Source organism: Halorubrum distributum JCM 10118 (assembly GCF_000337335.1).
In the GTDB taxonomy this organism is placed as follows: Archaea; Halobacteriota; Halobacteria; order Halobacteriales; family Haloferacaceae; genus Halorubrum; species Halorubrum distributum.
In genome coordinates, this window is sequence record NZ_AOJN01000051.1 from 1 (window position 1) to 55,468 (window position 55,468).

General features: G+C 70.1%; 55 protein-coding genes and 1 pseudogene (1 of these 56 cut by a window edge). 27 read left to right on the forward strand and 29 right to left on the reverse strand.

Annotated elements, in window-relative coordinates:
- The 4 genes from C466_RS11230 to C466_RS11245 form a co-directional block, all read right to left on the reverse strand.
- Positions 1-374: S1 RNA-binding domain-containing protein (locus tag C466_RS11230; protein WP_004595869.1), on the reverse strand; the 374-nt coding region annotated here is incomplete at its 3' end.
- Between the two features lie 18 nt (positions 375-392).
- Positions 393-566, reverse strand: a complete 174-nt coding sequence (locus tag C466_RS11235) for a 30S ribosomal protein S27e (RefSeq protein ID WP_004595868.1) — start codon at positions 564-566, stop codon at positions 393-395.
- A gap of 2 nt (positions 567-568) precedes the next feature.
- A complete protein-coding gene (locus C466_RS11240) occupies positions 569-850 on the reverse strand; it encodes a 50S ribosomal protein L44e (protein WP_004595867.1) in 282 nt (93 codons plus the stop codon).
- 116 nt (positions 851-966) lie between these two features.
- Positions 967-1,647 (reverse strand): cyclase family protein, encoded by a 681-nt coding sequence (locus C466_RS11245; RefSeq protein ID WP_193365889.1) that lies wholly within the window; start codon positions 1,645-1,647, stop codon positions 967-969.
- Between the two features lie 134 nt (positions 1,648-1,781).
- Between C466_RS11245 and C466_RS11250 the strand changes: the two genes are divergently transcribed.
- Positions 1,782-3,914 carry a S9 family peptidase gene (locus C466_RS11250; RefSeq protein WP_004595865.1) on the forward strand — a complete coding sequence of 711 codons (2,133 nt, stop codon included), beginning with the start codon at positions 1,782-1,784 and terminating at the stop codon, positions 3,912-3,914.
- Between the two features lie 3 nt (positions 3,915-3,917).
- On the opposite strand, the gene C466_RS11255 is transcribed toward C466_RS11250, so the two are convergent.
- Both C466_RS11255 and C466_RS11260 read right to left on the reverse strand, forming a co-directional pair.
- Positions 3,918-4,475, reverse strand: coding sequence for a type IV pilin (locus C466_RS11255; RefSeq protein ID WP_239641221.1), 558 nt, complete (start codon positions 4,473-4,475; stop codon positions 3,918-3,920).
- Positions 4,476-4,517: 42 nt separating this feature from the next.
- Positions 4,518-4,916 carry a VOC family protein gene (locus C466_RS11260; protein WP_004595863.1) on the reverse strand — a complete coding sequence of 133 codons (399 nt, stop codon included), beginning with the start codon at positions 4,914-4,916 and terminating at the stop codon, positions 4,518-4,520.
- A gap of 129 nt (positions 4,917-5,045) precedes the next feature.
- Between C466_RS11260 and C466_RS11265 the strand changes: the two genes are divergently transcribed.
- Entirely contained in the window at positions 5,046-5,846 is an 801-nt protein-coding gene (locus tag C466_RS11265; RefSeq protein WP_004595862.1) for a formate/nitrite transporter family protein, read from the forward strand.
- A gap of 34 nt (positions 5,847-5,880) precedes the next feature.
- On the opposite strand, the gene C466_RS11270 is transcribed toward C466_RS11265, so the two are convergent.
- Positions 5,881-7,554, reverse strand: a complete 1,674-nt coding sequence (locus C466_RS11270; RefSeq protein WP_004595861.1) for an acyl-CoA mutase large subunit family protein — start codon at positions 7,552-7,554, stop codon at positions 5,881-5,883.
- A 136-nt stretch (positions 7,555-7,690) separates the two neighbouring features.
- Between C466_RS11270 and C466_RS11275 the strand changes: the two genes are divergently transcribed.
- Complete coding sequence (locus tag C466_RS11275; RefSeq protein ID WP_004595860.1) at positions 7,691-8,356, forward strand: O-methyltransferase; 666 nt, start codon at positions 7,691-7,693, stop codon at positions 8,354-8,356.
- A 46-nt stretch (positions 8,357-8,402) separates the two neighbouring features.
- Positions 8,403-11,033 (forward strand): hybrid sensor histidine kinase/response regulator, encoded by a 2,631-nt coding sequence (locus tag C466_RS11280; protein ID WP_004595859.1) that lies wholly within the window; start codon positions 8,403-8,405, stop codon positions 11,031-11,033.
- Positions 11,034-11,094: 61 nt separating this feature from the next.
- Here C466_RS11280 and C466_RS11285 read toward each other — a convergent pair whose 3' ends face one another.
- From C466_RS11285 to C466_RS11295, 3 genes are all read right to left on the reverse strand, one after another.
- Positions 11,095-11,493 (reverse strand): OsmC family protein, encoded by a 399-nt coding sequence (locus C466_RS11285; protein WP_004595858.1) that lies wholly within the window; start codon positions 11,491-11,493, stop codon positions 11,095-11,097.
- Between the two features lie 136 nt (positions 11,494-11,629).
- Positions 11,630-13,027: a sugar porter family MFS transporter gene (locus tag C466_RS11290; RefSeq protein WP_049908343.1), complete on the reverse strand. Its 1,398-nt coding sequence runs from the start codon at positions 13,025-13,027 to the stop codon at positions 11,630-11,632.
- 291 nt (positions 13,028-13,318) lie between these two features.
- A complete protein-coding gene (locus tag C466_RS11295; RefSeq protein WP_004595856.1) occupies positions 13,319-14,041 on the reverse strand; it encodes a metal-dependent hydrolase in 723 nt (240 codons plus the stop codon).
- A 105-nt stretch (positions 14,042-14,146) separates the two neighbouring features.
- Between C466_RS11295 and C466_RS11300 the strand changes: the two genes are divergently transcribed.
- From C466_RS11300 to C466_RS11325, 6 genes are all read left to right on the forward strand, one after another.
- Complete coding sequence (locus C466_RS11300) at positions 14,147-15,247, forward strand: double zinc ribbon domain-containing protein (RefSeq protein ID WP_004595855.1); 1,101 nt, start codon at positions 14,147-14,149, stop codon at positions 15,245-15,247.
- 76 nt (positions 15,248-15,323) lie between these two features.
- Positions 15,324-16,067: a fumarylacetoacetate hydrolase family protein gene (locus C466_RS11305; protein WP_004595854.1), complete on the forward strand. Its 744-nt coding sequence runs from the start codon at positions 15,324-15,326 to the stop codon at positions 16,065-16,067.
- A gap of 252 nt (positions 16,068-16,319) precedes the next feature.
- Positions 16,320-17,852, forward strand: a complete 1,533-nt coding sequence (locus tag C466_RS11310) for an HflX-like GTP-binding protein (RefSeq protein ID WP_004595853.1) — start codon at positions 16,320-16,322, stop codon at positions 17,850-17,852.
- Between the two features lie 75 nt (positions 17,853-17,927).
- Positions 17,928-19,022 carry a histidinol-phosphate transaminase gene (gene hisC / locus C466_RS11315; RefSeq protein WP_004595852.1) on the forward strand — a complete coding sequence of 365 codons (1,095 nt, stop codon included), beginning with the start codon at positions 17,928-17,930 and terminating at the stop codon, positions 19,020-19,022.
- Positions 19,019-19,594, forward strand: a complete 576-nt coding sequence (locus C466_RS11320; protein WP_004595851.1) for an adenylate kinase family protein — start codon at positions 19,019-19,021, stop codon at positions 19,592-19,594. The genes hisC and C466_RS11320 overlap by 4 nt, the downstream gene beginning before the upstream one ends.
- A gap of 26 nt (positions 19,595-19,620) precedes the next feature.
- Complete coding sequence (locus C466_RS11325) at positions 19,621-20,223, forward strand: CDP-alcohol phosphatidyltransferase family protein (RefSeq protein WP_004595850.1); 603 nt, start codon at positions 19,621-19,623, stop codon at positions 20,221-20,223.
- A 16-nt stretch (positions 20,224-20,239) separates the two neighbouring features.
- On the opposite strand, the gene C466_RS11330 is transcribed toward C466_RS11325, so the two are convergent.
- Together C466_RS11330 and C466_RS11335 are read right to left on the reverse strand one after the other, a co-directional pair.
- The gene (locus tag C466_RS11330; RefSeq protein ID WP_004595849.1) at positions 20,240-20,902 is read right to left on the reverse strand and encodes a hypothetical protein; all 663 of its coding nucleotides are present in this window, start codon (positions 20,900-20,902) and stop codon (positions 20,240-20,242) included.
- Between the two features lie 75 nt (positions 20,903-20,977).
- Positions 20,978-21,364, reverse strand: a complete 387-nt coding sequence (locus tag C466_RS11335; protein WP_004595848.1) for a hypothetical protein — start codon at positions 21,362-21,364, stop codon at positions 20,978-20,980.
- A 69-nt stretch (positions 21,365-21,433) separates the two neighbouring features.
- Here C466_RS11335 and C466_RS11340 point away from each other — a divergent pair, with 69 nt between their 5' ends.
- On the forward strand, positions 21,434-21,670 hold the full coding sequence (locus tag C466_RS11340) for a hypothetical protein (RefSeq protein WP_004595847.1): 237 nt from the start codon (positions 21,434-21,436) through the stop codon (positions 21,668-21,670).
- Positions 21,671-21,711: 41 nt separating this feature from the next.
- Here the strand turns inward: C466_RS11340 and C466_RS11345 are convergent, their stop codons facing one another.
- Both C466_RS11345 and C466_RS11350 read right to left on the reverse strand, forming a co-directional pair.
- The gene (locus tag C466_RS11345) at positions 21,712-22,905 is read right to left on the reverse strand and encodes an MFS transporter (RefSeq protein WP_004595846.1); all 1,194 of its coding nucleotides are present in this window, start codon (positions 22,903-22,905) and stop codon (positions 21,712-21,714) included.
- Positions 22,906-23,007: 102 nt separating this feature from the next.
- Positions 23,008-24,195: a M24 family metallopeptidase gene (locus C466_RS11350; protein ID WP_004595845.1), complete on the reverse strand. Its 1,188-nt coding sequence runs from the start codon at positions 24,193-24,195 to the stop codon at positions 23,008-23,010.
- Between the two features lie 124 nt (positions 24,196-24,319).
- On the opposite strand from C466_RS11350, the gene C466_RS11355 reads away from it, so the two are divergent.
- Together C466_RS11355 and C466_RS11360 are read left to right on the forward strand one after the other, a co-directional pair.
- On the forward strand, positions 24,320-24,976 hold the full coding sequence (locus C466_RS11355) for a hypothetical protein (protein WP_004595844.1): 657 nt from the start codon (positions 24,320-24,322) through the stop codon (positions 24,974-24,976).
- 270 nt (positions 24,977-25,246) lie between these two features.
- Positions 25,247-26,393, forward strand: a pseudogene (locus C466_RS11360) (transcription initiation factor IIB).
- Positions 26,394-26,443: 50 nt separating this feature from the next.
- Here the strand turns inward: C466_RS11360 and C466_RS11365 are convergent.
- Positions 26,444-26,932 carry a cupin domain-containing protein gene (locus tag C466_RS11365; protein ID WP_004595841.1) on the reverse strand — a complete coding sequence of 163 codons (489 nt, stop codon included), beginning with the start codon at positions 26,930-26,932 and terminating at the stop codon, positions 26,444-26,446.
- Positions 26,933-27,057: 125 nt separating this feature from the next.
- Between C466_RS11365 and C466_RS11370 the strand changes: the two genes are divergently transcribed.
- On the forward strand, positions 27,058-27,531 hold the full coding sequence (locus C466_RS11370) for an NUDIX hydrolase (RefSeq protein WP_004595840.1): 474 nt from the start codon (positions 27,058-27,060) through the stop codon (positions 27,529-27,531).
- Between the two features lie 157 nt (positions 27,532-27,688).
- On the forward strand, positions 27,689-29,956 hold the full coding sequence (locus tag C466_RS11375; RefSeq protein WP_004595839.1) for a DUF7527 domain-containing protein: 2,268 nt from the start codon (positions 27,689-27,691) through the stop codon (positions 29,954-29,956).
- Between the two features lie 81 nt (positions 29,957-30,037).
- Here C466_RS11375 and C466_RS11380 read toward each other — a convergent pair whose 3' ends face one another.
- On the reverse strand, positions 30,038-30,343 hold the full coding sequence (locus C466_RS11380; RefSeq protein ID WP_004595838.1) for a hypothetical protein: 306 nt from the start codon (positions 30,341-30,343) through the stop codon (positions 30,038-30,040).
- Between the two features lie 293 nt (positions 30,344-30,636).
- Here C466_RS11380 and C466_RS11385 point away from each other — a divergent pair, with 293 nt between their 5' ends.
- Together C466_RS11385 and C466_RS11390 are read left to right on the forward strand one after the other, a co-directional pair.
- Positions 30,637-31,986, forward strand: a complete 1,350-nt coding sequence (locus tag C466_RS11385; RefSeq protein WP_004595837.1) for an adenylosuccinate synthase — start codon at positions 30,637-30,639, stop codon at positions 31,984-31,986.
- Positions 31,987-32,078: 92 nt separating this feature from the next.
- Positions 32,079-32,894 (forward strand): hypothetical protein, encoded by an 816-nt coding sequence (locus tag C466_RS11390; RefSeq protein ID WP_004595836.1) that lies wholly within the window; start codon positions 32,079-32,081, stop codon positions 32,892-32,894.
- 28 nt (positions 32,895-32,922) lie between these two features.
- Here the strand turns inward: C466_RS11390 and C466_RS11395 are convergent, their stop codons facing one another.
- The gene (locus C466_RS11395) at positions 32,923-33,786 is read right to left on the reverse strand and encodes an aldo/keto reductase (RefSeq protein ID WP_004595835.1); all 864 of its coding nucleotides are present in this window, start codon (positions 33,784-33,786) and stop codon (positions 32,923-32,925) included.
- 142 nt (positions 33,787-33,928) lie between these two features.
- Between C466_RS11395 and C466_RS11400 the strand changes: the two genes are divergently transcribed.
- The 5 genes from C466_RS11400 to C466_RS11420 all read left to right on the forward strand — a co-directional run bounded on the left by C466_RS11400 (position 33,929) and on the right by C466_RS11420 (position 38,009).
- Positions 33,929-34,417, forward strand: a complete 489-nt coding sequence (locus C466_RS11400) for an Lrp/AsnC family transcriptional regulator (protein ID WP_004595834.1) — start codon at positions 33,929-33,931, stop codon at positions 34,415-34,417.
- Positions 34,414-35,553, forward strand: a complete 1,140-nt coding sequence (locus tag C466_RS11405; RefSeq protein WP_004599802.1) for a pyridoxal phosphate-dependent aminotransferase — start codon at positions 34,414-34,416, stop codon at positions 35,551-35,553. Before C466_RS11400 ends, C466_RS11405 begins: the two co-directional genes overlap by 4 nt.
- A 19-nt stretch (positions 35,554-35,572) precedes the next feature.
- The gene (locus tag C466_RS11410) at positions 35,573-35,914 is read left to right on the forward strand and encodes a hypothetical protein (RefSeq protein ID WP_004595832.1); all 342 of its coding nucleotides are present in this window, start codon (positions 35,573-35,575) and stop codon (positions 35,912-35,914) included.
- A gap of 69 nt (positions 35,915-35,983) precedes the next feature.
- Entirely contained in the window at positions 35,984-37,138 is a 1,155-nt protein-coding gene (locus C466_RS11415) for an acyl-CoA dehydrogenase family protein (RefSeq protein WP_004595831.1), read from the forward strand.
- 70 nt (positions 37,139-37,208) lie between these two features.
- A complete protein-coding gene (locus C466_RS11420) occupies positions 37,209-38,009 on the forward strand; it encodes a sensor histidine kinase (RefSeq protein ID WP_004595830.1) in 801 nt (266 codons plus the stop codon).
- Between the two features lie 557 nt (positions 38,010-38,566).
- On the opposite strand, the gene msrB is transcribed toward C466_RS11420, so the two are convergent.
- On the reverse strand, positions 38,567-38,974 hold the full coding sequence (gene msrB, locus C466_RS11425) for a peptide-methionine (R)-S-oxide reductase MsrB (protein WP_004595829.1): 408 nt from the start codon (positions 38,972-38,974) through the stop codon (positions 38,567-38,569).
- Positions 38,975-39,051: 77 nt separating this feature from the next.
- Here msrB and C466_RS11430 point away from each other — a divergent pair, with 77 nt between their 5' ends.
- Positions 39,052-39,288, forward strand: coding sequence for a CDGSH iron-sulfur domain-containing protein (locus tag C466_RS11430; protein ID WP_004595828.1), 237 nt, complete (start codon positions 39,052-39,054; stop codon positions 39,286-39,288).
- A gap of 18 nt (positions 39,289-39,306) precedes the next feature.
- On the opposite strand, the gene C466_RS17170 is transcribed toward C466_RS11430, so the two are convergent.
- Positions 39,307-40,392 carry a DNA topoisomerase IV subunit A gene (locus tag C466_RS17170; protein WP_004595827.1) on the reverse strand — a complete coding sequence of 362 codons (1,086 nt, stop codon included), beginning with the start codon at positions 40,390-40,392 and terminating at the stop codon, positions 39,307-39,309.
- Complete coding sequence (locus C466_RS11440) at positions 40,393-42,855, reverse strand: DNA topoisomerase VI subunit B (RefSeq protein ID WP_004595826.1); 2,463 nt, start codon at positions 42,853-42,855, stop codon at positions 40,393-40,395.
- Positions 42,856-43,109: 254 nt separating this feature from the next.
- Between C466_RS11440 and C466_RS11445 the strand changes: the two genes are divergently transcribed.
- Both C466_RS11445 and C466_RS11450 read left to right on the forward strand, forming a co-directional pair.
- On the forward strand, positions 43,110-44,183 hold the full coding sequence (locus C466_RS11445) for a hypothetical protein (RefSeq protein WP_004599803.1): 1,074 nt from the start codon (positions 43,110-43,112) through the stop codon (positions 44,181-44,183).
- A 92-nt stretch (positions 44,184-44,275) separates the two neighbouring features.
- Positions 44,276-45,244 (forward strand): oxidoreductase, encoded by a 969-nt coding sequence (locus C466_RS11450; protein WP_080505960.1) that lies wholly within the window; start codon positions 44,276-44,278, stop codon positions 45,242-45,244.
- Between the two features lie 43 nt (positions 45,245-45,287).
- Here the strand turns inward: C466_RS11450 and C466_RS11455 are convergent, their stop codons facing one another.
- The 4 genes from C466_RS11455 to C466_RS11470 all read right to left on the reverse strand — a co-directional run bounded on the left by C466_RS11455 (position 45,288) and on the right by C466_RS11470 (position 47,685).
- Positions 45,288-45,623 (reverse strand): hypothetical protein, encoded by a 336-nt coding sequence (locus C466_RS11455; RefSeq protein ID WP_004599804.1) that lies wholly within the window; start codon positions 45,621-45,623, stop codon positions 45,288-45,290.
- A gap of 231 nt (positions 45,624-45,854) precedes the next feature.
- On the reverse strand, positions 45,855-46,457 hold the full coding sequence (locus tag C466_RS11460) for a hypothetical protein (protein ID WP_004595822.1): 603 nt from the start codon (positions 46,455-46,457) through the stop codon (positions 45,855-45,857).
- 117 nt (positions 46,458-46,574) lie between these two features.
- Positions 46,575-46,769 carry a cold-shock protein gene (locus tag C466_RS11465; RefSeq protein WP_004045866.1) on the reverse strand — a complete coding sequence of 65 codons (195 nt, stop codon included), beginning with the start codon at positions 46,767-46,769 and terminating at the stop codon, positions 46,575-46,577.
- A 145-nt stretch (positions 46,770-46,914) separates the two neighbouring features.
- On the reverse strand, positions 46,915-47,685 hold the full coding sequence (locus C466_RS11470; protein WP_049897452.1) for an MOSC domain-containing protein: 771 nt from the start codon (positions 47,683-47,685) through the stop codon (positions 46,915-46,917).
- Between the two features lie 234 nt (positions 47,686-47,919).
- Between C466_RS11470 and C466_RS11475 the strand changes: the two genes are divergently transcribed.
- Together C466_RS11475 and C466_RS11480 are read left to right on the forward strand one after the other, a co-directional pair.
- Positions 47,920-50,607: a heavy metal translocating P-type ATPase gene (locus tag C466_RS11475; protein ID WP_004595820.1), complete on the forward strand. Its 2,688-nt coding sequence runs from the start codon at positions 47,920-47,922 to the stop codon at positions 50,605-50,607.
- A 68-nt stretch (positions 50,608-50,675) separates the two neighbouring features.
- Positions 50,676-51,332 carry an NAD-dependent epimerase/dehydratase family protein gene (locus C466_RS11480; RefSeq protein ID WP_004595819.1) on the forward strand — a complete coding sequence of 219 codons (657 nt, stop codon included), beginning with the start codon at positions 50,676-50,678 and terminating at the stop codon, positions 51,330-51,332.
- A gap of 33 nt (positions 51,333-51,365) precedes the next feature.
- On the opposite strand, the gene C466_RS11485 is transcribed toward C466_RS11480, so the two are convergent.
- From C466_RS11485 to acs, 5 genes are all read right to left on the reverse strand, one after another.
- Positions 51,366-51,641 carry a hypothetical protein gene (locus C466_RS11485; protein ID WP_004595818.1) on the reverse strand — a complete coding sequence of 92 codons (276 nt, stop codon included), beginning with the start codon at positions 51,639-51,641 and terminating at the stop codon, positions 51,366-51,368.
- 132 nt (positions 51,642-51,773) lie between these two features.
- On the reverse strand, positions 51,774-52,235 hold the full coding sequence (locus tag C466_RS11490) for a universal stress protein (RefSeq protein WP_004595817.1): 462 nt from the start codon (positions 52,233-52,235) through the stop codon (positions 51,774-51,776).
- A 3-nt stretch (positions 52,236-52,238) separates the two neighbouring features.
- On the reverse strand, positions 52,239-53,969 hold the full coding sequence (locus C466_RS11495) for a VC_2705 family sodium/solute symporter (RefSeq protein ID WP_004595816.1): 1,731 nt from the start codon (positions 53,967-53,969) through the stop codon (positions 52,239-52,241).
- Positions 53,966-54,481, reverse strand: a complete 516-nt coding sequence (locus C466_RS11500; protein ID WP_004595815.1) for a DUF4212 domain-containing protein — start codon at positions 54,479-54,481, stop codon at positions 53,966-53,968. The genes C466_RS11495 and C466_RS11500 overlap by 4 nt, the downstream gene beginning before the upstream one ends.
- Positions 54,482-54,587: 106 nt before the next feature.
- Positions 54,588-55,468: the final stretch of an acetate--CoA ligase gene (gene acs / locus C466_RS11505; protein ID WP_004595814.1), read on the reverse strand. It continues 1,114 nt past the right edge of the window; the window shows 881 of its 1,995 coding nt (coding positions 1,115-1,995); the start codon falls outside the window, past its right edge — the gene reads right to left on this strand; the stop codon is at positions 54,588-54,590.

A 55,468-nucleotide genomic window follows, 5' to 3' on the forward strand; every position in this document is an offset into this window, starting at 1 on the left:
GATGTGTATAAGAGACAGGTGTAGCGGTCGTCGTCGACGTCCTCGCCGAGCGCGATGAGCATCCAGTTGTCGGCCTTCTGGGCGTTCTTCCAGTCCTGGATCGTCTCCTTGCGCTGGTGTTCGTTGACGTCTTTGATCGAGAGGTCGATCTGGTTCGACGACTCGTCGACCTCCAGCACCTTCGCGACGACCGTCTGTCCCTCGCGGACGTGGTCGCGGACGTTCTTGATCCAGCCGGACGCGACCTCGCTGATGTGGCAGAGACCGCGCTTGTCCTCGTACTCGTCGAGGTCGACGAACACGCCGAAGTCGGCGATCTCGTCGACGTCGCCGACAACCAACTCGCCGGGTTCGGGCCAGCCGCTGTACTTCATACGGGGTGGGTGAGGCGGTTACCGCGCCTCAACGGTTTCGACGATTTCGCCGTGAAGCTCCGCCTCCCCGCCGGTCGGGGTCGCGAGGGTCGTGCCGCAGACCGCACACGACACCGTGGAGGAGGCCTTGCCGAAGACGACCTGTTCGTTCTCGCAGTCGCCGCAGGCGACGCGGTGGAAGTCTCCCGCCATGCTTACTCCTGGAACGTGAGACGGCCGGCGCGCCATCCCTCGCGCATGTGGGCCTTCCCGCAGTCGCCGCAGCGGTACTTCAGGTGGGTCTTCTTGGTCGGCTTGTCGCCACCGGGCACCTTCGAGTACCCGCCGGCGTTGCCGATGGTCGCGAGCGCGCGGCGTCGCTGCCGCGCGTCGCGCTTCATTCCGGTCGCGCGACCCGATCGGACCTTCTCCACCTCGTGCTCGTGGTGGGAGTCACAGTGTGGGCAGTACGTGTTGAAGCGGCGTGGCATTTCCATGGATATCGACCTTATGGCGCGGTTCGTCGCCGACGCTTAAAACGGGTTTGGTCTGGGGCGCCCGCGAGCCGACGCACGCGGCGGTCCGTGTCCGGTCATCTTACTCCGCGTCCGTCCTACTTCACCCACTCCGCGACCGCGCGCACCGGCGACCCGTCGGCACCGCGAAGCCGGAGCGGGAAGGCGTAGATCCGGAACCGGTGCGGGAGGCCGTCGAGGCCGCGGAGGTTCTCGACGATCGGGAGCGAATCACCCAAGAGGACGTCGTGGGCGGGGGTGCCGTCGGGTTCGTCGTCGCTCGCGGCGGCGAGAGATCCGTCTTCGCCTCCCGCGGTCGGGGTCGGATCGGGCCCGAACGTATCGAGGCCGACGCCGACGCCCGCCGCACGACAGCGCTCGGCGGCCGCCGCGGTCAGGTACGGATGGTCGCGGTACCGCTCGGTCCCCCAGTGCGATTCCCACCCGGTCCGGAGGACGAGGAGGTCAACGTCGCGGTCGAGGGCGTCAGGATCCGGCAGCGCGTCGGGCGCGATCGGCTCTCGCGGTATGAGCGGTCGGCAGTCGACGAGGCGGGCCTCGAACGCGAACCGTCCCACGTCCCGCTCGTCTATCGCCTCGCCCTCGGGCAGCGTGTGCTTGGGCGCGTCGACGTGCGTTCCCGCGTGCGTCCCGGTCCGGAGTTCGCTCGTCGCGTAGCCGTCGGCCTCGTGGGTCGCGTCGGGCGCCAGCGTCACCTCGGGATCGCCGGGGTAGGTCGGCATCCCCCTCTCGATCGGCTGCGAGAGATCGCGGAACACGGGCTGCGGTGCGGGCGCGGCGCGGTTAAGTCGGTCGCCGTCCACCGCTCCGCGTCGCGGGCGACCGCGTCGCTCCCGCCCGGCGAGGTTCCGCGGCCCGAACGTATTTCCTGTGCCCGACGCTGGATGGGTTCATGTCGGAACTGCCGCTCGACGCCTACTACGACCTGACCCAGATCGGCGAGGTGGCCGTCTCCCCGACCGGCGACCGCGTCGCCTTCACCGCTACCGAGTACGACCAGGCCGCCGACGAGGCGGTCTCCTCGCTGTTCGTCGCCCCGACCGACGGCTCTCGCGAGCCGCACCGCCTGACGAGCGCCTCCGGCGCCTCCGCGCCGACGTGGGGCCCGGACGGCGACAGACTCGCGTTCGTGGCCGCCCGCGACCGCGACGCGGAGAGACGGGTCGGCTGGCGCGACCGAGACGAGGAGGACGACGGCGAGGGAGCGGAGACCGAAGACGACGAGGAAGGAGACGAAGCCGAGGAAGACGAGGACGAACCCCTCGGAAACGGCGACGAGGAGCCCAAGCCGCAGGTGTGGATCTTCGACCTCGCGCTGGGCGGCGACGCGCGCCAGGTCACCGAACGCGACGAGGGCGTCGCCGGCTTCGACTGGTCGCCCGAGGGCGACCGCCTCGTGATCGAGTCGCGCGACCCGACCGACGAGGAGTCGGAGTACCTCGACCAGGTCCGCGAGGAGGGCGGCCCCATCGAGACGACCCGGCTCCAGCACAAGGTGAACGGCGCGGGGTGGACCGACGAGGTGACGCGGTACCTCTTCGTCGTCGACCTCGACGACCCCGAGAGCGACCCCCGACGCCTCGACGACGCGTACGGCGGCGGCGCCTTCGAGGACATCGCGGGCATGGACCCGACGTGGGGCGACGGCGGCCGAATCGCGTTCACGTCCTGTCGGCTCGACAGGCCCGACGACACCACCGTCCGCGACCTCTACGCCGTTTCGCCCGACGGCGGCGACGCGGAGCGGCTCACGGGCGGCGACCTCTCCCACGGCGCGCCGGCGTGGCGCCCCGGCGGCGACGGGATCGCGACGGTCGCCAGCGACCCGGACGACCCGCCAGCGCCGGCGGAGGTGTACCTGATCGGAGCAGATCCCGACGACCCCGTCTCGCTCACCGCCGACCTCGACCGAACGGTCGCCCGCGGCGGCGGGATCGAGTGGGTCGACGGCGCGATCTACACCCGGATCGCCGACGAGAGCCGGACGCGGCTGGTCCGCGTCGAGACGGACGGAACCGTCGAGCGCGTCTTCGAGGCGCAGGGCCGCGACCGCGCGATGGCCGGCTTCGACGTCGCCGACGACGGCTCGACGGCGGTGACGGTTCTCTCGGAGCCGGAGTCCGGGACCGACCTGTACGCGGTCGACGTCGACGACCTCGATGAGGAGTCCGAACCCGACTCCTTCCGGCGCCTCACGCGGGTCAACGAGTCGCTCGTCGACGAGTTCTCGATGCCGGAGGCCCGGCGCGTCGAGTGGGAGTCGGACGGTTGGACGCTCGACGGGGTGCTGTACCACGACCCCGAAATGGACCCCGAGGCCGGCGACCACCCGCTGGTGGTCGCGATCCACGGCGGCCCGATGTCGTACGACGAGCCGGTGTTCAGCTTCGGACACGCCGCCCTGACGAGCCGCGGGTACCTCGTCTTCCGCCCGAACTACCGGGGCGGCACCTCCCGCGGCCGCGAGTTCACCGCGGAGCTGACCGGGGAGTGGGGGACCGCCGAGGTCGACGACATCGCGGCCGGCGTCGAGTCGCTCGCGGACCGCGGCTGGGTCGACCCGGACCGCGTGTTCGGCCACGGCTTCTCCTACGGCGGCATCGCGCAGGGATTCCTCGTCACGCAGGAGCCGGAACTGTTCACCGCCGCGGCGCCGGAACACGGCATCTACGACATCCGGTCGGCGTTCGGCACGGACGACACGCACATCTGGATGGAGGCGGAGTTCGGCCTCCCGTGGGAGAACCCGGAGGCGTTCGACGCGTCGTCGGCGATCCTCGACGCCGGGAACATCGAGACGCCGCTGCTGGTGATGGCCGGCGGCGAGGACTGGCGGTGTCCGCCCTCGCAGTCGGAGCAGCTGTACGTCGCCGCCCGCAAGCAGGGCGTCGACGCCGAACTGGTCGTCTATCCGGACGAGCACCACAACATCGGCGACCCCGACCGCGCGATCCACCGGTTAGAGAAGATCCTCGGCTGGTACGAGACGCACGACCCGGCGGTCGAGGACGCCGACGGCGAGTAGGGGTCAGACCGTCAGTTCCTGTCGGATCGTGACCGAGCCCGACGGGACGTGGACGACCCTGACAACGAGTCGATCGCCCTCGCTCAGCGAACAGCTCTCGTTAGTGAGACGGAACTGAAGGAACGAGCCGGCGGCGAGGCGGTTCGTCGTCCGCGAGTCCAAGACGCCGAGGTCGACCCGGTTACCGCCGGAGACGATGCTCTCGTCGATCGAGCCGGACGCGACGTTCGAGTCGGCGAAACTCCCCGAACTGCTCCCTCCCTCGGGGAGGTCGATCAGTCGCTCTCGCCCGCCGCAGGCGTCCGTCGCGTCGATGGCGATCTCCATCTCCTCGACCGGGACGGGGTCGCCGGCGACGTGGGTGATACGGACTATCCCGCCGTCGTAGCCGTCCTGGACCGCGAACTCCCCGCTGGACTGCGAGACGTACGGGCCGGGGTTCCGGAGGTCGTCCGCGACGCCGAGCGCGAAGACCGAGAGTGTCGCGGAGAGGATCACGACGATCGCGACGAGGAGAATCGTCGAGACCACCGACGAGACGCCCCGGGAGTGTGTAGTCACTGTTCCGCCGTTAGCGACGCACTCACGAAAGTCCGGCGTTTATCAGTGCTCGACGAACTCGACGAGCACGCCGCCGGTGGACCGCGGGTGACAGAACGCGACCTCGTGACCCCACGCGCCGGGGCGCGACTCCTCGTCGACGAGGTCGATGCCGAGATCGCGGGCGTGGTCGAGGGCGTGGTCGAGGGCGCCCGGGAGGTCGTCGACCGCGAGCGCGACGTGGTGGATCCCGGGGCCCTCGCGGTCGAGGTAGTCGGCGATCGTCCCGCCGGTGTCCGGTTCGAGCAGTTCGAAGTACCCGCCGCCGTCGAGTTCGAGGAAGACGATCCGCATGTCGTCGAACGTCTCCTCGTGGGCGACCGGGGCGTCGAGCAGGCCGCCGAACAGGTCGGCAAGGGCGGTGGCGTCGCGTGTCGCGACGCCGACGTGGTCGAATCGCATACGCGTCGGATCGTGCGCCCCCGACTTATAACGACCGAGCGGGCCGGCGTCCGGGTGACCCTCCCCGCACGCCCCGCCGGGATCCAAAGGTTTGCGTGCGGTCCGGTCGAAGCGGGGACGATCCACCCCGTGAGCGACTCAGAGACCGACTCGACGGAGCAGATGACGTCGCGGAACATCCTCGGCTCGCTGCTGGAGAGCGGGCTCCACGAGATGAACCGGGAGCGCTCCGGACTGCTCCTCTCCGGGCTGTCTGCGGGGCTCGACATCGGATTCGGCCCGCTGATGATGGCCGTCGTGTTGACGCTCTCGCCGGGGACGTTCGGCGACCTGTCGACCGAGCTACTGCTGGCGAGCGTCTACTCCATCGGCTTCATGTTCGTCATCCTCGGCCGCTCCGAGCTGTTCACCGAGCACACGACGTTGGCCGTCATCCCGGTCCTCGACCATCAGGCGTCGGTCCGCCAGCTCGGCCGGCTCTGGGGGCTGGTGTACGTCGGGAACATCGTCGGCGGGCTGCTGTTCACGTTGCTCGTGACGCTGCTGATGCCGGAGCTCGGCGTCGTCGACCCGGCGGCGTTCGAGACCATCGCCCTGAAGCTCGTCGACCACGACCTCACGTGGCTGTTCGTCGGCGGCGTCTTCGCCGGCTGGCTGATGGGGCTGCTGGCGTGGCTCATCACGGCGGCGCAGGACACGACCGCGCGGATCCTCCTCGTGTTGATCGTCACCGGCACCATCGGCCTGCTCCACCTCCCGCACTCGATCGCGGGCAACGTCGAGGTGCTGTTCGGGCTGATCGTGTCCTCCGCGATCACCCCGGCGGACTACGTCGGGTTCCTCGTGCTGGCGACGCTCGGCAACGCCTTCGGCGGCGCGGTGTTCGTCGCGCTCCTGAAGTACGGGCACGTGGTCCGGGGGGCGAACTGAGCCGTCCGCGAACGGGAGCGCGTCGCGACCCGACTTACCTCCCCGGCTTGTACTCGCCGAACTCGTCGCGGAGCACGTCCGATATCTCCTGGACCGTCGCGTACGCCTTCACCGCGTCGACGATGTGCGGCATCACGTTGTCGGACCCCTGCGCGGCCTCGCGGAGCCCCGCGAGCGCGTCGTCGACCGCGTCGTCGTCGCGCTCGTCTTTCACCCCGTTCAGGCGCTCGCGCTGGTTCTGCTCCTGGTCGGGGTCGACCTCTTCGAGGTCCATCTCCGGCTCCTCGTCGACCTCGAATTCGTTGACGCCAACGATGATCCGCTCGCCCTCCTCGATCTCCTGCTGGCGCTCGAAGGCGACGTCCTGGATCTGCCGCTGGACCCACCCGCTCTCGACGGCCTCCAGCATGCCGCCGCGGCGGTCCACCTCCTCTAGGATCTCGAACGCCTCCTCCTCGATCCCGTCGGTGAGGTCCTCGACGTAGTACGAGCCCGCGAGCGGGTCGATCGTGTCGGCCGCGCCCGACTCGTGGGCGAGGATCTGCTGGGTGCGGAGCGCGGTTCGGACGGACTTCTCGGTCGGCAGCGCGAGCGCCTCGTCTTTCCCGTTCGTGTGGAGGCTCTGGGTGCCGCCGAGGACCGCGGCGAGCGCCTGGTAGGAGACGCGGACGACGTTGTTCTCGATCTGCTGGGCGGTGAGCGTCGAGCCGCCGGTCTGGGTGTGGAACTTCAGCTGCTTCGACTTTGGGTTCTCGGCGTCGAACCGCTCGTCCATGATCTGCGCCCACATCCGGCGGGCCGCGCGGAACTTCGCGGCCTCCTCGAAGATGTTGTTGTGGGCGTTGAAGAAGAAGGAGAGCTGCGGGGCGAACTCGTCGACGTCGAGCCCGGCGTCGAGCGCGGCCTCGACGTACTCGATGCCGTCGCCGAGGGTGAAGGCGATCTCCTGGGCCGCGGTCGAGCCCGCCTCCCGGATGTGGTACCCCGAAATGGAGATGGTGTTGAACGACGGGGTCTCGGTCGCGCAAAACTCGAAGATGTCCGTGATCAGCCGCATCGACTCCTTCGGCGGGTAGATGTAGAGGTTCCGCGCGATGTACTCCTTCATGATGTCGTTCTGGATCGTCCCGCGGAGCTGGTCGCGCGGGACGCCCTGCTTGTCGCCCATCGCGACGTACATCGCGAGCAGCACCGCCGCGGGCGCGTTGATCGTCATCGACGTGGACACCTCGTCGAGCGGGATGCCGTCGAAGACGGTCTCGAAGTCGTCGAGGGTATCGATGGCGACGCCGGAGCGCCCGACCTCGCCCTCGGCCATCGCGGCGTCGGAGTCGTACCCCATCTGCGTCGGGAGGTCGAACGCCATCGAGAGGCCCGACGAGCCCTCGTCGATGAGGTACTGGAACCGATCGTTCGTCTCCGCGGCGGTGCCCATCCCGGCGTACTGGCGCATCGTCCACAGTCGCCCCCGGTGCATCGTCGAGTAGACGCCGCGGGTGTACGGCTCCTCGCCGGGGTAGCCGAGGTCCTCCCGGTAGTCCGTCTCGACGTCGGCGGGCGTGTACAGGGGGTCGACCTCCTGGCCGCCGGTGTCGGTGGTGAACGTCTCCTCGCGCTCGCCGAACCGGTCGACCGTCTCGCCGTAGGTGCCGTCCTCCCACGACTGCTTGGCCTCCCGTATCTCGGCGAGTTCCTCAGGGTCGTACATTATTGAATCGGTCGACCGAGCGGGACTTAACAGTTTTCAGGACTGCGGCGGCGGTCGCCGGACGGGCCCCGCCGACCCCGCACGTCGAGTCCGGCCCGCCGTCCCGATTTAAGTGTCACGCGTTCGAGTCGCGGGTATGGACGTGCTCACGGACCCTGCCCGTCGGTTCCTGACGGCGACGGCCCCGGAACACACGCCGGTCCAGGCGGAGATGGCCGACCTCGCCGACGAGTGGGGCTTCCCGATCATCGGCCCCGAGGCGGGGGCAGTCCTTCGCCTGCTCGCGCGGCTGACGGACGCGGACCGCGTCTTCGAGTTCGGCTCCGGGTTCGGCTACTCCGCCACGTGGTTCCTCCGCGGCGGCGCCGGGAGCGTGGTCTGCACCGAGTTCGACGCCGACGAGGCCGAGCGCGGCGTCGCGTTCGCCGCCGAGGGCGGCTACGCCGACAGCGTCACCTTCGAGGTCGGCGACGCGATGGAGACGGTAGACCGCTACGAGGGCCCCTTCGACGTGGTCCTGATCGACCACCAGAAGGGGCGGTACGCCGACGCCTACCGGACGGTCCTCCCGAAGGTCAGGACCGGCGGCGTGATCGTCGCCGACAACGTCACCCGCGGCCCCATCGACTTCAAGGCCCTCGTCGCGCACTTCGAGGCGGGCGAACCGCTCCCGGACGACGCGGTCGACGGGGAGACGCGCGGCATCGGGGAGTACGTGGGGACCGTCCGCTCGGACGACGCCGTGGAGACCGCGGTCCTCCCAGTCGGTTCCGGGGTCGCCGTTTCAACGGTCGTCCGGTGAAACCGAACGAAACGGTTATCATGTCGAATTGAAAACATCAAGCAAGATGGAGGAACCCGTCGGAGCCGACGAGGGCGATGGGCCGCGAGCGGCGTCGCTCGTGCGCGTCCTCGCGGTCGACGACGAGTCGGGGTTCGCCGAAACGGCGGCCCGCCGCCTTGAGACGCGCGACGACCGGACCGAAGTGGTGCCGGTCGAGGGTGCCGAGGCGGCGCTGGAAGCGCTCTCGTCGGCCCCGTTCGACTGCGTGGTGTCCGGTTACGAACTGCCCGAGGCCGACGGCGTCGAGCTTCTGGAGGCCGTTCGCGATCGACACGGCGACGTGCCGTTCGTGCTGTTCACCGGGTCCGGATCGGAGGGAGTCGCCAGCGACGCTATCTCGGCCGGCGTCGACGAGTACGTCAGGCGAGACGAGCCCGACGACCAGTACGCGCGGCTCGCGGCCGCTGTCGAGGGCGTGGTCTCGCAGGCGCGCGGCGACCGTCGCCTGGCCGCGCACCTGGAGCGCACAAGCGACGCGTTCTGTCAGGTCGACTCGGAGTGGCGGCTGACGTACCTCAACGACCGCGCGGTCCGGATGATCGACCTCGACGCCGACGAACTGCTCGGGGAACGGATCTGGGACCTGTTCCCGGAGACCACGGACACCGACGGCGAGGCGGCCCTCCGTGAGGCCGCCGAGACGGGGGAGCCGGTGCGGTTCGAGGAGCACGTCGACCGGCTCGGCGCCGACCTCGTCGTGAACGCCCACCCCACACCCGACGGCCTCGCACTGTACTCCCGGGACGTGACGGAGAAGCGGGAACGGGAGCGGGAGCTCCGCGAGCTCTCCGAGCGGCTCCAGCTGGCCGTCGAGGGCGCCGACGTCGGCGTCTGGGACTGGAACGTCCGGACGGGCGAGGTGCGGTTCGACGACCGGTGGGCCGCGATGCTCGGCCACGACACCGACGAGATCGACTTCGACCTGTCGACGTGGGAGGAGCGCGTTCACCCCGACGACATCGGCGATGCCTGGGACGCCATCGAGGCGCACTTTGCCGGCGAGACCGACCTCTACCAGTGCGACTTTCGGATGCGGACGAAGGCGGGCGATTGGAAGTGGATCCGCGACCGCGGCCGGGTCGTCGAACGGACGGACGACGGCGAGCCGCTCCGGGCCGTCGGCATCCACATCGACGTCACCGAGGAAAAGGAACGAGAGCGAGAGCTCGAGCGGTACCGCCGCATCGTCGACGAGCTGCCGGAGTCGGTGTGTATCTACGACGCCGACGGCCGCATCGCGCTCGCGAACGACCACACCGCCGACGTGCTGGCGGCCGACCCGGAGGCGCTCGTCGGCCGGGAGAGCCGCCTCGTCGACCGCATCCGCGCGGCCGGCGACGGCGACGAGTACGAGGCGCTCGTCGACGGCGAGCGCGACTCGCTGACCGGGACCGTCGAGGTCGAGCTGCCGAGGGAGCCCGAGGCGATCGTCGACTACGGGCTGACCCGGCTCGTCATCGACGGGGAGTTCGACGGCGTGCTCGGCATCTCTCGGGACGTGACCGACGATCGGCGGCGGCAGCGGCGGCTCGAACGCACCACTGCGCGGCTGGAGGCGCTGTTCGAGCGCTCGCCGGACATGATCGACATCCATGACGAGGCGGGCGAGATCGTCGACGCGAACCGGGCGATGACGCGGGAGATCGGCTACGACCGCGAGGAGCTCGTCGGTATGGACGTCTGGGAAGTGGACGCCGAACTCGATCCCGACGAGGGCGTTCGGCTCTGGAACGGGCTGGAGATGGACGAGACGGTCCGGTTGGAGACGACGTTCGCCCGCGCGGACGGCTCGACGTTCCCGGCCGAGGTCCACGTGCGGCGCATCGACGTCCAGGGCGAGGACCGCTTCCTGGCGAGCAGCCGCGACATCTCCGAGCGCAAGGCGTACGAGCGCCGCATCGAGCGGGAGAACGAGCGGCTCGACGAGTTCGCGAGCATCGTCTCCCACGACCTCCGGAACCCGCTCAACGTCCTCTCGGGGTACCTCCGGCTCGCCCGCGAGACGGGGACCGACTCCTACTTCGACCGCTGCGAGCGCGCGCTCGACGAGATGGAACGGCTCATCGAGGACGTGCTCGCGCTCGCGAAGCAGGGCGAGGCGGTCGGGTCGTTCGAGCGCGTCAACCTCGGCGAGCTGGCCGCCGGGTACAGCGACGACGCGTTCGGATCGGCGAACGGGGAGGACCCGTTCGGCGGCGATGCCGGCGAAACCGCCGACGGCGAGGCGGAGGCCGATTCGAGCGAGGTCGAAGTCGACGCCGACGGGGAGATCCTCGCCGACCCCGGACGGGTCCGGCAGCTCCTTGGGAACCTGTTTCGAAACGCCGTCGAACACGGCGGCGACCGCGTCTTCGTCGGCGACCTCCCGGACGGCTTCTACGTCGAGGACGACGGCCCCGGGGTCGACCCCGACGAGCGGGAGAAGGTGTTCGAGAGCGGCTACACGACCTCCGAGACGGGGACGGGCTTCGGGCTCTCAATCGTCCAGCGCATCGCCGAGGCGCACGGCTGGGACGTCGCGGTCACGGAGGGAGAGCGCGGCGGCGCTCGGTTCGAGTTCACCGGCGTCGACCGCCCGGACCCGTCGCCGCAGGAGTCAGCGGCGCCCGGCGAGGCGGTCGAGCCGCAGGACTGAGCGAGCGGGTCGCGCGTCCGAACCGGCTGCGAGAAGGGACGGTCGACGCGGCGGTTGCCCCCTAGAACGCGCCGGGGTAGACGCTGACGTCGGCGTGGAGCTCCTCGCGGAGCGCGCTGTGGACGTGACAGATGCCCTCGGCGCGCTCGGCGATGTCGGCGGCGGTCTCGTCGTCGAGGTCGGCCTCGACGTGGACGTCGAAGGCGATCGATTCGAGGTCGTCGTCGTCGTCGAGCTCGGCGCTCGCGTCGATCTGGATCGTGCCGAGGTCCTCCTCGCCGCGCTGGCTCCCGCCGACGCGGAGCGCCGGGAGGTAACAGGAGGCGTACGTCGCGACGAGCGCCGCGTTCGGGTTCGGGCCCGTCTCGTCGGTGGCGTCGATCTGGAGGTCGAACTCGCCGACCTGGCTGGTGCTGGCGTACCCTTCCTCGGAAACCGTGGATGTCTCGATGTCTGCCATAGTCGAGTGTCCGTTCGGTCTCGGGCGGATAAAGGCTATCGGCATCGGCGCGTCGAGGACGCGCCGAGCCGCGACGCGACCCCGATCGCTTCGCAGTCAGCGACGCGTCGGTCGTCGATTCGGGGCCAGCGACGCGTCAGTCGTCGCCGGACGCGTCCGGTGCCATCCCGGTCGCGCCGCGGAGGTCGGCCTCGATCGCTTCCAGCGTCCGGCCCTTCGTCTCGGGGACGGTGCGGTGGGTGAACAGGAGGGCGACGACGCTACAGCCGCCGAACAGCCAGAACGTCGCCGGCGTGCCGATTCCGTCGAGCAGCACGGGGAACGACAGCGCCACGGCGAGGTTCGCGAGCCAGTTGGCGACGGTGACGATCCCCATCGCGCTCCCGCGGACGGCGAGCGGGTAGATCTCGGATATCAGCAGCCAGAACACCGGGCCGAGCCCGATCGCGAAGAACGCGACGAACGACACGAGCGTGAGCGTCGCCAGCCACCCCATCCCGCCGGTCGGATCGGCGAACTGGAAGACGAACCCGGCGACGGTGAGCGACCCGATCATCCCGCCGGTCCCGACGAGCAGGAGGGGGCGCCGCCCGACGCGGTCGACGAGGAGGATCGCGACGATCGTCATCGCCACGTTGACGGTGCCGATGAACACCGACGCGAGGATCGACTGCGAGCTGCCGAACGCGGTCGACTCCAGGATCGTCGGCGCGTAGTACATCACGGCGTTGATCCCGGTGACCTGCTGGAAGACCGCGAGTCCGAGCCCGACGATCAGCGCCGGGCGCATCCACGGACTGAGCAGATCCCGGACTCCGTTTCCGGACTGGGCCTCGACGGTCTCCTCGATCTCCGAGAGCTCGGAGTCGATGTCGCCGTCGCGCGTGCGGCGGAGCACCGCCCGGGCCTCGTCGGTCCGGCCCTGCTCGTAGAGCCACCGCGGGCTCTCGGGCATCCTGAGCATGCCGACGGCGAGGACGACGGCGGGGACCATTCCGGCGCCGAGCATGATCCGCCACGACCCGGAGCCGGAGAAGGCGTAGTTGACGAAGTACGACGAGAGGATCCCCACGGTGACCATCAGCTGGTTCAGCGACGTGAGGCCGCCGCGGACGGAGGGCGGCGCGATCTCGGAGATGTACAGCGGGCCGACGATCGACGCGAACCCGATGGCGATCCCGTCGATCATCCGCCCGGCGACGAGCACCTCGACGGTCGGCGCGACCGCCATGAGGAACGAGCCGAGGAAGAACACCCCGGCCGACAGGAGGATGAACGGTTTGCGGCCGATGCGGTCGGAGATCTGCCCCCCGACGGCCGCACCGGCGGCCGCGCCGACCATCGCACCGCTGACGACGATCCCCTCCACCAGCGGGCTCAGCTCGAAGGCCGTGTCGATGAAGAGGATGGCTCCGGAGATGATCCCGGTGTCGAACCCGAACAGGAGTCCGTTGAGCGCTGCGAGCGCGGAGACGACGTAGACGAAGCGACCGCCCTCTCCCCGGATCACAGCCCGCATATCGGCGGTTGACATGGCGTACCAATTCGGCGCTAACCATCATTTATTTAGAAGCCTTCTGATTTATTATTAATTTAAATACATTCAATATATTTCTCCCACCGACCGCTCACGGAATCTACTCTCAGAGAGGATAATATTTATTCAGATTCGAATAGCATTCTACTGCGGACCGTCGCGGCGTCCCGTCTCCGGCGTCGAAGCGGCACCGCGCACGAACTGCCGAGCTTCGCCGTCGAAAAAAACGAGGTCGTCGCCGCACTCGGGCCGAGCGGGCGTGGAAGTCGGCCGCCGGCGCCGAAAGCGCTACTCTAAGGTGTACGTCTCGTCGCCTTCGAGGACGACCGGCTCGGCCGCGGCGCCCGCGGCTTTCACCTCGTTGACGAACTCCTGCGTCTCGATCTCGATCGGGCCGAACGAGTCGTAGTGCATCGGGAAGACGACGTCGGCGCCCACCCAGTCGGCGGCGATGCCGGCGCCCGCGGGCCCCATGGTGAAGTGGTCGCCGGCGGGTAAGGCGGCGGCGTCCGGCTCGAGGTACGGGGCGATCACGTCGACCATCTCGGACATCAGGCCCGTGTCGCCGGCGTGGTAGAACGTGGTGCAGTCGGCGTCTGACTCCTGGGTCGGCTTCTTGTCGCCGATGACGAACCCGGTCGGCATCCCGCCCGAGTAGTCGGGGTCGTTCTCGATGCCGTTCGAGTGGTCCGCGCGGACCATCGTCACCCACGCGTCGCCGCACTCGGCGGTGCCGCCGATGTTCATCCCGCCGGCCGGGAGGGTGTGCTCGTGGCCGAAGTTCTCCTGAACGTAGCCCGTCAGCTCCGGAGTGGCGACCACGGTGGCGTCCTCGAACTCGGCCGCGTCGGCGATGTGGTCCGCGTGGCCGTGGGTCAAGAGGAGGTAGTCGGGGTCGAGCTCCTCGGGGTCGACGTCGGTCTTCGGGTTGTCGAAGAACGGGTCGATGAGCAGCTCCGTGTCCTCGACCACGACGTGCCACGTGGAGTGGCCGTGCCAGGTGAGTTCCATGGTACGTCCGTTACATCTCGGCGGGCCGTAATAAAACTCGACGCCGCGGGTCGCGTCGTCCGCCGGCGAAAGCAATTAACAGGGACGAACGCGAACGCAGAGTAGATGCCCTCCGAGACCAGCGAGCCCGGCGACCCGTCGGCCGCCTGCCCCGCCTGCGGGGAGGCGGTCCCCGCCGGGTCGAGCTTCTGCCCCGACTGCGGCGCCGACCTCGGCGACCCGTCCGACCCCGCGTACTGCGCCGCGTGCGGCGAGGCGTTCGACGACGACGACCGATTCTGCTCGAACTGCGGCGCGTCGCGGTCGGGCGGCGGGTCCGCCGCGTCCGAGGTAGCGGGCCGCGCGCCCACGGAGTCGGCGGACCCCGACTCGTCCCCGTCGCGCTCGGCGCCGACCCCGCGGGAGAGTTCGCGCGCTTTCCGCCGTCGCGTCCAGGACCACCTCGACGCCGGGTGGGACGTCGAGCGGGACGACGGGGACCGAGTGGTCCTCGTCGACCGCGGTATCGGCTCCGTCGGCGTCCACATCCTCCTGTTCATCTTCACCAGCGGGATCGGAAACCTGCTGTACGGCTGGTGGCACTACTCGAAGCTCGCCGAGCGGCGGCGACTCGTTCGCGGCGACGAGACGCCGGCGCGCGCCCCGTCGAGCGTCGAGGGCGCGGGTCGGACGGAGACGGCCACCGCGTACGTCCTGTCCGCGCTGCTGTTGCTGATCGGCGGCTGGATCGGCTTCCTCGCGGCGACGAGCGGGTCCCCGCCCGCCGCGCTGATCGGGATCGCGTTCGCCGGGCTCGGCCTCGGCGTGGCACCGCCCGTCCGCCGGCGACTCGACCGCCGTCACGGGATAACCAAGTTCGGCCGACGGAAGACGGTCGACCACCGGGTCGTCCGGCCGCCCGAGTCCGTGGAGGGGTCCTGCGTCGTCTGCGGCGAAGGGTTCGAGCGCGGCCTCGTCAGGCGGCGCCGCGACGAGACGGTCGTCGCCGGCGTCCCGGTCCGGACCCACTCGATCCGCCACAACCACTACTGCGTCGACTGCGCGCGGTCGGAGCTGTTCGGCGACCGGATCGGCGCCCCGTCGCTCGACCACATCGCGGACGACGACGGCGGAACTGACGGCGCGGCCGGTGACGACGCGAGCGACGGTCCGAGCGACGAGGCGGAGACCGACTCGGTCCGCGAAGCGAGCGAGTCGTCGGAGTAAATGGTGTCCTCCCCCGCCGCGGTCGTCGCTTGCCTCTCCGGGAACGCTTTTCGGGGGCCCGCCCGTTCGCTCGCGTATGTACCAGGCACGGTTCCGCGACCCGGCCGGATCGATCCGCGAGGGCGAGTACGACCCGGCGACCGACACGGTCGCCTTCGGCGGCGAGGAGTACGCGCTCTCGGACCCCGCGATCGACGTGCTCGCGCCGACCGACCCGTCGAAGATCGTCTGTATCGGGCGCAACTACGCCGACCACGCCGCCGAACTCGGCAACGACGTGCCGGACCGCCCGCTGCTATTCTTGAAGCCGCCGAACGCGGTGGCGAGCCACGGCGACACCGTGACCGTCCCGGCCGGAAAAGAGCGGATCGACTGGGAGGCGGAGTTCGCGGTCGTGATCGGCGAGCAGTGTAAGTCGGTCGACGCCGCGGACGCGATGGACGTCGTCGCGGGGTTCACCTGTATGAACGACGTGTCGAACCGCGACGACCAGAACCGCGAGCAGAACTGGGTGCGCGGGAAGGCGTTCGACGGCGCCGCGCCGCTCGGCCCGGTCCTCGCGACGCCAGACGAGGTTCCCGCCGACGCGAGCGTCGAACTCCGCGTCAACGGCGAGACGAAGCAGTCGAGCGACCGCGAGCACATGATCTTCGACGTGCCGACGCTGATCGAGGAGATCACGACGTACCTCACGCTCGAACCCGGCGACGTCATCGCGACGGGCACCCCGGAGGGCGTCGGCGCCCTCTCCGACGGCGACACCGTCGAGGTGGAAGTCGAGGGCGTCGGCACGCTGGAACACGACGTGCGGATCCCCTGAGCGGCGCGCCGTTCGGCCGCCTCCCCGTTTTTGCGGTTCGGTACCACACCTCGTTTCCGGTGAACGCTTATGTGGGAGCCCCCGGAGTCGGAAGCATGGAGACCAGTTCGTTCGTCGCCGGTTCATGACGGCATCGCCGCGGCGCGACGCGGCCGCCCCGCTCCGCGAGGCGGGGGCCGTCGCCCGCGCCGCAGAGCCGCGACCGGAGCGCGAGACGCTCCCCTCTCCGGGCCGACGCGAGCGCCCGACCGAATGTCACGAGACGACGCCACGACGAACGCGACCGCCGAATCGATCGAAACCGACGCTCACGCGGACGACGCCGACAACGCCGACAACGCCGACGCCGACAACGCCGACGCCCACGACGCCGACTCCTCCCTCATCGACCCCGCCGCCCCGGACGCGACCCCCGCCGTCGTCGCGGCCCGGTCCGAGGGTGAGCCGCCGGACACGGCGGAGATCCGGGAGCTCGCCGCCGCGGCCGGTTACGCGGTCGTCGGCGAGGTCACCCAGCGGCGCCGCGAGGACCCGACCTACGACCTCGGTCGCGGGAAGGCCGAGGAGCTGATGCGGCTCGCGGCCGACGCGGCCGCCGAGGCGGTGATATACGACGGGGGACTGTCGCCGGGACAGACGTTCTCGCTGGGCGACCTGTTGCCGCCCGGGACCGCGGTGATCGACCGCCCGCGCCTCGTGTTGGAGCTGTTCGCCGACGCCGCCGACTCGCGCGCGGCCGACCGCCAGCTCGAGCTGGCGCGGTTACGGTACGAGCTCCCGCGGCTCCGGGAGGCGGTCGCCCGCGACGCGAGCGAGGATGTCCGCCTCCAGCCGGAGGGCGACAGCCGCGTGCTCGACGTCGAGAAGCGGATCGAATCCGCGGAGCGCGCGCTCGGCGAGATCGCCGACGACCGGGCGGCCCGACGGGCGGAGCGCCGCGACGCCGGGTTCGACCTCGTCGCGCTCGCGGGGTACACCAACGCCGGGAAGTCGACGCTGGCTCGCCGGCTCGCCGACGAGGTCGACGACCCCGAGTTCGAGGACGAGGCCGGGGCTCCCGACGTCCGCCGCGCCGACGCCGACCGCGCCGACGCCGACGAGGGTGAGGGCGACCCGGCGGACGGCGACGGCCCGCTCGCTGTCGCGGACCGGCCGTTCGAGACGCTCTCGACGACGACGCGCCGGGCGACGGTCGGCGGGCGGCGAGCGCTCGTCACCGACACCGTCGGCTTCCTCGACGGGCTCCCCCACGAGGCGGTGCGCTCGTTCCGGACGACGATCGACGCGATCCGGGCGGCCGACTGCGCGCTCCTCGTCGTCGACGCGAGCGACGAGCCGGCGGCGCTGCGCCGGAAGCTCACGGCGTCGCTGTCGGCGATCGAGGCGACCGACGGGCCCGTGATCCCCGTGCTGTCGAAGGCGGACGAGGTCGGGGCGGACGGGCTCGCGGCGGCGGTCGAGGCCTACGAGGGGGCGGTCGTCGACTTGGACCCGCGGGACGCCCCCGTCGTCGACGCGCTCCGCTCGCCGATCCCGGTCAGCGTCCGCGACGAGACCGGGCTCGCCGACCTCGCGGACGCGGTGGCCGACGCGCTGCCGACGGCGACCGCGACGGCCGAGGCGCCCAACGGCGGCGCCGCGCAGGCCGCGCTCTCGTGGGCGTACGACCGCGGCGTGGTCGCGGACGTCGACTACGGGAGCGAGACCGTCGTCGTCGAGCTCGCAGGGCGCCCCGACGTGGTCGCCGAGGCCGAGCGGCGGTTCGCGGACGCCCCGTCGTCGTGAATCGCGGGGCGACCCCGTCGCGAGCCCTCGACCGCCAAGACCACGCTTAAGCCCGCCGGTCCCCGACCACCGGGCATGCAACCACGGGATCTCTCCGATCACTCGCCGTACGTGCCCGGGCGGGGCGTCGAGGAGGTCGCCCGCGAGCGCGGGCTCGACCCCGACGACCTCATCAAGCTCTCCTCGAACGAGAACCCGCACGGCCCGAGCCCGGCGGCCGTCGAGGCGATCCGCGAGCACGCCGACCGCGTCCACCAGTACCCGAAGTCCTCGCACACGGACCTCACCGCGAAGATCGCGGCGAAGTGGGGCGTCGACGACGAGCAGGTGTGGGTGTCGCCGGGCGCCGACGGCTCGATCGACTACCTCTCGCGGGCCGCGCTGGAGCCGGGCGACGAGGTGCTGGTGCCGAGCCCCGGCTTCGCCTACTACGCGATGTCGTCGCGGTACCACCACGGCGAGGTGACGGAGTACGAGCTCTCCCCGGCCGACGGCTTCGCGCAGGACGCGGAGACCGTCCTGCGCGCCTACGGCGGCGAGCGGATCGTCTACGTCACCTCCCCGCACAACCCCTCCGGCTCGACCATGCCCCTCGACGAGATCGAGGCGATCGCGGACGCGACCGCCGAGGAGACGCTCGTCGTCGTCGACGAGGCGTACGGCGAGTTCGCCGCCGTCGACAGCGCGATCCCGCTCGTCGACGAGCGCGACGACGTGGCGGTCCTCCGCACCTTCTCGAAGGCGTACGGACTCGCGGGGCTCCGGATCGGGTACAGCGTCGTCCCCGAGGCGTGGGGCGGGGCGTACGCCCGCGTCAACACGCCGTTCGCGGCCAACGAGCTGGCCTGTCGCGCCGCGCTCGCCGCGCTGGACGACGACGAGCACGTCCAGCGGTCGGTCGAGTCCGCCCGCTGGGCCCGCGAGTACATCGCGAGCGAGCTCGACGCGCCCACCGTCGACTCCGCGGGCAACTTCGTCCTCGCCGCGGTCGGAGACGGCGAGCGCGTCGCCGAGGCGGCTCAGGAGCGCGGAGTGATCGTCCGCGACTGCACTTCGTTCGGGCTCCCGGAGCACGTCCGGGTCTCGACGGGCACCCGCGAGGAGACCCGCGAGGCGGTCGCCTTGCTCAACGAGACGCTGGCGGACCTCGAACTCGGTGTCAGCGCGTGAGCGACGGCGACGCCGAGGCCGCGGCGGACGCCGACGCCGCCGAAAGTGCCGACCGCGGCCGCGCCGACCGCGTCGCGGTCACGGGCACCCCCGGAACCGGAAAGTCGACCGCGACGGCGCTGCTCGAAGGCGAGTACGACGTGATCCACCTCAACGACCGGATCAAGTCCGACGACGGCCTCTGGACCGAGCGCGACGACGACCGCGACACGCTCGTCGCCGACCTCGACGCGGTCCGCGAGGACCTCGGCGACTGGAGCGGCGTCCTCGACTCCCACCTCGCGCACCGGTTCGACGTCGACCGCGTGGTCGTGTTGCGGTGTCACCCGGAGACGATCGAGTCCCGGCTCGAAACGCGAGGCGAGTCGCCCGAGACGGCCGCCGAAAACGCGGAAAGCGAGGCGCTCGACGTGATCCTCTCGGAGGCGGTCGCCGAGCACGGCGTCGAAGACGTCTACGAGGTCGACGCGACCGACCGCGACCCCGAGGCGGTCGCCGACGCGATCCGCGCGGCGATCGAGGGCGAGCGCGAGCCGAGCGCCGGCACCGTGGACTTCATCGATTATATATGAGCCGGCCGCGACCCTCGGGACGGTAGATGACCCTCGACCAGTACCGCTCCGTCGCGGACCGCCTCCTCGGGCCGTGGGTGTCGGCGGCCGACAGGCTCGGCCTCTCGCCCGACCAGGTGAGCGTGATCGCGTTCCTCGTCGCCGTCGCGGCCGCCGTCGCCTTCGCCGCGGGGTCGAGCCCGCTCTACGCCGCCGGTGCCCTCCTCGTCCTCCTCAACGGCTGGCTCGACGTGGTCGACGGGGCGCTCGCGCGGCATCAGGGGGTCGCCTCCGACGGCGGCGACTTCCTCGACCACGTCCTCGACCGCTACGCCGACGTGGCGATCATCGCGGGGTTCACCGCGGGGATCGAGGCGTACGCGCTCGGCTTCGCCGCCGTCACCGGCGTCCTCCTCACCTCCTACCTCGGCACGCAGATCCAGGCGGTCGGCATCGGCCGCGAGTACGGCGGGCTCCTCGGCCGGGCCGACCGGCTCGCGCTCGCCGGGATCGTCGGTGTCGCCGCCGCGGTCTACTCCGCGCCGATCGCCGCCGGGCTGAACGTCGTCGGCCTGCTGCTCGCGCTGTTCGCCGTCGTCGGCCACCTCACGGCGGTCCAGCGGTTCCTCGGCGCCTGGCGCGACCTGTGATCGGCGGGGTCGTCCCTCAGAACGGCGCGTCTGTCGAGCGAGTCTGTGCGCCCGCGTCTCCCGTCCCGGTCATCGGGCTCGATCCCATCCCGGCGTCCTCCTCCGCTTCGGTCTCTACGTCGCCCGTGTCGAGGTACGCCGCCTCCAACTCCGCGAGCCGGTCGTTCACCGCCTCGCTCTGGTTGTGCATCGGGGCCGCGCGGACCCGGACGAGATCGTACTCGTGGCGGTCGGAGAGGCCGTTCCACGCGCGGAAGGCCCCGATAGTCAGCGTGTGCGTCTGCGGGCAGAACGGCGTGGTCGGCGTGAACTCCGCGCGGAGGACGCGGTCGCAGTCGCCGTCGTCGAAGCCGTCCCCGTCGAAGTCAGCGGGATCGACGGCGTCGGCGGCAGCCGCGGCGTCGCCGCGCTCGACGGCGTAGCGGAACCCGGCGTTCCCGTGTCGCGTGTCGAGGTTGAGCCGCGCGAGGTTGTAGTTGAACGTCATGTCGTACACCTTCCGCTCCTCGAAGCAGTCGCGGGTGAGCCGGTGGAAGGCGAGGTGGTCCGCCCCAGTGAGCACGTCGTGGCCGTCGAGGAACCCGCCCGGCCGCGGGAGGTCGTCCGCGACGAACTCGTCGTAGCCGTCGAACAGGCCGTTGTCGTCGTCGGAGCCGAAGGGAGACGGGAAACTGGGCATGTGCGTACCGTGGCGGCCCGCCGGGGTACTCCTGACCCCGCAGATGTTCGGGACGCCGTCGCCGGCGAGCGGCGCTCAACCGTTCCCGCCATCCCGCGAGCGCAGCTCCGCCGCCCGGGCGTGAACGCTGTCGACGGCCTCGCGAGCGGCCGACTCGTCGACCTCGAACGCCCGCGCGGCGTAGGGCAACGAGAACCGGACCGCGAGGTAGGTCATTCGCACCTCCTCGTCGGCGCGGGCGATCGTCGGCGGGACGCCCCGCCTGCCGGTCTCCTTCTCGTCGAATCCGCCGGTGACCGCGTACAGGTCGGCGTACAGCCGGGCCGCCGCCGGGATCTCGAACGACGCGATCCGCCCGTCGGGGCCGTCGACGTGGTACGCGTCGGGTCGCACGCGTTCCTCGCGAACGACTCGCAGGCCGTCGTCGTACGCTTCGATCACCGTTTCGTCGACGTCGTTCATGGACAGGGAGCTCCGGACACGTGCCGCAACGAGGGAACGATTTAAAAGCGTCCGGTCGGAACGAGGGGTATGCCCACATTCGAGCTGAACCTCTCGGACGACGTGTACGCGGAGTTTCAGCAGCTGGCGGACGAGGAGTTCGTCTCCGAGGAGCAGGCCGCGGAGGACCTCATCGCGTCCGGCATCGAGGCGTACAACGTGAGCGTCGTCGACGACGAGCCCCGCGACGAGATGCTCGACGGCGCCGAGAACAACATGTTCGACACCGCGGAGGACCCGGGCAGCATCGAAGACGACCGGCTCTGAACACTCGGGCTCTGCTGCGCTCCTTTTAACCCACCCCCGACTCAGTACCCCAGCCCGAGCAGCCGGTTCGCCGACAGCGTCGCCAGCCCGAGCGCCATCACGCAGGCGAGCAGTCCGAAGGCGACGGGCCACCCCGCGGCGTCGGAGACGGCGCCGACGACGACGCTGCCGGAGGCGCCCGTCACCATGTACGCGGTCCGGACGAGCCCGAAGCCGGCGCCGCGCTCGGCGTCGGACAGCAGGTCCATGAACCGCGACTGGACCGGCGCGCCCCACGACATCGCGAGGCCGACGAGGCCAACGGCCCCGACCGTGACCGGCAGCCCGAGGTCAAACGCCGCGGCCGCGACCAGCGTCCCGTAGCCGACGACGCCGGCGCCCATCGTCACCATCGCGGTGGCGTCGCGGCCGATCCGGTCGGACACCGAGCCGGTCACCGGCTGGGTGCCGCCGTGGACGAGGAAGTACACGGAGAATAAAAGCGCCGATAGCGCGCTCGACAGGCCGGTCCCGACCTCCAGGAACGTCGGGAGGAAGGAGGCGGTCGCCTGCCACGTGAACGCGCCCATCGTCGCCAGCGCGGTCGTGTAGAGGATTTCCCGCCGCGAGAGCAGTTCGGCGAGCGGGCCGAGCGCGAACCGCTCGCCCATCGGCTGGTCGGGGCGCAGGGGCTCTGTCGGCCGGACCCGCCACGCGAACAGGACGAACACGGGGACCGCGACGGCGGCGCCGAGGAGGACGCCGGCGCGCCAGCCGTGCCGCGACCCGACGAGCGCGGCGGCGGGCGGCGCGGCGAGCCCCGCGAGCGGGCCGCCGGCGACGTGAACGCCGATGGCGCGGCCGGTGTCGTCGAACTGCCGCGTGAGGAACGTCGTCGCGACCGAGTAGTGGAGCCCGGCGCCCACGCCGAGCACGGCCGCGAACAGTCCGAACGCGAGGATCGAGGGCGAGGCGGCGAGCAGCACCGACGCGACGGCGGTTGCGCCGACCGCGGCGAGGATGACGCGGCGCTCGCCGTAGCGGTCGCCGAGGACGCCGGAGGGGAACTGCGCCAGCGCGTAGGTGAGCCACATTCCGCTGAGCGCGAGCCCGACGGTGCCGTTGGTCACGTCGAACTGCGTCGTGATCTCCGGAACGAGCGGGCTGACGACGAGCCGCGCCACCATCGTGCCGGTGAACGCGAGCGTACAGAGCGCGAGCACCGTGTGTTCGTACCGCCAGTTCACGGTCGGCATTCCCGGTACGGGTCAAAGCGGCTTCCGATCGCGGTCAGACGGGCCGGGGACTCGCTCGCTCCCACGGGGGGTCAGGGCCCGTCGGTCGACCGGAGCGGGGACTCACTCCGCCGCGAACCGGATCGGATAGTCGGTGAGGTTCTCGTAGCCGCCCTCGGTGACGACGACGAGGTCCTCGATCCGGACGCCGCCGACCGCGGGGTCGTAGAGGCCGGGCTCGACGGTGATCACGTGGCCCGGTTCCAGTTCTTCTCCCCCGCTCGCGAGCCGGGGCGACTCGTGGACGTCGAGGCCGATGCCGTGCCCGGTCGAGTGGATGAACCCCGTCTCCGTTTCCGGGTCGGTGCGGAAGGTGGGTTCGCCCGCCTCCTCGTACACCTCGCAGGCGGCGGCGTGGACCTCCTCGCCCGTGGCGCCCGGCTCGACCGCGTCGAGCGCCGCCTCCAGCGCGCGCTCAGTGAGGTCGTACCACTCGCGGAGAGTCTCGCTCGGCTCGCCGACGCAGAACGTCCGCGTCATGTCGGCGTTGTACTTCGTCGCCTTCGAGCGCGGGAAGATGTCGACGATGATCGCCTCGTTCGCCCGGAGCGGGCCCGAGCCGCGGTCGTGCGGGTCCGCGGCCTGCGCGCCGCCGGCGACGATCGTCTCGTCGAGCGCGCAGCCGTGGCGCAGCAGCGTCACCTCGATCTCCTCGGTCACGCGCTCGCTGGTAAGCGGCTCGCCCTCGTGAAGCAGGACGCCGCGCTCGACGTCGCCGTCTGCCGGGACGTCCTCCCCGGCCACGTCGGCGCCGGCGATCAGCTCCTCGGCGGCCCGCATCGCCGCCTCGTTCGCCTTCTGGGCGTCCCGGATCGCGTCGATCTCCTCGTCGGTCTTCACCGCGCGGACCGCCTGGAGCCGGTCGTCGGCGTCGACGGCGACGTCGATCCCGCGCTCGCGGAGGGCGTCGGCGGTGCCGACCGGGCCGCGCGGCGGCATCGAGACGGACTCGACGCCCTTGTCGCGGAGGAACGCGGCGTACATGTCGGTGCGCTCCTCGCGGCCGCCGTACTCGTAGTCGTAGTCGGCGTGGCGCTCCACCGTGTCGGCCGTCGCCTCGGTCTGCGCGCGGCCGTACTCCAGCCCGCTGACGAGGAGGTGGACCTCGCCGTCGGCGTACAGCGTGAGGAACGGGTCGGGCCCGGTGAACCCGGAGAGGTACAGCTGGTTTGCGTCCTCCTGCGAGGCGTCGAGCAGGTAGCCGTCCGCATCGAGGTCGGCCAAGTGGTCGTCGAGTCGGGTTCGGTTCACACCTCTCCCTGCTCGGGCGACGCTCAAAGCGGTTGTCCTCGCGGAACCGGCCGAACGAGGAGGGCCCTTCGAGGCCGGCGCGAGACAAGGCATATACGGCTCACGTCGGAATGCGGGCGTTGCAATGTCGCCTGAGGATAATACCACCCTCCGTTCGCTCCTCAATCTCCCGCCTCGCTGGCTGCCGGTCGCCGTCGCCTGCGGGGCCGGCGCGGCGCTGCTCGGACTGGCGCTCACTCGGGTCGGACTCGCGGTCGCCGGCGTGTCGCCGGGGGACTCGGACGTCGCCCACTGGATGGTCGGCGGACCGATCTCCGCGCTCGAGGGGTCCATCTGGTTCCTCTTCGACGCGCACTGGGTCCGGACCCGGACGGGTCCGGGGCTGTCGAACCTCGTCACTTTCGGGCACCCGCTGATACAGTCGGACGCCGCGCTGTGGCCGCTCCGTCTCGTTCCCCTCACGTTCGGTCTCGGCGCCGCGACCGCCGTCCGGTACCTCGGTATCGACGACCTGCTCGCCGGCGCCGTGACCGGGGTGGGCGCGACGCTGGGCTACCTCCCGGCGATGCTTGCGCTGCGGGCGGTCTCCCGCGTGCCGCTCACGCGCCACGCGGCCGACGGGAGGGTACCGATCTCCGACGCCGACGGGATCCCGGTGTCGGCGGCGGCCGGCGTCACCGCCGGTCCCGACCTCGCCGTTACCCTCGCGGTGGTGACCGGCCTGAACGTCGTCCTCGGCTACCTCGCCGGCGCGTTCGCGGCGGCCACGGTCGGCGATTGACGGAGAGATCGGTCGCCCCGAGCGCCGCCCGGCCCCCGCGAAACGCATATATACTAACTCCCGTTCCGCCGCCGTCGTCTTCGCTCTCGACCGGGGTTCGTTCCCACCGTCGCAAAATCCGAATTCTACAGGGTTGTACACGCCGTTTTCGACCGTGCTCCTGCGACGCCACACACGCGAACATTTAAGTGCGTCGGTCACTTACCCGAAGGTGAGGAAAACACCGAGAACCGTCTCTCGGTTTCGTTGTTCCCTCCACGCACCAAACCAATGAGCGAGAACCTTCGAACGTACACGACCGAGGACGTCGACGACGAGAGCGAGACCGAGTCGGAGAACGAAGCAGAGGAGCTGCGGTGCCCGGAGTGCGGCGGCCAGCTCGCGACCGACACGGAACACGGCGAGACCGTCTGCGTCGACTGCGGGCTCGTCGTCGAAGAGGACGAGATCGACCGCGGGCCGGAGTGGCGCGCGTTCGACTCCAAGGAGAAGGACAGCAAGTCGCGCGTCGGGGCCCCGACGACGAACATGATGCACGACAAGGGGCTCTCGACGAACATCGGCTGGCAGGACAAAGACGCCTACNGTCGGGGCCCCGACGACGAACATGATGCACGACAAGGGGCTCTCGACGAACATCGGCTGGCAGGACAAAGACGCCTACGGCAAGTCGCTGTCCAGCCGCCAGCGCGAGAAGATGCAGCGGCTGCGCACGTGGAACGAGCGGTTCCGCACCCGCGACTCCAAGGAGCGCAACCTCAAGCAGGCGCTCGGCGAGATCGACCGCATGGCCAGCGCCCTCGGCCTCCCGGACAACGTCCGCGAGACCGCCTCCGTCATCTACCGCCGCGCGCTNGCGCTCGGCGAGATCGACCGCATGGCCAGCGCCCTCGGCCTCCCGGACAACGTCCGCGAGACCGCCTCCGTCATCTACCGCCGCGCGCTCGACGAGGACCTGCTCCCCGGCCGCTCCATCGAGGGCGTCTCGACGGCCTCCCTGTACGCCGCGGCCCGGCAGGCGGGGACGCCGCGCAGCCTCGACGAGATCGCCGGCGTCTCGCGGGTCGAGAAGGACGAGATCGCGCGGACGTACCGCTACGTCGTCCGCGAGCTGAAGCTGGAGATCCAGCCCGCCGACCCCGAGAGCTACGTCCCGCGGTTCGCCTCCGACCTCGGCCTCTCCGACGAGGCCGAGCGCCGCGCCCGCAGCCTGCTCGACACGGCGAAGGAACAGGGGATCCACTCCGGCAAGTCGCCGGTGGGGCTCGCCGCGGCCGCCGTCTACGCCGCCTCGCTGCTCGTCAACGAGAAGGTGACTCAGAGCGAGGTCAGCGAGGTCGCGAACATCAGCGAGGTCACCATCCGGAACCGGTACCACGAGCTCCTCGAGGCCGAGGACTCGGTCGCGCTGAACTGACGCGTCGCTCCGCGTCCGAGGGTCGCGGCGTCCGGAGGCCGCTTCCGTTTTCAATCGCCGTCTTCGCCGTCCCAGTAGTGTACGTCGTCGCCGGTCCGGTAGTACCCCGACAGCGACCGTTCCTCGCGGCCCCCCGGCGGCGAGCCGACGTAGACGCCGAACTTCTCCGAGTCCGGGTACAGGGTCACGTCGGGCTCGCGCATCGTCGAGACGACGAGGTAGCGCAGGGTCTCGTCGCCGTCGTTGACGACCCGGTGCGCACCCGAGGCGTCGGCGGGGAACGCGGCGTACTCCCCCGGTCGAAGCGGGTGCGTCTCGTCGTCCAGCCGCAGCGTCCCCTCGCCGGCGAGGACGTACAGCGCCTCCTCGTTGGCCGCGTGGTAGTGGTACGGCCACGAGCGCTCCCCCGCCGGCAGCTCGTAGAGGCTACAGCCGAGGGCGTCGCCGCCCGCCGCCTCGGCCAGTTGCTTCCGCCGCCAGGCGGCGTCGTCCGCGTCGGGCGTCGTCCACGACAGGTCGTCCGCGTTGACTGGTGGCATGGACTACCCTTATGCGGGAACGGCAAAGTCGTTCGCGTCGCCGAGGGAGCGGCCGCCGCCCGGCCCTTCGGCCCGGCGCGGTCGGGAGCCGAAACCGCGAAGGCGGCGCGTCGCCACCCGACCGTATGGAGACGACTCGCCACTTCACGGCGACGACCTACATCGTCCACGACGGGGCGACCGCGCTTCACGACCACGAGCGGCTCGGAATCAAGCTCCCCCCAGGCGGCCACGTCGACCGCGACGAGCTCCCGCACGAGGCCGCGCGCCGCGAGGTCCGCGAGGAGACGGGGTTGACCCCGGAGCTCGTCGCGACGGAGTCACCGATTACCGGGCCGAACACCCGCGGGCTCCCGGAGCCCGCCCACCTGATGCTCCACGACATCAACGTCCACGAGGACGGGTCGGTGGGCCACCAGCACGTCGACCACCTCTACTACGCTCGCGTCGACTCGCGGCAGATCGCCCCCGACGGCGACGACGAGGTCGACCCGGCGCGCTGGCGCTGGTACACGCCCGCCGAGCTGGCGGCGAGCGACCTCCCGGACGACGTCGTCGACCTCGGCCGAGAGGCGATCGCCGCGGTCGACGAGCGCTGACCGGAACGGGCGGCCAGGTGCGCCGATCCCGGTCGGGGGAGACCGGCTCCGGGCGCGCCACCGCAGTCGACCGGTTCGAACCGCGATCCGCGGCGTCAGACGGCCGTCTCACGCTCCGGAAGGTATTTGGGTCGGTGTTGGCGACGTAAACGCAAGGATGGACGCACAGCGACGGGAGGCGATCGCCGAGTGGGACGACCGCTCGTTCTCCGACGGGTTCGCGGGGCTCGGCCGGATCGTCGACGACGGGTTCTCCGGCGCGGCGACCGACGGGACCGGGTGGATCTTCCTCGTCGACGGGCGCGTCGTCGGCGTGGTCGACGCCACGCTCGACGCCTTCGCCGACGCCTCCGGGACCGTCTACCGGGCCCCGGACGAAGCGCTCCCAGTGCTCTTCGCGATGCAGGAGCTGGACGGCGAGCCGCGAGCGAAGTACTACACCAAGGACACGCCCCTGCGAGAGGCGGACCAGAAGCTCTCACAGGGCGGGTTCACCGGCTACATCGAGCTGTCGGAGAACGTCCTCTCCGGCGACTACTACGTCGCCTACACGGGCGGCGAGTCGATGGCGGCCGCGTACGTCGGCAACGCGAGGCGGCTGGAGACGGGCGACGACGCGTTCGACCTCGCCGCCGACGAGGTCGGCATCTACACGGTGTACGAGGTCGACCTCGACGTCCGCCCGCTCCCGGACGGCGACGACGCGGGCGTGTCGAGCGCCGCGGTCGGCCCCACCGACACCGCCGGTTCCGACGGCGCGGCCGACGCGGACGAGGAACCGACCGACGAGCCGGCGGACGGCGGGGGCGACGTCGAGCCGGAGGCGGACGGGGACGACGGCGGTCCGACGAGCGCCGTCGACCTCGACGCGAGCGCCGGCCCTGACGACGGGGCGGCCGCCGCGGGCCGAAGCGACGAGTCGGCGGGCGTCAACGCGAAATCGGCCGCGGACGACCGCGACGAGGTCGATCCGAGCGAAGGGGTGGGTGCGAGCGGCGACGCCGCCGGGGCCGACGGGCCGACGCCCGACGAGGTCCGGATCGGCGACGCCGAGTCGGCCGAGCGAGACACCGACGGTTCGGCCGTGACGGGCCGCGCGCGCCGGTCGTCGACCGAGTCCGACGGAGCGTCCGCTCCGGGGGCCGAAACCGGGGAACCGGGCGACGCGAACGCCGCCGACGCGCCGGACTCCGAGGACGTCTTCTCGGAAGAGGCCGAGTGGCGGGAACAGAAGTCGATCCCGGCGCTCGACCCCTCCGAGGCGGGCAGGGAGCCCCGGAGCACCGAGGAGCGCCGCGAAGCCGCTTCGCAGCGCTCCCGCTCGGGCGACGACCGCGGCCGGGCGGAGCGGAGCGGGTCGAACGCGAACGGCGGGTCGCCGTCGCCGCGCTCCACCGAGACGGCGTCGGCGCCGTCTGCGGTGTCGAAGCGCGACGGGCGCGACGCGCGGGGCGACGCCGACCCCGATCGCGTCCGGAAGCTCGAGGCGGCCTTAGAGGAGACGGAGACGGAGCGGCAGTCGCTCGCGGACGAACGCGACCGCCTGGCGGCCGAGCGCGACGAGGTCGAGTCGGAGCGCGACGAGCTGGCCGACGAGGTCGAACGGCTCGAGTCCGAGGCCGAGGACCTCCGGGAGGAGCGCGACCGGCTCCGCCGCGAGCTCTCGAACGCGAAGGAGCGCCTCCCGGACGCGGAGCGGACGCTCACGCCCGCAGAGGCGCGCAACGGGACGAACCTGTTCATCAGGTACGACTCGAAGGAGGGCGCGACGCTGGCGGACGCCCACGAGGGGAGCGCCGACCGCGAGGCGCTCCGCGAGAACCTCCGGGTCGAGCACCACACGAGCTTCGAGACGGACGGCCTCGCGGTGGACGGCAGGCCGTTCGCGGAGTTCCTCGAGGACACCATCGAGTACGGCTTCACCCGCTGGCTCGTCGAGGACCTCCCGTTCGAGGTCCGCGGCACCGGCAACGAGGGGACGCTCCGCGACCTCTACGACGCCCTCCCGGAGATCGATCGCGCCGAGATCGGCGGGACGGTGTCGATCGAACTCCGCGAGGGCGGCGAGGAGGTGCGCGAGCAGCGGTCGTTCGACCTCGTGTTGCGCGACCGGATGGGCCACCCGCTGTTCGTCGCCGACCTGAACGACAGCCGGGATCCGACGCCCGAGGGAACCCTGGAGTCGCTCGTCGAGAACGGGCGCGACATCGCGGCGTCGAACGAGACGTTCGCCGGGGCGTTCGCGGTGACGGAGAGCTTCTTCGAGCCGGGCGCCTTAGAGACCGCGAGCGACGCGGTCGGCGGCGGCCTGTTCAGCCGGTCGAAGCGAGCGAGCTTCGTGAAGCTCTCGCGCAAGCAGGGGTACCACCTGTGTCTCGTCGAGGCGCGCGACGGCGGGTTCCACATGACGGTCCCGGACCTGTAACCGTCACGGGGCGCTGTCGGAGCGGCTACCGGGAGCGCAGAAACGCGGCAGATGCGCCGGCGGGCGAAATCGAAAGCGCGGTCAGTTCTCGAGTTCTGCGGCGTCGTCGATCCGCATGGAGCCGAGCTTCTCGACGGTCTCGTCGAGCTTCTCGTCGAGTTCGTCGACGAACTCGTGGGTGCGCTCCGTGGTGATCGCGCCCTGGCTGGACGGCTCGATGAGGTTCTCCTCCTCGAGGACGCGCAGCGAGTACCGGACCTTGTGGTGCGGGTAACCGGTCTCGTTCGACATCTTCACGATGCCGATCGGCTCGTTCTCGATGACCATCCGCAGGACTTGGAGGTGGCGTTCCAGCATGTCTACCTCCTTCTCTAATCGATCTATCATGGCACATGTTAACTCGTCATGCCCCCGTTTAAAAGTTGCTGTCGGCGGCCGGGGAGGCCTCGTCAGATCCCACGCTTTGACGTGGCAGTAGTTAACGTGTTCGATCGCAGCACGGCAGACGGAGAGCGTACGCACGGGAGAGCGCGCGAGGGAGGCGTCCCGGAGCGATCTCGAGAGAATACACGAACGAGCGTATTCACAGTATCGGGCGTATTTTCTGATCCACGTCTGTGCCGGTCTCGCGGTCGGAGACCGTAATCGGTTTTACCCCCCGCGGGGAATCGGCAGGTCGTATGACACTCACCATCGTCGGCTCCCAGCTCGGCGACGAGGGCAAGGGCGCGCTCGTCGACCGGTGGGGAGGGGACGCGGACGTCGTAGTCCGTTATCAGGGCGGCGACAACGCCGGCCACACCGTCGTCGAAGGCGGCGCGGAGTACAAGCTCTCTCTCGTTCCCAGCGGCGCGGTCCGGGGGACCGTCGGCATCCTCGGCAACGGCTGCGTCGTCAACCCGCGCACGCTGTTCACCGAGATAGACGACCTGCGCGAGCGAGGGCTCGACCCCGACGTACGCGTCGCCCGCCGCGCGCACGTCATCATGCCGTACCACCGCGTGCTGGACGGGATCGAAGAGGAGATCAAGGCCGACGACGACGCCGGCGACGAGGTCGGCACGACCGGCCGCGGCATCGGCCCGACGTACGAGGACAAGGCCGGCCGCCGCGGGATCCGGGTTGCGGACCTGCTCGACCCCGACGCGCTCCGCGAGAAGCTCGAGTACGCCGTGCCGCAGAAGCGCGCACTCGTCGAGGACGTGTACGGGCTCGACCTCGACGACGACCGCGCCGAGGCGTTCGACGTCGACGCGCTCCACGAGGAGTTCGCCGCGATCGGCGAGCGCCTCGCCGACGAGGGGATGACCGTCAACTGCTCCGACTACCTCCACCGCCGCCACGAGGCGGGTGACGCGATCGTGTTCGAGGGGGCGCAGGGGACCCACATCGACGTCGACCACGGCAACTACCCGTTCGTCACCTCCTCGAACCCGACGGCGGGCGCCGCGGCGGTCGGCTCCGGCGTCGGCGTCACGACCGTCGGCGACGGCGATGTCGTGGGCATCGTGAAGGCGTACCTCTCGCGCGTCGGCGAGGGGCCGCTCCCGACCGAGCTCGACGGCGACGCCGACGAGGAGGCGCTCGCCGACGAGATCCGCGAGAGGGGCGGCGAGTTCGGCACCGTCACCGGTCGCCCGCGCCGGATCGGCTGGCTCGATCTCCCGATGCTCCGGCACTCCGCGCGCGTCTCCGGCTTCACGGGCGTCGCGGTCAACCACGTCGACGTGCTGGCCGGGCTCGACGAGCTGAAGGTGTGTACGGGGTACGAGCTGGATGGAGAGACGCTCGACACCGTCCCCACCACCACCGACCGGTGGGAGCGCTGCGAGCCGATCTACGAGACGCTCGACACCTGGGAGGAGTTCGATTCCTCGGCGGTCGCAGAGGCGGGCTACGACGCGCTGCCCGAGGCCGCACGCGAGTACCTGGAGTTCCTCGCCGACGAGATCGACACACCGGTCTACGCCGTCGGCGTCGGTCCCGACCGCGAGGAGACGGTCGAGCTGACGAACCCGTTCGACGAGTAGGGTCGCGCCGAGGGTTCCGGAGCCGACCGCGGCGTGCGGGCGAGTAGCGCGGACGGCGGACGCTTTTCACGGTCGAACGCGATCCCCCGGGCATGGCCGAGCCCTCCGCCGGTCCGTCAGCCGACGCGCCGCCGGCCCCGGAACCGATCGTCGAACGCACGTTCGCGCACCTCTCCCGGCTGCTCCCACTCGCGCTCGTCCCGCTCGCGACCGCCCTGTTGAAGGTCAGCGACCTGTTCGCGGCGTCGCGGACGAACGGGATCTCGATCCGGGCGTCGTTCCCCGTCTACCGGTACGACCTCTGGAGCTTCGTCGAGTCGCCGACCGGGGGCGGGCTGTCGGTGTCGCTCCCGTTCGGGACGCTGGAGCCGGTGCTGCTCTTCGTGCCGCTGCTCGGCGCGTACGTGGTCGTGTCGGGCGCACTGAGCGCGGGTTACTTCGGCGCCATCGCCGAGGGCATCACCACCGGTCGGTTCGACTTCGCCGCGGGCGTGCGGCGGTTCGGCGTCCGGATGATACTTCTGGAGGCGATCGTCATCGTCGCGCTGGCGGCGGTGTTCCTCCCGCTTCTCGTCGTTCCGCCGCTGTTCGTGGTCGCGATCCTCGCGGCGCTGGTGCTCTCGTACCTGTTCTTTCCGACTGCCTACGTCCTCGTGTTGGAGGACCGCGACATCCGGTCCGCGGCGCTCCGGGCGCGCGACCTCGTGGGAGAGCACAAGCCGATCGGCTTCTTCCTCTCCGTCGCGGTCGTCACGGCGCTCTGTTCGGTCCCGCTGAGCCTCCTGACACATGCGGGGCCTGCCGGCGCCCTGCTCGCGGCGGTCGTCGCCGCGCCGCTCGGCCTCGCGTTCAACGTCGCGACGGCGCTGAAGGTCGCCGAGATGGCCGACGTGGAGACGGTGGAATGAGTAACCGACGGGGTGAACCGGCCGCTCCTTACTGCGGGTCGACGCGGTTCAGGGCGGCGCGGTCCTCGTCGGTGAGCGTCAGGTCCGCCGCCGCGAGGTTGGATTCGAGGTGGTCGACGCTCGACGTGCCCGGGATCGGGAGCGTCACGTCGGAGTGGTCGAGGAGCCACGCGAGCGAGACCTGCTGCGGCGTCGCGTCCCGCCGCTCGGCGACCTCGTCGAGCACCTCGCCGGCGTCCTCGTCGTCGACCGCGTACATCGGTCCCCACGGGATGAAGCCGACCCCGTGGTCCTCGCAAGCGGCCAGCACGTCCTCGTCGTCGCGGTGGCCGACGTTGTAGCGGTTCTGGACCGTCGCGATGTCGACGATTTCCATGGCGGTCTCGAGCTGCTCGACGGTGACGTTCGAGAGGCCGACGTGGGCGACCTGCCCGGCGTCTTTCATCTCCGCGAACGCGTGGACGGACTCCTCGAAGTCGGTGTCCGGGTCCGGGCGGTGGTACTGGTAGAGGTCGATCGTGTCGGTCCCCAGTCGGTCGAGGCTACACAGCACCTGGTTCTTCAGGAAGTCGGGGTCGCCGTGGGGGAGCCACTCGCCCTCGCGGTTGCGGAGCAGGCCGGCCTTCGAGGCGACGACCACGTCGTCGGGGTCGCCGAGCGCCTCGCCGATCAGCCGCTCCGAGACGCCCGGCCCGTAGGAGTCGGCGGTGTCGACGAAGTCGACGCCGAGTTCCACGGCTCGCCGGAGTACGTCCTTTGCGTCCGCCTCGTCCTCGGGGCGGCCGATGATCTCCTCACCGGTGATCCGCATCGCGCCGAATCCAAGGCGGTTGACAGTCAGCTCACCGCCGATGTCGAACGTGTCGCTCGCCGTTAGTGAGTCGGATGGCATGTCCGTCCGATTGCGGTGCCGCGCGGAAAGCCGTGCGGGTGGCGGAAGCGACGGCCGCTGTTCGCCGCGTCGGGGGACGTCGACGACTCGCCCGTGTTGCGCCCGTCGCTACTCATAAACCGCCCCCGCGCGATCGTGGGGTATGGACGCCGAGCGCGAGGTACTCGACGTGTTGGCGCGGAACGCCCGCGAGGACATCGACGACATCGCGGCCCAGACGGGCCTCGACGCGGCGGCGGTCGCGGACGCGATCGACGCGCTGGAGGCGAAAAGCGTCGTCCACGGCTACCAGGCCGTCGTCGACTGGGACCGCGTCGACGAGGGGAAGATCCGGGCGGTCGTCGAGATCAACGTCGAGCTCGACCGCGAGACCGGGTACGAGCAGGTCGCCGACCGGATCGCGAAGTTCCCCGCGGTCGACGCCTTACACCTCGTCTCCGGCGACTACGACTTCGCCGTCGAGGTGCTCGGCGAGAACATGCAGGACGTCTCCGAGTTCATCTCCGAGCAGGTCGCGCCGATGCCGGAGGTTACGCAGACCGTGACTCACTACATCATGGAGACGTACAAGGACGGCGGGATCCGGTTCGAGGACGGCGACGACGACGACCGCCTCTCCGTGTCGCCATGAGGCTGTCGGACCGCGCGCGCACCCTCCCCGAGTCCGGGATCCGGAAGTTCTTCGAGCTCGCGGAGGCGCGCGACGACGTCATCTCCCTCGGGGTCGGGGAGCCGGACTTCTCGGCGCCGTGGGCCGCCCGCACCGCCGCGATCGACTCGCTGGAACGCGGGAAGACCTCCTACACGTCGAACCGCGGGATGGCCGCGCTCCGCGAGCGGATCGCCGACCACCACGAGCGCTACGACCAGTCGTACGACTCGGAGTCGGAGGTGCTCGTCACGACCGGCGCGAGCGAAGCGGTCGACCTCGCGTTCCGCGCCTTGGTCGACCCCGGCGACACCGTCGCGGTCCACGAGCCGACGTATATCTCCTACGGCCCGGGGATCGAACTGGCGGGCGGCGAGCGGCTGACGGTCCCCACGCGCGCCGCGGACGACTTCGCGCTCACGCGGGAGTCGCTCGAGGCCGCCGGCGCCGCCGAGGCCGATCTGCTCGTCCTCTGTTACCCGAACAACCCGACCGGCGCGACGATGACTGACAAGGAGCTCGCCGAGGTCGCGGCGTTCTGCCGCGACGAGGACCTCCGCGTGGTCGCGGACGAGATCTACGCGGCCCTCACCTACGGCGCCGACCACAGCTCGATCGCCACCCAGCCGGGAATGCGCGAGCGCACGGTCGTCGTCAACGGCTTCTCGAAGGCGTACGCGATGACGGGGCTCCGACTGGGCTACGCGCTGGGCCCCGCGGAGGCGATCGACGCGATGAACCGGATCCACCAGTACACGATGCTGTCGGCGCCGACGACCCCGCAGTACGCGGCGATCGAGGCCCTGGACCGCTGCGACGACGAGGTGACGGAGATGGTCGAGGAGTACAACCGCCGCCGGCGGCTGGTCGTCTCCCGGTTCAACGAGATGGGCCTCGACACGTTCGAGCCGGGCGGCGCGTTCTACGCGTTCCCCGAGTGCGGCGGCGACGACGAGGCGTTCGCCGAGGAGCTACTGGAGGCGGAGGGGGTCGCGGTCGTCCCCGGCTCCGTCTTCGGCGAGGGCGGCGAGGGACATCTCCGCGTCTCGTACGCGACCTCGATGCGCGAGCTGAAGGAGGCGACCGACCGGATCGCGTCGTTCGTAGCGGATCGATGACCGAGTTCGTCGGGAGACGATGATCGACAGAATCTGGCACGGGTGGACGACGCCGGCGAACGCGGACGAGTACGAGCGGCTGCTCAGAGCGGAGATCCTCCCCTCGTTCGCTGACGCGGACAACGACGGCTACCGAGGCGCGAGACTGCTTCGCCGCGAGGCCGGCGGCGACGACGAGGAGGTCGAGTTCGTCACGATCCTCCGGTTCGACTCAACTGAGTCGGTGAAAGCGTTCGCGGGCGAGGAGTACCGGGAGGCGCACGTTCCGCCCGCGGCCCGCGAGGTGCTCGAACGACACGACGACCGCGCGCGACACTACGAGGTTCGCGAGGAGCGCGAGTACCCGGCGGACGGCTCGTAAACGAACAACTCCTCGCGAATTGTTCGGCGTTCGCCAACGATTATCACGTTCGATCCGGATCGACGAGGTATGGAGTTCCAGCTCACGGACGAACAGAAGCAGCTGCGCGAGGAGGTACGGAAGTTCGCCGACGAGGAGATCCGACCGGTCGCGACCGAGTACGACGTCGACGAGGCGTACCCCCACGAGGTGATGGACAAGGCGGCCGACATGGGGCTGCTCGCGCCGCACGTCCCGGTCGAGTACGGCGGAATCGGCTACTCCTCGCTGGAGAACGCGATCCTCACGGAGGAGCTGTTCGCGGCCGACCCGGGGATCGGCCTCTGTATCTCCAGCGCCGGGTTCGGCGCGGAGGCGCTGATGGAGTTCGGCACGGAGGAACAGAAGGAGCGCGTCCTCCCCGAGGTGACCGCGGGCGACGCGGTGATGGGCTCGGCCATCTCGGAGCCGCAGGCGGGCTCGGACGTGACCTCGGTCGCGACGCGCGCCGAGAAGGACGGCGACGAGTGGGTGATCAACGGCTCGAAGATGTGGATCACGAACGGCACCGTCGCCGACTACTTCGTCGTCGTCTGCGAGACGGACCCGGAGATCGACGACCGCTACTCCGGCTACTCGCAGATCCTCGTCGAGGCCGACCGCGACGGGCTCACCCGCGACAAGATCACCGGGAAACTCGGGATCCGCGCGAGCGACACCGCGGAGCTGCGCTTCGACGACGTGCGGGTGCCCGAGGAGAACCTCATCGGGCAGCGCGGGATGGGCTTTCTCCAGCTCATGCAGTTCTTCGACGAGACCCGAACCGCGGTCGCCGCGCAGGGCGTCGGCATCGCCCGCGGCGCCGCCGAGCGCGCGCTGGAGTACGCCGAGGAGCGCGAGCAGTTCGACCGCCCGATCAGCGACTTCCAGGCGATCAAACACAAGCTCGCGGAGATGCACACGAACACCGAGGCCGCCCGCTGGCTCACCTACCGGTCCGCGTGGGCCGTCGACAACGAGTCGGGCGACCTGACCGCGCTGGCGTCGATGGCCAAGGAGTTCGCCTCGCGGACCGCGGTCGAGGTCGCCGACGAGGCGGTCCAGGTCCACGGCGGCGCCGGCTTCGTCAACGACCACGACGTCGAGCGGCTCTACCGCGACGCGAAGATCACCCAGATCTACGAGGGGACCACGGAGATCCAGAAGAACATCGTGGCCCGCGAGCTGCTCGACGAGGGGATGTGAGACGCGGGAGCCGGTCCTCGGCCGTCCGCAACCGGCACGTAGAAATCACCAGGGAGCGTAGACTTCCGGCATGAGCGACCACGCGGGCGCCGAGCCGGGCGACGGGGCGGACGCCGAGCCGGGCGACGGGGCGGACGCCGAGCCGGGCGACAGTCCCATCTTCGACGCGGCCGATGAGGTGGACCCGGAAGAGCGCCTCAAGCGCCAGCGGGACGACCTCCGGCTGTTGAACCAGGTGATGCGCCACGACATCCGGAACGACCTCCAGCTCGTCGGCGCGTACGCCGAGCTGCTCGACGACCACGTCGACGAGGAGGGGAAGGAGTACCTGGACGTGATCAAGCGCAACACCCAGAGCGCCGTCTCGCTCACCACCACGGTCCGCGACCTCGCCGAGGTGATGCTCCGCGAGGACGCCGAGCCGAGCCGCGTCGCGCTCGATCGGGTCCTCTCCCAGCAGGTCGAAGAGATCCGGTCGGGGTACTCGGAGGCCGTCTTCACGGTCGAGGGGTCGTACCCCGAGGCGGAGGTCGTCGGCGACGAGATGCTGAGTTCCGTGTTCCGGAACCTCCTGCGGAACGCGGTCCAGCACAACGACGAGACCCCGCCGAAGGTGACCGTATCCGCGACCGTCGAGGAGGCCGAGGGCGTCGCCGAGGTGCGGATCGCCGACAACGGACCGGGGATCCCCGAAGACCAGCGCGACGAGGTGTTCGGCAAAGGCGAGAAGGGGCTCGACAGCCCGGGCGCCGGGATCGGGCTCTACCTGGTCCGGTCGCTCGTCGAGATCTACGGTGGCGACGTGTGGGTCGAGGACAACGAGCCGAAGGGCGCGGTCTTCGTCGTCAGGCTCCCGCTCTGTGAGGGGTAACACTTACAGACGCGACGGCGGTCGCTTATAACGAACAACACGGTGGCGCGTGCCTGCGAGGCCGCCCCGCGGCCGAGCCGCGAGGGACCGAAGGTCCCTCTGGAAGCCGGCGCGTAGCGCCGGCGACAGCACCGCGCGAGGGAGTCAGTCGCCGGAGCGAAGCGACGGCGACTGACGAGGCTGGGGAGGTGTGAGGTGCGGTTGCGGTGCGGGGCGGGTGGGAATCAAAGGGGCAGCCGCGAGGCGGGCGCAGCCGACGTAAGGACCACAACAAGGGAGCGAACGAAGTGAGCGACCGAGTGAGGACCGCAGCAGGCGTGCGCCCGCCTCGCGGCTGGGGCTTTGGCGGCGTTCACCGCCGATCCGCCGGGACCTGTTTATAAACAAGCGACTGGATCTTTGGAGGGATTCACCGCCGAGTCACTGACAACGAATTATCAGCGAGCAGCTGGAGATTCGGAACTCGTCTTTGCGTCGTTGATCGCTTATATATGCTTGATACCAGTGCCCGAGATCGCCTTATAAATGCCGTCTCCCGACGTGTTCGGCGAACCGAGTTATTCGTCGTACTCCATCGCGACCGAGTTGATACAAAAGCGCTTGCCGGTCGGCTCGGGGCCGTCGTCGAACACGTGGCCGAGGTGCGAGTCGCAGTTCGCACACCGGACCTCGGTGCGGCGCATCCCGTGGCTGGTGTCCACCGTCGTGGTCACCGACTCCTCCTCGGCGGCGTAGAAGGCGGGCCACCCGCAGCCGGACTCGTACTTCGTCTCGGCCTCGAAGAGAACGGTGCCACAGGCCCGACAGCGGTACTCCCCGTCGTCGGGGTGGTGGTCGACGTACTCGCCGGAGAACTTCGCCTCCGTGCCGCTCTCGCGCAGCACGCGGTACTCCTCCTCGGAGAGCCGCTCGCGCCACTCCTCGTCGGTCAGCTCGCTCGGGTCGCGCTCGTCAGTCTCGCTCATACCACCGATACGGGTCCCACGGGCAAGGGGGTTGCGGCGGTCACAAGCCGTATTCGGGTGGGAGCCGAATCGCACTCATGGCGCGCGAAGTCACGCACGAGGAGCGAGGCCCGGCGGTTCTCGACGACGACGACAAGGGCGACGACGGCCTCATCTACGTCTGTCAGTGCGGCCTCTCGGACACGAAGCCGCTCTGTGACGGCTCGCACAACGCGACGACCGACGAGGCGGACGGCGTCGTTTATAAGTACCCGAACGACGAGGCCGAGGCGGAACGGCGCGAGATCGACGAGATCGTCTACGCCGACGAGTAGCCGCGTCTCGTCCGCCCCTCAGAGGACGCCCATCTCCCCGAGCCGCTCGGGGAGGTAGGTGTCCGTGACGAAGTCCAGCCCGCGGCTCGCGAGCGACTGCTGCTCGGACTTCTTCCCGATGTCGAGCTGGAGCTCGATCTGTTCTTCCCAGTAGTCCGTCTGGAAGCGGGGGTCCTCCAGCTCCGATTCGAGGGCGTTGATGTCCGAGTCCGAGAGCGGGTCCGAGGGGAGGTCGTACTCGACGATGTCCTCCGGCTGGATCCCGATGAACCGCGCCTCGGGGGTCGCGAGGTACTTCGAGAGGTGCGCCGACTTGATCGAGCCGTACGCCACGGAGCCGTAGATCCGGTAGGACCACGGGTCGCCGTCAGTGAACACCACCACGGGGAGGTCGAGCTCGTCGCGGAAGCGCTTCGTGAGCCGCCGCGTCGCGCGCGCCGGCTGCCCGCCGAGGTGGACGACGAGGGCGTCGTGCGCCTCGTCGAAACCGTTCTCGACGAGCCGGTCGCGCATGCCGCCGGTCTCCACGCAGAGGACGAACTCCGCGTCGTTGTCGAGAAACTCGATGGTGTCGGGGTTGTTGGGGATCTGGTAGCCGCCCTGCCCCACGTCGAGCTGGCAGTGGATCTCGCGGTCGCCGCGGTTGGTCTGCTCGCGGATCTCCAGCGGCCCCATCACCTTCGCGCCCGACTCCTCCGGGCGCATGTGGAAGTCCTCGCGGGTGACGCCCGTGACGATCTCGAGGTCCTCGACGAGGTCGTTCGACTCGTCCTGGCTCTTGAACTGCGCCTCGTCGTTGTCCCACGACTCCGAGAGGTAGTACAGCTCACGCAGCGTCGACGAGCGGTCGTCGTCGAGCTGGTTCGCGAGGAACTCGATCGTGTAGGCGGCCTTCAGCAGCTTGCGCGCGCCGCGCACCGAGTTGGCACTGCGCGTCGAGGTGCGGTCGCCGTACGTCCAGACGCCGCTCGCCTCGTCGTACTCGATGTTGCTCTTCGTCCGCGTCGGGAGCGTCATCTCCGGGATCTTCCCGGCCGCGAACTGGTCGTAGAAGTCCGCCGCCAGGTCGATCAGCTCGTCTCGTGCGTCGCTTTCGGTCGTCATTTAATCGTTCACCGTGAGTTTCTCGGTCTCCACGCCGCCGACGCTGACCTCGAACTCGGGGTCGCCGTCGACCGCGTACGTCAGTTCCCGCTCGTCGCCCGAGGGCACCTCGGGCTTCCACTGGACGAACCACTCGCCGTCCATGTCCACCACCGTCCCGTCGGAGAGGTCGGTCGGCTCCGTCGACACGATGTCCGTGATGTCCAGCTCCTCGTTCACGTCCGAGTGGTTCTCGACGACGAGCGTCACGGAGCCGTCGGTCACCTCGCGCTCGACGCTGACGTTGTTCATGATCCGCGCGAGCGCGCCGCTGATGTCGGGGCGCGACCGGCCCGTGACCTCCGAGACCTTGTCCGCCATCTCGGGAAGGATCCGGCCGAGCACGTCCTGCTTCTCCCGGCGTTGTTGCATCGAGCGCCGCTTGTTGAGGAACGACTTCAGCTCGCGGGCGGCCTCCCGCACCGCGAGCTCGATCTCGTCTTCGATCTCCGGGACGTTCGCGAGCGCGTCCTTCGACTCGCTCGTGAACGGGACGTTCGTGGAGGCGACGTGGATCGATATCACCGCCGGCCCGTTCGGCATCCCCGAGCCGCCGGGCTGGTCGAGCCCGTAGTTGCGCCAGCCGATGTTCTTGATCACGTCCGTCGTCGCGCAGGCGCCGCGCTGGTAGACGAGCGGGACGCGGTTAGCGAACCGGAGCAGCTCGACCGACCCGTCGGCGGGGATCTCGCCGCCGTAAGCGATGCCGGCCTCCACGATGAACGGGTCGCCGCCGTGGACCTCGGCGTCGCGGGTCGCGGCCGCGTAGAAGTCGGCGTCGTACTCCTTGCGGAGCCCGGCCTCGACCAGCTCCGCCGTGATCGGCGCGAGGCAGTCGGTCGGCGGCGCGAGGATGTCCGTCGTCCGCATCGCGTCGAGCAGGTCGGCGGCGGCGTCGCGGTCGCCCGCGATCGCCTTCACCTTCGGCGGGTCGTCCGGCACCGTCACCGCCCGCGACCAGAACGCCTCGACGACGTTCCCGCGGGCGGTCTCGCCGAACGTCGCGTCGCGCTGCTCGGCGACGAACGAGGCCGCGTCCGCGACGAGGCGTTCGAGGTCGTCGCGCGTGATCCGGAACGCGTCGCCGTCGAGGTTCTCGAAGCGCCGCGCGAGCGCCTCGGCCATCGCCTGAACCGCCTCGTCGTCCTTCCGGGTCGACGTCGCCTCGTCGACGAGCGCGTAGGCGTCGGGGACGAGCGGCGACTCCTCGACCTCGTCGGCTCCCTCGCCGCCCTCGCCGGAATCGGCGGCCTCGTCCGCTCGGCCGAGCCCCGTGACTGCCCGCCACGCGGCGTCGACCGCGTTCTCGCGGACGGTCCCGCCGAACGTCTTTCCGGTGTCGTCCTCGACGGTCTCCGCGGCGTTGTCGACGATCGCCGCGAGCTGGGACCGGGTGACCCGGTCGTGGTTCCCTACCGCCTCGGCGACGCCGTCCGCGAAGGCGGACGTCGCCTCGGCGCCCTTGTTCGCGACCGCGTCCGCGACCGCGCTCGCCACGTCGCGGTCGTCGTGCTCGCGCGGCGGCGACCAGGCGAGCTCGCGGCCGTAGTAGACGTCGCGGAAGTTGTCGATCACGCTGTCGGCGGTCTTCTTGCCGACCCGCGTGAACTCCTCCTGGAGGAACCCGGAGACCGAGTACGACTCGGTCGCCTCCAGCATCTTGATCAGCGTGCCGAGCTCGACGCCGTGCGGGTGCGGGCGGATCTCCTCCGTCTCCGCCGGGAGCTCGTCGGTCGCCCGCTCGAACTTCAGCGGCTCGTCGAGCCCCGGCTCGCGCAGTTCGAGCCGCGCGTGGGGGTTGACGACCGCGGTGTGTTTCACGTAGTCGTGGAGCTGCTGGCGGGCGCGCATGTTCGCCTCCATCTCCAGCTCGATCCGGGTGCCGTGGGGTCGGTCCCACGTCGTCTCCTCGTCCGCCTGGATCTCCGGCTCGTTGGTGTCCGTGTCGATGATGAGCTCGAAGTACTGCGCCCGCGACTGTCCCTTCGGGCGCGAGGTGATCTTCGCGGGCTGTCCGGAGGTGAGCTGGGAGTACAGCACGGCCGCCGAGATACCGATTCCCTGCTGTCCGCGAGACTGCTCGCGGGCGTGGAACCGGCTGCCGTACAGAAGCTTTCCGAACACCTTCGGAAGCTGTTCCTTCGTGATCCCCGGCCCGTTGTCCTCGATGACGAGCCGGTAGTAGTCGCCCACCTCCTCGATCTCGATGTAGATGTCGGGGAGGTAGCCGGCCTCCTCGGTCGCGTCGAGGGCGTTGTCGACCGCCTCCTTGACGGCGGTGACGAGCCCGCGGGCGCCCGAGTCGAACCCGAGCATGTGTTTGTTCTTCTCGAAGAACTCGGCGATGGAGATCTCGCGCTGGCCCTCGGCCAGCTCCTCCGCGATCCCCTCCTCGTCGCCGATCGTCGACTGGAAGGACGTCATTCGGTACCCGTTCTTTCCCCCGAGGCACCTAAAAACGCACCGGCGGCGCGGTGAAAGTGGATCTCGGCGTCAGACGGAGTCTCGACCGGGTGTGTGGGTCGCTCTCGCGGAGGGGGTGTCAGGCCGCGCACGAACCGCTCCCGCCGACCTCTCGGCGCCTCGCGCGTCGTTACATTGAAATAATTTAAATTTATTTAGTAGTGTGGCACGGTAGCGTGACACACGATTGCGACCGTGCCGGAGGCAGCACACAGATGACCGATGACGAGGCGAACGGGGGGGCGAATCGAGCGCGAAACACGACTCGATCGCGGGAAGCGAGCCGGCGGGCGGTGCTCCGGGGCGCGGCCGCGGCCGGCGCCGCCGTCGTCTGGGGGTCGGGATCGGTCGCCGGCAGACCCGGAGGAGGACGGGGGAACGGGCCGGGCGGAGCTCCCGGAGGCGGGTTCCCGCCGAAGGGGATCACGAGCTACGGACGGAGCGTCGACCTCGGGAACGGGTCGGTCAGGACGTTCACGACGGAGACGCCGTCGGGCGAGCCGAAGTACCACGGGGTCGAGTTCGACCGGGCGGCGCTGGAGGGGTTGCCGGACGCGGGAGACCTCAAGGACGCCGACAACCGCGACGAGGACGACAAGTACCAGGCGGGCGGGCAGGCGACGGAGGTCCACTTCAAGCAGTCGCTCCAGTTCTTCGTGCCGTTCCCGGACGCGGAGCTGACTCCGTTCACGTTCCTGGGGCTCAACTGGAACCCGGGCGGCCACTTCGGCGGGGCGGGCGCGTGGCTGAAGCCGCACTTCGACGTCCACTTCCACATGCTCGACCCGGCGAGGGTCGACGCCGTCGAGGGGCCGCGACTTCCGCCGTACGACACCGGGAACGAGGAGTACGAGCCCGATAGTCCGGCTCCGGACCCTGACGGGGAGGTGACGGAGACGAACTTCGATTACGACCAGCTTCCCGAGGGGTACGCGCGGTCGCCCGAGCCGGTCGCCGACCAGCGGTACATCACCGACATGGGCGAACACACGGCTCCCGCGGACGCGCCGGAACTCCCGGACGGCCCGGGCGAGCCGGGGACCCCGGAAGCGTTCGATAACACTCTCATCCAGGGGTTCGTCGGCGACGCCGAAACGTCGCGGCTCGCGTTCGTCGAGCCGATGATCACCCGGGAGTTCCTCCGGGAGTTCGACGGCAACGAGACGTACGAGGTCCCGCAGCCGGACACGTACCCGCACGCCCGACGGCACCCGACCGAGTACGCCGTCCGCGACGTTCCGTCCGCGGACGCGGTGGCCGTCGTGTTGCGCGGGTTCGAGGAGACCTGATTTCGGAGCGTCGCCGCCCCGTCCCGGGGACGCTCTCGGGCGACGGTTCGGCCGCCGACAGGTTTCTCCCCGTGACGCCCCTTCCTCCGTCCATGTCAGGATGGACGGCCGACGAGATGCCGCGGTTGGACGGGAAGACGGTGGTCGTCACCGGGGCGAACAGCGGACTCGGGTTCGAGGGGACCCGGGAGTTCGCCGCGAGGGGCGCGACCGTCGTGATGGCGTGTCGGAGCGTCGAGCGCGCCGAGGCGGCGGCCGACGAGGTCCGGGCGGACGCTGGGGGGGGCCTCGACGGCGACCTCGACGTCCGCGAGTGCGACCTCGCGTCGCTCGACTCGGTGGAGGCGTTCGTCGATGGCCTGCGGGACGACTACGACGCCGTCGACGTCCTCTGTAACAACGCCGGCGTGATGGCGATCCCGCGTAGCGAGACCGAGGACGGTTTCGAGACGCAGTTCGGCGTCAACCACCTCGGCCACTTCGCGCTCACCGGACGGCTGTTCGACCTCCTCGACGCGGCGGATGGGATCGGGGGCGACGCCCGCGTCGTCACGCAGTCGTCGGGCGCCCACGAGCAGGGCGAGATGGACTTCGCCGACCTCAACTGGGAGGCGTCGTACGGCAAGTGGAAGGCGTACGGGCGCAGCAAGCTCGCGAACCTCCTGTTCGCCTACGAGCTTCAGCGGCGCCTCGACGCGGCGAGCGGCGAGACGGACGAGGCCGACGGTCCGGGGATCCGCAGCGTCGCCTGCCACCCCGGCTACACCGACACGAACCTCCAAATGCGGACGGCGGCGGAGAGCGGGAACCCGCTCATGAAGGTCGGCATGAAGGCCGCGAACGCGGTGCTGGGACAGGCCCCCGAGATCGGCGTCGAGCCGATGCTGTTCGCGGCGACGACCGACGTCGACGGCGGCGCCTACGTCGAGCCCGGCGGCCTCATGAACATGCGGGGGCACCCGACCGTCGGGCGGTCGAACGACGCCTCCTACGACCGGGACGACGCCCGGAAGCTCTGGGAGTACTCGACCGAGGCGACGGGCGTCGAGTACCCGCTGTGAGCGGCGCGACACCCGGGTCCCGTGTGTGAACCACCCCCGCGCTTCACAGGAATGGCGCGTCGGACGAGCACGTGGTCTGCGAGAAGGCGACGCCGCCGTCCGGGTTGAAGCGGACTAGGACGCCGATATCGTACGGGTCCTCGTCGGAACAGTCCGGTCGGTAGTGGTAGTGACGCGAACTCCGGGCGCTCCGGCCTTCGATCTCGATCCGGTACGGCCGGTCCGAGACGATGTCCTCGTCGGTCCACGGGTCGTCCGACCCCGTGTCCGGCGGGACCTCGACGCTGTTTCGGTAGGCGAGCGCCTCGCTCCGCTCCGTGACGTTCGGTCGGAAGAACCGCACGTCGAGGTCGACGGCGGCGTCTCGCGCGTTACTCACGGAGAGGTCTAGCTTCGGGCGCGGAGCCGGGACCGCCGAACACCCCGCGAGGGCCGCGAGCGCGCCCGCCGCCCCGGCTCGGAGAAATCGTCTGCGAGAGACCATGTCACGCGCGTCTCACCGGACCGACTTGAAAATCCGGCTTCCGGCGCCGTCTCGGTCGGAGCGCCCGCTCCGAGGCCCGACCGCACCGAGATCCGCCCGCGATACGGCGTCGGTCCGTCGGACGCGTTAATGGAGCGTCCCCTCCCGGACGTGCGCGTCGTGCGCGAACAGCGCGTACCCCACGTCGACCGCGCGGGAGCCGGTCCGGTCGGCGATCTCGCGGAGAGGCCCGATCATCGCGACGTAGTCGGCGGCGTCGAAGCTCTCCTTCCGGCCGTCGAGGTAGCCGAGCCGCTCTAAGGACGCCCAGACGCGAGTGTCGACGACCGCGTGTCGGTCGCCGTCGAGCGCAGCCAGCACGCACGACGCGGTCGCCGCTTTGAACCCGGCGAGCCCGGTGAGCAGGTGGATCGACGAGAAGTCGCCGTCGACGGCGCGCGCGTTGCGCGTCACCTCCCGACACCGAGCCTCGGGGTTCTTCTCGACGTGGTACGCGCTCCGCGTGGACGACTCGTAGGCGATCTCGTACAGCTGATCCCGCGTCAGGTGCCCCTGCGAGCGGTACCGCTCGCCGAACTCGTCGAGCCGCTCCGGGAGGACGCCCTGCGTCTCGGCGTAGCGGTCGAGGTTCTCGGCGACGAACGCCTCGAGGTCGCGCGCGTCGTCGTCGAGAACGTCGCCGGCGGCGTCGAGAACGTCGTCGGCGGCGTCGGAATCGTCTGCCTCCATGCGTGCCGATCCCGGCTCCGCGACCAAAACGACGGCGCCGTCGCTCGCGGTGATAATATACGCGGAACGCGTTTCGAGAGCTATCCGAGTTCGTCGGTAGCGGATGCCGCGACCGAGCTACAGCCGAGTGAGGTTCGTCGCGCGCGGACCCTTGTCCGCCTCCTCGATCTCGAACTCTACCTCCTGTCCCTCTTCGAGGTCCGGGCCGCCGACGTCTTCCATGTGGAAGAACACGTCCTCGTCAGCGTCGTCAGTCTCGATGAATCCGTAGCCGCCGGTGTCGTTGAAGAAGTCGACCTTGCCTGTCGCCATCGCACCCTAACAGTCTCCCGACGTGGTGATAAGTGTTGCGTGCCGGGGCTGATCGCCGCCACGTGCGCTCTCTCGGGCGTGTTCGCCGCTCGCGAAGGGATTCTCGGTGCTGGACCGAGCGCGTGCGACCGACGAGGCCGCGCGCTCACTCGCGGACCGTGACCTCGTCGCCGACGCGGAGCGTCTGGCCGCGGTCGCGCTCGGCTATCCGCGCGATGGTCATCACGGTGTAGTAGTGGTCGAACGCGTCCTCGTCGGCCCACTCGGGGAACGTCTCCTCCCGCCGCCGGACGAACCGCTCGCGGAACTCCGGCGTCGGCTCGCCGGTGTCGGGGTCGCGCTCGGGGACGACGCACCGACCGCAGGGCGTCACGCCCTCGACGCGGACGCCGGCTATCTCGAACGCCGGCGCCCCGTCGCCGACGAACCGGTCCTCCCAGAACGCCGGGACGCCCGAAACCTCGACGTTCGCCCGGAGACGGCGACGTGCCCCCTCGACGGTCATCCCGTCGAACCACGAGGCGACCGCCTCCAGCGTCGCCGTGCTGACGACGGAGGGGCCCATCTCGCGGCGGTCGACGAACCCGAGCGACTCGTCGCGCCGGAACCGTAGGTCCGCGTCGAAGAAGTCGCCGAACCACTCGGCGGCGCGGGCGGGCTCCCCGTCCAGGTCGAACCGTCGGACGGTCCCGTCGGGCGTCTCGACTCGGAGCGTGCCCGACTCGGTGTCGAAGCCGGTCGCGAGGTCGTGGACCCGGTCGGTCCGCTTCCCGTTGACGACGTCGCCGTCGGCGTCGAACAGCGCGAACTCGCGGTCCCGTTTCAGCGTCCCGCCGTCGAGGACCCGGACGCCCTCGACGTCGACCCCGTCTAACCCCTTCACCGGATACACCCTGAGTCGCTCCAAACGGGCCATGTCGTGGGTACGAGGCGCCGCTTCCTATAGTCTTTCTTCGGCGCGTTTCGGTGACTCGGGCCGGGGGCTCGGATCGCGGACGGAGACGAGGCGGTCCGACCGATTTCGCGCCCGTCGTTTTTCCGTCGGAGGACTCGGCCCGAGAACGCTTTCGATCCGAAGATACCGACGGCCGAGAGCTTTGGTTTCGAAGGGGAAAACGCACTAAGGGTGTATCCCGTAGTAGTACCCAAGATGAACACCAGAACCACCCACCTCGACATCACGGGGATGAGCTGCGCCAACTGCTCGGCGAGCGTCGGCGACGCCGTGGAGTCGATAGACGGCGTCTCGCGTGCGGACGCGAACTACGCCACCGACGAGGCGACGGTCGAGTACGACCCGGAGGCGACGTCGCTCGCGGCGATCTACGACGCGATCGAGGACGCCGGCTACGGCGCGGTCTCGGAGACGGCGACCGTCGCGATCACCGACATGACGTGCGCGAACTGCGCGGACGCCAATCGCGACGCGTTAGCGTCCGTGCCCGGCGTCGTCGACGCCGACGTGAACTACGCGACCGACGAGGCACAGGTGCGGTACAACCCCGCCGAGACCTCGCTGTCGGCGCTGTACGACGCCGTCGAGGACGCGGGCTACTCTCCCGTCCGAGAGGACGAGGGCGCGGACGGCGAGGGCGCCGACGGAGAGGGGGAGGGCTCCGGCGAGAGCGCGCGCGACGCGGCTCGGAACGCCGAGATACGAAAGCAGCGCCGGCTGACGCTGTTCGGGGCCGCGCTGTCCGCGCCGCTGCTCTTCTTCCTCGTCGACAACCTCCTCCTCGGGGGGGCGGTCGTGCCCGACCGGGTCTTCGGCGTCGGGATCCACTGGGTCGCGGCCGCGCTCGCGACGCCGGTCCAGGTCGTGCTCGGTCGCCCGTTCTACGTGAACTCCTACAAGGCGCTCGTCACGAACGGGCGCGCCAACATGGACGTGCTGATCGCCCTTGGGTCGACGACGGCGTACGTCTACTCCGTCGCCGTCCTCCTCGACGTGGTCGCCGGGAGCGTCTACTTCGACACGGCGGCGCTCATCCTCGTCTTCATCACCCTCGGCAACTACCTCGAGGCCCGCTCGAAGGGGCAGGCCGGAGAGGCGCTCCGGAAGCTCCTCGAGATGGAGGCCGACACCGCGACCCTCGTCGACGGGGACGGGACCGAACGCGAGGTCCCGATCGACGAGGTCGCGGTCGGCGACCGGATGAAGGTCCGCCCCGGCGAGCAGGTTCCGACCGACGGCGTCGTCGTCGGTGGGCAGTCCGCCGTCGACGAGTCGATGGTGACGGGCGAGTCGGTCCCCGTCGAGAAGTCGGAGGGCGACGAGGTCGTCGGCTCCACCATCAACGAGAACGGGCTCCTCGTCGTCGAGGCGACGAAGGTCGGTGCGGACACCGCGCTCCAGCAGATCGTCCAGACGGTGAAGGAGGCGCAGTCCCGCCAACCCGACATCCAGAACCTCGCTGACCGCATCTCCGCGTACTTCGTGCCGGCGGTCATCGCGAACGCGCTGCTGTGGGGGATCCTCTGGTTCGCCTTCCCCGAAGCGCTCGCCGGCTTCGTCGACCGGCTCCCGCTGTGGGGCCAGGTCGCGGGCGGGCCCGCCCCGGTCGGCGGGTCGGTATCGGTGTTCGAGTTCGCGATCGTCGTCTTCGCCTCCTCGGTCCTGATCGCGTGTCCCTGCGCGCTCGGCCTCGCGACGCCGGCCGCGACGATGGTCGGGACCACCATCGGCGCGCAACACGGCGTCCTGTTCAAGGGCGGCGACGTGCTCGAACGCGCGAAGGACGTCGACACCGTGGTGTTCGACAAGACGGGAACGCTCACGGAAGGCGAGATGGAGCTCACGGACGTGGTCGCGCTCGGCAACGAGCGCGTCCCCGACGGCGGAGCGGTCGCCGAGGGCGAGGACGCGGCGGTGACCGGCGACGACGCCACGGCCGCCGGCGACGACGCCGCGACCGACGCGCGGGCCGACGAGGACGAGGTACTCCGGCTCGCCGCGAGCGCGGAGCGCGGCAGCGAACACCCGCTCGCTCAGGCGATCGTCGACGGCGCCGAGGCGCGCGGCCTCGACCTCGCTGACCCCGAATCGTTCGAGAACGTCCCCGGCCACGGGGTGAGAGCGACCGTGGGGGGCGACCGGGTACTGGTCGGGAACCGGAAGCTGCTGCGCGACAGCGGGATCGACCCCTCGCCCGCCGCTGAGACGATGGAACGCCTCGAGAGCGAGGGGAAGACGGCGATGCTCGTCGCCCGGATTCGAGACGGCGCGGACGGGGGCGAGCTCATGGGCGTCGTCGCCGACGCCGACACGGTGAAACCGAGCGCGAAAGAGGCGGTGAGTCAGCTCCGGGACCGCGGTATCGACGTGATGATGATCACGGGGGACAACGAGCGCACGGCCCGCGCGGTCGCCGAGCGAGTCGGAATCGACCCCGACAACGTCCGCGCCGGCGTCCTCCCCGAGGACAAGTCCGACGCGGTCGAGGAGATCCAGGCCGACGGTCGCCGGGCGATGATGGTCGGCGACGGCGTCAACGACGCGCCGGCGCTCGCGGTCGCGTACGTCGGCACCGCCATCGGCTCCGGGACCGACGTGGCCATCGAGGCCGCCGACGTGACGCTGATGCGCGACGACCCGCTCGACGTCGTGAAGGCGATCCGCGTCTCCGACGCGACGCTCCAGAAGATCAAACAGAACCTCGTGTGGGCGCTCGGCTACAACACGGCGATGATCCCGCTGGCGTCGCTCGGGCTGCTTCAGCCCGTCCTCGCGGCCGGGGCGATGGCGTTCTCCTCGGTGTCGGTGCTGACGAACAGCCTCCTGTTCCGCCGGTACGACCCCGACGGCGACTACAGGCTCCTCGGCTTCCTGCGGCGCTGAGCGCGGCGCGATTTCTCCCCCGCCGGCGGTCCCGAAGCCCCAAGACGACGCGGCGCGTACGCCGGCACATGTCGACCCTCCTCGTCGTCGGCGGCAGCGGCTTCATCGGACGCGACGTCTGTCGGTTCGCGGTCCGCGACGGCCACGAGGTCCGAAGCGTCTCGCGGAGCGGCCGCCCCGACGTCGACGAGGCATGGGCGGACGCCGTCTCGTGGACGAGCGCCGACCTCTTCCGCCCGAACGCGTGGCGCGACCGCCTCGACGGCGTCGACGCCGTAGTCCACTCGGTCGGGACGCTCACCGAGGCGCCGACGGAGGGGGTCACCTTCGAGCGCGTCAACGGGGACGCGGCCCTCCTCACGTCGCTGGAGGCGGAACGCGCCGGCGTCGACGCGTTCGTCTTCCTCTCGGCGGCGGCGAAGCCGCCCGGTATTCGAAACGCCTACCTGACGGCCAAGCGCCGCGCCGAGGCGTCCATCGCCGACCTCGACCTCGACGTGGTCACCCTCCGCCCGGGTCCCGTCTACGGAGCGGGACAGCCGCACCTCCCCGGCGTCGTCGACCGCGTCCTCCGGTTCGTCGCGAGCGCGCCGCCGCTCGCGTCACGGCTCGGCGAGGCGCGGCCGCTCTCCGCCGACACCGTCGCGCGGGCGACGTACCGCGCCGCGCTGGACCCGGACGACCGCCTGCTCGACGTCTCCGATATTCGCGATCTCGCCGGGTGAGCGCCGGGGCGACTCCCGATCCAAAAACGTCCGTCAGCGCGCGCTGCGCTCCTTGGCCATCTCCAGCGAGACGAAGAAGCCGAAGTACGCCGGAATCCCCGCGAGCATGAACATGTACAGCACCCACTGCGGGGCCGTCGAGAAGGCGACGTTGTACAGCGAGGACGCGAGCCCCACCCACACGAGCGCGAACAGCAGGTCCTGGAGCATCCCGGTGCCGTTCTCGCTGAGCACGTGCCGGGCGCGGTCGGCGACGCTCGGGTCGGTCGGCTGGTCGTCAGGCGTCTCCGGGGCGTCCGAGTCGGGCATGAACTGAGTGTGGAAGAGGGGGTACGTCGGTGTTGCGGAATCGCGCGGTGTCGAGCGCGCGATGAAGCGGTTCGCGGGCCGCGAGGAGGTCGGCCGCGGAGCGGCCGGGGGAGCCTCCGTCGGACCGCGACCTCAGTCCTCGTCGAGGTAGTCGACGACGAGGATCGGGACGTGCGTCGAGCGCAGGGTGCGCTCCGTGACGCTGCCCAGCAGCGCGCGGCGCACGCCGGCACGGCCGTGACTCCCCATCACGATGAGGTCGATGTCGTTGTCCTCGGCGTAGTCGCCGATCACCTTGTGCGGTCGGCCGCCCGAGACGTGTTCGACGATATCGACGCCGCGTTCGTCGCCGCGCGCGGCGACCACCCCGGTCGCCTCGTCGGCCTGCTCTTTCAGCTCGCCCATCTCGTCGAACCGGCCCTGCTTGAGCCGGTCGACCTGCTCGGTGCCGAGGCTGAAGTTCACGGAGTCGATGTCGACCACGTACAGCGCGTGGACCTCGGCGTCGTACTTCTCCGCGAGGTCGAGCGCGTGGTCGACAGCGGCCTCCGCGACGTCGCTGCCGTCAGTGGGAACGAGTATTCGGTCGTACATGGATTACTCCGCTTCCTCCGTGGTTTCGTCGTCCATTGCGCGGCCACCGTCGGTCGCCACGTCCTCGCCGCCGTCGGCGACGACGTCTTCGGCGGTCTCCTGCTGGCCCATCGGTTCGGGGCTGTGACACTGCCGGACGATCCGCTTCGTCTCCAGCGACGGCTCGTCGGTGGCCATCGAGACGGCGATGGTGACGACGAACACGATCGGGAGCGTGATGAGCGCCGAACCGATGGCGGGCATCCACGTCGCGAGCCCGGCCGACAGCGGCGCATCGAGGGAGCCGATGTACGTCGGGACGATCTGGTTGATCATCGGGATCGACCAGAGCGTCAGCCCGGTCGTCATGCCCGCGAGCGCGCCCTGCCGGTTCGCGTTCTCCCACCACATGCCGAGGAAGAACATCGGGAACAGCACGGAGCCGGCGAGCGAGAACGCGTACCCGACGAGCGCGGCGATCGAGGACGCGGGGTTGAGCGCCGCCAGCGTCGTCAGCGCGCCCAGCGCGACGATCGAGAGGCGGCCGACGAGGATCTGCTGGCGCTGCGTCGCGTCCTCGTTGATGATGTTCGTGTAGATGTCGTGGCTGATCGCCGACGAGCCGGCGATGAACAGCCCGGCGACCGTCGCGATGGCGGCAGCGATACCGCCCGCCGCGACGATGCCGACGAACCAGGACGGGAGTCCGGACAGCTGCGCCGCCAGCACGACGATGACCTCGCTGGCTGCCCCAGTCATCCCGGGGTCACCGTACGTCGCGCCGACGTTCTGCGAGTAGAGGTCGGTCCCGAACGCCGCGAACGCGGGAGCGCTCCAGTAGAGGATGCAGATGAAGAACAGCCCCCAGACCGTCGACCAGCGGGCCGTCCGCTCGCTCTCGACCGTGTAGAACCGGACGAGCACGTGCGGGAGCCCGCAGGTGCCGACGATGAGCGAGAACGTCGTCGCGACCCAGAGGTAGTAGCTCGACCCGGCGAACGGCTCGGAGAACTCGCTGCCGAGCTGGCTGATCAGCGCGCCGTACTCGAGCTGCGGCAGCACCGTGGAGTAACCGTTCGTGTAGCCGACGACGAACAGCCCCACGACGAACGCGAGGATGAGGATGACGTACTGGACCGCCTGGTTCTTCGTGGCGCCCAGCATCCCGGACAGCGTCAGGTAGCCGACGGTGACGACCATCATGGCGACGACCATCACCTGGTACCCGTCGAGGCCGGGGATGAGGCCCCCGTAGTTACCGAAGATGTACAGGCCGACCAAGGCCATCCCCTTCGCCTGCCCGATGGCGTAGACGAAGCCGATGAGGAACGTCGTCACCGCCGCGATGGCGCGCGCGGTGTCGGAGTTGAATCGGTCGCCGACGAAGTCCGGCGCCGTGTACTTCCCGAACCGACGCAGCTGCGCGGCGAGGAAGATGAGCAGGATGAAGTAGCCCGTCGTCCAGCCGACAACGAACACGAGCCCGTAGAATCCGGCCAGCGCGATCGAGGCCGCCATCCCGAGATAGGACGCCGCGGACATCCAGTTGGCCCCGATCGCCATCCCGTTCTCGACGTTCCCGATGGACCGGCCCGCCACCCACATGTCGTCGGTGTCGGCCACGCGGAAGACGAAGCCGATCGTGAGGAACAGCCCCAACATCCCGATCACGAGGAGCGCCGGTCCCAGCTTGAACGAGATGTCGAGCGCCTCCGGAAGGAGGTCGCTCTGGAGGAGGATCGAACTCGCCGTCATTCGTCGGACCCTCCGTCGGTCGCGACGTCAGCCGTGCCGTGCTCGATACCGTACTTCTCGTCGAGCGCGTCCCGCTTGCGCGAGTACCAGAACGCTAAGATCAGCGCGCTGGTCGGCGCGCCGAACGCGACGAGGAAGTAGTGGAGCGGGAACTGAAGGATCGGCATCGACTGCGTCATCGGACCGGGAGCGATCCGCGTCAGGGTCACCGGCCCCCACACCGCGAGGACCCAAATGGCGAACCCGGACCACACGATTCGCAGGTGATCGCGCATGTACGGCGTGCTCGGATTCAGGATGTTCACCTCCGCTCCGAGGTAGTCGGTATTGTTGTGCGTCTGTGCGGCTCCCGAGGAGGCGACGCCGCCGTCGGTGGCCGCGTCGTTCGTTGCGCGCCCCCCGTCGGTGGCCGCGTCGTTCGCTGCGCGCCCCCCGTCGGTGGCCGCGTCGTCAGTTTCGCGGCCACTATCGGTGACCGCGTCGTCTCGTTCGCGTGAGGTATTATCTGTCATGTTTTGTCGTGTGTTGGGAATCGTTTGTCTCGTTTTTTCGTGATGATTATCGTCGTGTGGTCCGGTGTGGTCGTGAGTGGAACAGCTGAAAACGGCTCGCCGAGCGCTACTCGGCGTCGGCCTTCTCTTGGATCTCCTCGACGATCTCGGGGTTCCGCAGCGTGCTCGTGTTCCCGAGCTCCTCGCCGTCGGCGATGTTCTCCAGCAGGCGGCGCATGATCTTCCCGGACCGGGTCTTCGGCAGGTCGGGCGTGAACACGACCTGCTCGGGCCGGGCGATCGGGCCGATGGCGTCCTCGACGGCCGCGACGATCGTCTCGCGGAGCTCCTCGTTGCCCTCGTAGCCGTCCTCGGTGGTGACGTAGGTGTACACCGCCTCGCCTTTGATGTCGTGGTTGCCGCCGACGACCGCGGCCTCGGCGACGCCCTCGACGCCGACGATCGCCGACTCGATCTCCATCGTCCCCAGCCGGTGGCCGGAGACGTTGAGCACGTCGTCCACGCGGCCGAGGACGGTGATGTAGCCGTCGTCGTCGATCTTCGCCCCGTCCTCCGGGAAGTACACCCAGTCGTCGGGGTCGTCGCTGTCGGTGTCGGAGTACTCCGCCCAGTACTCCTCGATGTAGCGCTCGTCGTTGTTGTACAGCGTCCGGAGCATGCCGGGCCACGGCTTCTGTACCGTGAGGTAGCCGGCCTTTCCGGGCTCTACCTCGTCGCCGAGCGTGTCGAGGATCTGGACGTCGAGCCCCGGCAGCGGCGGCCCCGCGGCGCCGGGCTTCATGTCCTTGACGCCGGGCAGCGTCGTCACCATCATCCCGCCGGTCTCGGTCTGCCACCACGTGTCGACGACGGGACACTCCTCGTCGCCGATGTGCTGGTAGTACCACTTCCACGCGCGGGGGTTGATCGGCTCGCCGACCGTGCCGAGCAGCCGCAGCGAGGAGAGGTCGTGGCGGTCCGGGAACTTCGAGCCCCACTTCATAAACG

Excerpts from the sequence above, each read along its gene's own strand:
- C466_RS11235 (WP_004595868.1), bottom strand. The coding sequence starts at position 566 with ATGGCGGGAGACTTCCACCGCGTCGCCTGCGGCGACTGCGAGAACGAA.
- C466_RS11240 (WP_004595867.1), bottom strand. The coding sequence starts at position 850 with ATGGAAATGCCACGCCGCTTCAACACGTACTGCCCACACTGTGACTCC.
- C466_RS11250 (WP_004595865.1), top strand. The coding sequence starts at position 1,782 with ATGTCGGAACTGCCGCTCGACGCCTACTACGACCTGACCCAGATCGGC.
- C466_RS11260 (WP_004595863.1), bottom strand. The coding sequence starts at position 4,916 with ATGCGATTCGACCACGTCGGCGTCGCGACACGCGACGCCACCGCCCTT.
- C466_RS11270 (WP_004595861.1), bottom strand. The coding sequence starts at position 7,554 with ATGTACGACCCTGAGGAACTCGCCGAGATACGGGAGGCCAAGCAGTCG.
- C466_RS11275 (WP_004595860.1), top strand. The coding sequence starts at position 7,691 with ATGGACGTGCTCACGGACCCTGCCCGTCGGTTCCTGACGGCGACGGCC.
- C466_RS11280 (WP_004595859.1), top strand. The coding sequence starts at position 8,403 with ATGGAGGAACCCGTCGGAGCCGACGAGGGCGATGGGCCGCGAGCGGCG.
- C466_RS11285 (WP_004595858.1), bottom strand. The coding sequence starts at position 11,493 with ATGGCAGACATCGAGACATCCACGGTTTCCGAGGAAGGGTACGCCAGC.
- C466_RS11290 (WP_049908343.1), bottom strand. The coding sequence starts at position 13,027 with ATGTCAACCGCCGATATGCGGGCTGTGATCCGGGGAGAGGGCGGTCGC.
- C466_RS11295 (WP_004595856.1), bottom strand. The coding sequence starts at position 14,041 with ATGGAACTCACCTGGCACGGCCACTCCACGTGGCACGTCGTGGTCGAG.
- C466_RS11300 (WP_004595855.1), top strand. The coding sequence starts at position 14,147 with ATGCCCTCCGAGACCAGCGAGCCCGGCGACCCGTCGGCCGCCTGCCCC.
- C466_RS11305 (WP_004595854.1), top strand. The coding sequence starts at position 15,324 with ATGTACCAGGCACGGTTCCGCGACCCGGCCGGATCGATCCGCGAGGGC.
- C466_RS11310 (WP_004595853.1), top strand. The coding sequence starts at position 16,320 with ATGTCACGAGACGACGCCACGACGAACGCGACCGCCGAATCGATCGAA.
- hisC (WP_004595852.1), top strand. The coding sequence starts at position 17,928 with ATGCAACCACGGGATCTCTCCGATCACTCGCCGTACGTGCCCGGGCGG.
- C466_RS11325 (WP_004595850.1), top strand. The coding sequence starts at position 19,621 with ATGACCCTCGACCAGTACCGCTCCGTCGCGGACCGCCTCCTCGGGCCG.
- C466_RS11330 (WP_004595849.1), bottom strand. The coding sequence starts at position 20,902 with ATGCCCAGTTTCCCGTCTCCCTTCGGCTCCGACGACGACAACGGCCTG.
- C466_RS11335 (WP_004595848.1), bottom strand. The coding sequence starts at position 21,364 with ATGAACGACGTCGACGAAACGGTGATCGAAGCGTACGACGACGGCCTG.
- C466_RS11340 (WP_004595847.1), top strand. The coding sequence starts at position 21,434 with ATGCCCACATTCGAGCTGAACCTCTCGGACGACGTGTACGCGGAGTTT.
- C466_RS11345 (WP_004595846.1), bottom strand. The coding sequence starts at position 22,905 with ATGCCGACCGTGAACTGGCGGTACGAACACACGGTGCTCGCGCTCTGT.
- C466_RS11355 (WP_004595844.1), top strand. The coding sequence starts at position 24,320 with ATGTCGCCTGAGGATAATACCACCCTCCGTTCGCTCCTCAATCTCCCG.
- C466_RS11365 (WP_004595841.1), bottom strand. The coding sequence starts at position 26,932 with ATGCCACCAGTCAACGCGGACGACCTGTCGTGGACGACGCCCGACGCG.
- C466_RS11370 (WP_004595840.1), top strand. The coding sequence starts at position 27,058 with ATGGAGACGACTCGCCACTTCACGGCGACGACCTACATCGTCCACGAC.
- C466_RS11375 (WP_004595839.1), top strand. The coding sequence starts at position 27,689 with ATGGACGCACAGCGACGGGAGGCGATCGCCGAGTGGGACGACCGCTCG.
- C466_RS11380 (WP_004595838.1), bottom strand. The coding sequence starts at position 30,343 with ATGATAGATCGATTAGAGAAGGAGGTAGACATGCTGGAACGCCACCTC.
- C466_RS11385 (WP_004595837.1), top strand. The coding sequence starts at position 30,637 with ATGACACTCACCATCGTCGGCTCCCAGCTCGGCGACGAGGGCAAGGGC.
- C466_RS11390 (WP_004595836.1), top strand. The coding sequence starts at position 32,079 with ATGGCCGAGCCCTCCGCCGGTCCGTCAGCCGACGCGCCGCCGGCCCCG.
- C466_RS11395 (WP_004595835.1), bottom strand. The coding sequence starts at position 33,786 with ATGCCATCCGACTCACTAACGGCGAGCGACACGTTCGACATCGGCGGT.
- C466_RS11400 (WP_004595834.1), top strand. The coding sequence starts at position 33,929 with ATGGACGCCGAGCGCGAGGTACTCGACGTGTTGGCGCGGAACGCCCGC.
- C466_RS11405 (WP_004599802.1), top strand. The coding sequence starts at position 34,414 with ATGAGGCTGTCGGACCGCGCGCGCACCCTCCCCGAGTCCGGGATCCGG.
- C466_RS11410 (WP_004595832.1), top strand. The coding sequence starts at position 35,573 with ATGATCGACAGAATCTGGCACGGGTGGACGACGCCGGCGAACGCGGAC.
- C466_RS11415 (WP_004595831.1), top strand. The coding sequence starts at position 35,984 with ATGGAGTTCCAGCTCACGGACGAACAGAAGCAGCTGCGCGAGGAGGTA.
- C466_RS11420 (WP_004595830.1), top strand. The coding sequence starts at position 37,209 with ATGAGCGACCACGCGGGCGCCGAGCCGGGCGACGGGGCGGACGCCGAG.
- msrB (WP_004595829.1), bottom strand. The coding sequence starts at position 38,974 with ATGAGCGAGACTGACGAGCGCGACCCGAGCGAGCTGACCGACGAGGAG.
- C466_RS11430 (WP_004595828.1), top strand. The coding sequence starts at position 39,052 with ATGGCGCGCGAAGTCACGCACGAGGAGCGAGGCCCGGCGGTTCTCGAC.
- C466_RS17170 (WP_004595827.1), bottom strand. The coding sequence starts at position 40,392 with ATGACGACCGAAAGCGACGCACGAGACGAGCTGATCGACCTGGCGGCG.
- C466_RS11440 (WP_004595826.1), bottom strand. The coding sequence starts at position 42,855 with ATGACGTCCTTCCAGTCGACGATCGGCGACGAGGAGGGGATCGCGGAG.
- C466_RS11445 (WP_004599803.1), top strand. The coding sequence starts at position 43,110 with ATGACCGATGACGAGGCGAACGGGGGGGCGAATCGAGCGCGAAACACG.
- C466_RS11450 (WP_080505960.1), top strand. The coding sequence starts at position 44,276 with ATGTCAGGATGGACGGCCGACGAGATGCCGCGGTTGGACGGGAAGACG.
- C466_RS11460 (WP_004595822.1), bottom strand. The coding sequence starts at position 46,457 with ATGGAGGCAGACGATTCCGACGCCGCCGACGACGTTCTCGACGCCGCC.
- C466_RS11465 (WP_004045866.1), bottom strand. The coding sequence starts at position 46,769 with ATGGCGACAGGCAAGGTCGACTTCTTCAACGACACCGGCGGCTACGGA.
- C466_RS11470 (WP_049897452.1), bottom strand. The coding sequence starts at position 47,685 with ATGGCCCGTTTGGAGCGACTCAGGGTGTATCCGGTGAAGGGGTTAGAC.
- C466_RS11475 (WP_004595820.1), top strand. The coding sequence starts at position 47,920 with ATGAACACCAGAACCACCCACCTCGACATCACGGGGATGAGCTGCGCC.
- C466_RS11480 (WP_004595819.1), top strand. The coding sequence starts at position 50,676 with ATGTCGACCCTCCTCGTCGTCGGCGGCAGCGGCTTCATCGGACGCGAC.
- C466_RS11485 (WP_004595818.1), bottom strand. The coding sequence starts at position 51,641 with ATGCCCGACTCGGACGCCCCGGAGACGCCTGACGACCAGCCGACCGAC.
- C466_RS11490 (WP_004595817.1), bottom strand. The coding sequence starts at position 52,235 with ATGTACGACCGAATACTCGTTCCCACTGACGGCAGCGACGTCGCGGAG.
- C466_RS11495 (WP_004595816.1), bottom strand. The coding sequence starts at position 53,969 with ATGACGGCGAGTTCGATCCTCCTCCAGAGCGACCTCCTTCCGGAGGCG.
- C466_RS11500 (WP_004595815.1), bottom strand. The coding sequence starts at position 54,481 with ATGACAGATAATACCTCACGCGAACGAGACGACGCGGTCACCGATAGT.